Origin of the sequence: Halorubrum sp. 48-1-W (genome assembly GCF_003287355.1) — an archaeon.
In the GTDB taxonomy this organism is placed as follows: domain Archaea; phylum Halobacteriota; class Halobacteria; order Halobacteriales; family Haloferacaceae; genus Halorubrum.
On record NZ_QMIM01000028.1, the window covers coordinates 1 to 55,800 of the forward strand.

General features: G+C 68.5%; 55 protein-coding genes and 1 tRNA gene (1 of these 56 only partly in view). 23 read left to right on the forward strand and 33 right to left on the reverse strand.

The features are described 5' to 3' along the window. Positions 1-57: 57 nt before the first annotated feature. Complete coding sequence (locus DQW50_RS12940) at positions 58-495, reverse strand: universal stress protein (protein ID WP_394338592.1); 438 nt, start codon at positions 493-495, stop codon at positions 58-60. A 287-nt stretch (positions 496-782) separates the two neighbouring features. Between DQW50_RS12940 and DQW50_RS12945 the strand changes: the two genes are divergently transcribed. After that, on the forward strand, positions 783-2,981 hold the full coding sequence (locus DQW50_RS12945; RefSeq protein WP_112079748.1) for a universal stress protein: 2,199 nt from the start codon (positions 783-785) through the stop codon (positions 2,979-2,981). 83 nt (positions 2,982-3,064) lie between these two features. Next, positions 3,065-3,421, forward strand: a complete 357-nt coding sequence (locus tag DQW50_RS12950; protein ID WP_112079693.1) for a hypothetical protein — start codon at positions 3,065-3,067, stop codon at positions 3,419-3,421. Positions 3,422-3,461: 40 nt separating this feature from the next. Here DQW50_RS12950 and DQW50_RS12955 read toward each other — a convergent pair whose 3' ends face one another. The 5 genes from DQW50_RS12955 to DQW50_RS12975 all read right to left on the reverse strand — a co-directional run bounded on the left by DQW50_RS12955 (position 3,462) and on the right by DQW50_RS12975 (position 9,195). Beyond that, positions 3,462-5,030: a TrkH family potassium uptake protein gene (locus DQW50_RS12955; protein WP_112079694.1), complete on the reverse strand. Its 1,569-nt coding sequence runs from the start codon at positions 5,028-5,030 to the stop codon at positions 3,462-3,464. A gap of 79 nt (positions 5,031-5,109) precedes the next feature. Next, the gene (locus DQW50_RS12960) at positions 5,110-6,612 is read right to left on the reverse strand and encodes a TrkH family potassium uptake protein (protein ID WP_112079695.1); all 1,503 of its coding nucleotides are present in this window, start codon (positions 6,610-6,612) and stop codon (positions 5,110-5,112) included. Between the two features lie 7 nt (positions 6,613-6,619). Continuing rightward, a complete protein-coding gene (gene trkA / locus DQW50_RS12965; protein WP_112079696.1) occupies positions 6,620-7,957 on the reverse strand; it encodes a Trk system potassium transporter TrkA in 1,338 nt (445 codons plus the stop codon). A 48-nt stretch (positions 7,958-8,005) separates the two neighbouring features. Then, positions 8,006-8,950 (reverse strand): mechanosensitive ion channel family protein, encoded by a 945-nt coding sequence (locus tag DQW50_RS12970; protein WP_112079697.1) that lies wholly within the window; start codon positions 8,948-8,950, stop codon positions 8,006-8,008. Continuing rightward, the gene (locus DQW50_RS12975; protein ID WP_112079698.1) at positions 8,950-9,195 is read right to left on the reverse strand and encodes a YhbY family RNA-binding protein; all 246 of its coding nucleotides are present in this window, start codon (positions 9,193-9,195) and stop codon (positions 8,950-8,952) included. The genes DQW50_RS12970 and DQW50_RS12975 overlap by 1 nt, the downstream gene beginning before the upstream one ends. A gap of 171 nt (positions 9,196-9,366) precedes the next feature. On the opposite strand from DQW50_RS12975, the gene DQW50_RS12980 reads away from it, so the two are divergent. Genes DQW50_RS12980 through DQW50_RS12990 form a run of 3 tightly spaced genes read left to right on the forward strand, consistent with a single transcriptional unit; the run spans position 9,367 to position 12,252 of the window. Next, positions 9,367-10,425 carry a metal ABC transporter substrate-binding protein gene (locus DQW50_RS12980; protein WP_112079699.1) on the forward strand — a complete coding sequence of 353 codons (1,059 nt, stop codon included), beginning with the start codon at positions 9,367-9,369 and terminating at the stop codon, positions 10,423-10,425. 4 nt (positions 10,426-10,429) lie between these two features. Next, positions 10,430-11,251, forward strand: a complete 822-nt coding sequence (locus DQW50_RS12985; RefSeq protein ID WP_112079700.1) for a metal ABC transporter ATP-binding protein — start codon at positions 10,430-10,432, stop codon at positions 11,249-11,251. After that, positions 11,248-12,252: a metal ABC transporter permease gene (locus tag DQW50_RS12990; RefSeq protein ID WP_112079701.1), complete on the forward strand. Its 1,005-nt coding sequence runs from the start codon at positions 11,248-11,250 to the stop codon at positions 12,250-12,252. Before DQW50_RS12985 ends, DQW50_RS12990 begins: the two co-directional genes overlap by 4 nt. Before the next feature lie 49 nt (positions 12,253-12,301). On the opposite strand, the gene DQW50_RS12995 is transcribed toward DQW50_RS12990, so the two are convergent. The 6 genes from DQW50_RS12995 to ribH form a co-directional block, all read right to left on the reverse strand. Further along, complete coding sequence (locus tag DQW50_RS12995; protein ID WP_112079702.1) at positions 12,302-12,808, reverse strand: DUF5797 family protein; 507 nt, start codon at positions 12,806-12,808, stop codon at positions 12,302-12,304. Continuing rightward, on the reverse strand, positions 12,805-14,109 hold the full coding sequence (gene gatA / locus DQW50_RS13000; RefSeq protein WP_112079703.1) for an Asp-tRNA(Asn)/Glu-tRNA(Gln) amidotransferase subunit GatA: 1,305 nt from the start codon (positions 14,107-14,109) through the stop codon (positions 12,805-12,807). The genes DQW50_RS12995 and gatA overlap by 4 nt, the downstream gene beginning before the upstream one ends. After that, on the reverse strand, positions 14,110-14,442 hold the full coding sequence (gatC, locus tag DQW50_RS13005) for an Asp-tRNA(Asn)/Glu-tRNA(Gln) amidotransferase subunit GatC (RefSeq protein ID WP_112079704.1): 333 nt from the start codon (positions 14,440-14,442) through the stop codon (positions 14,110-14,112). It lies immediately after the preceding gene. Between the two features lie 60 nt (positions 14,443-14,502). Continuing rightward, a complete protein-coding gene (locus tag DQW50_RS13010) occupies positions 14,503-14,976 on the reverse strand; it encodes a universal stress protein (protein WP_112079705.1) in 474 nt (157 codons plus the stop codon). Positions 14,977-15,178: 202 nt separating this feature from the next. Continuing rightward, entirely contained in the window at positions 15,179-16,333 is a 1,155-nt protein-coding gene (locus DQW50_RS13015) for a pyridoxal phosphate-dependent aminotransferase (RefSeq protein ID WP_112079706.1), read from the reverse strand. Positions 16,334-16,396: 63 nt separating this feature from the next. Further along, positions 16,397-16,801 (reverse strand): 6,7-dimethyl-8-ribityllumazine synthase, encoded by a 405-nt coding sequence (gene ribH / locus DQW50_RS13020; RefSeq protein WP_112079707.1) that lies wholly within the window; start codon positions 16,799-16,801, stop codon positions 16,397-16,399. 125 nt (positions 16,802-16,926) lie between these two features. Between ribH and msrA the strand changes: the two genes are divergently transcribed. From msrA to DQW50_RS13060, 7 genes are all read left to right on the forward strand, one after another. Further along, on the forward strand, positions 16,927-17,463 hold the full coding sequence (gene msrA, locus DQW50_RS13025; RefSeq protein ID WP_112079708.1) for a peptide-methionine (S)-S-oxide reductase MsrA: 537 nt from the start codon (positions 16,927-16,929) through the stop codon (positions 17,461-17,463). Positions 17,464-17,930: 467 nt separating this feature from the next. Beyond that, on the forward strand, positions 17,931-18,482 hold the full coding sequence (locus DQW50_RS13035; protein WP_112079710.1) for a hypothetical protein: 552 nt from the start codon (positions 17,931-17,933) through the stop codon (positions 18,480-18,482). Positions 18,483-18,497: 15 nt separating this feature from the next. Continuing rightward, entirely contained in the window at positions 18,498-18,986 is a 489-nt protein-coding gene (locus tag DQW50_RS13040) for a hypothetical protein (RefSeq protein WP_112079711.1), read from the forward strand. Between the two features lie 163 nt (positions 18,987-19,149). Next, positions 19,150-20,106, forward strand: a complete 957-nt coding sequence (locus DQW50_RS13045; RefSeq protein ID WP_112079712.1) for a rhomboid family intramembrane serine protease — start codon at positions 19,150-19,152, stop codon at positions 20,104-20,106. Continuing rightward, positions 20,107-21,018 carry an endonuclease V gene (locus tag DQW50_RS13050; protein ID WP_112079713.1) on the forward strand — a complete coding sequence of 304 codons (912 nt, stop codon included), beginning with the start codon at positions 20,107-20,109 and terminating at the stop codon, positions 21,016-21,018. It abuts the gene before it with no gap. A gap of 129 nt (positions 21,019-21,147) precedes the next feature. Further along, positions 21,148-21,771 carry an adenylate kinase gene (locus DQW50_RS13055; protein ID WP_112079714.1) on the forward strand — a complete coding sequence of 208 codons (624 nt, stop codon included), beginning with the start codon at positions 21,148-21,150 and terminating at the stop codon, positions 21,769-21,771. Positions 21,772-21,872: 101 nt separating this feature from the next. Continuing rightward, the gene (locus DQW50_RS13060; RefSeq protein ID WP_112079715.1) at positions 21,873-22,787 is read left to right on the forward strand and encodes a DUF106 domain-containing protein; all 915 of its coding nucleotides are present in this window, start codon (positions 21,873-21,875) and stop codon (positions 22,785-22,787) included. A 25-nt stretch (positions 22,788-22,812) separates the two neighbouring features. On the opposite strand, the gene DQW50_RS13065 is transcribed toward DQW50_RS13060, so the two are convergent. After that, entirely contained in the window at positions 22,813-24,162 is a 1,350-nt protein-coding gene (locus DQW50_RS13065; protein WP_112079716.1) for a DHH family phosphoesterase, read from the reverse strand. Positions 24,163-24,277: 115 nt separating this feature from the next. Here DQW50_RS13065 and thiL point away from each other — a divergent pair, with 115 nt between their 5' ends. Next, the gene (gene thiL, locus DQW50_RS13070) at positions 24,278-25,282 is read left to right on the forward strand and encodes a thiamine-phosphate kinase (protein WP_112079717.1); all 1,005 of its coding nucleotides are present in this window, start codon (positions 24,278-24,280) and stop codon (positions 25,280-25,282) included. A 5-nt stretch (positions 25,283-25,287) separates the two neighbouring features. Here the strand turns inward: thiL and DQW50_RS13075 are convergent, their stop codons facing one another. Further along, positions 25,288-26,151, reverse strand: coding sequence for a PspA/IM30 family protein (locus tag DQW50_RS13075; protein ID WP_112079718.1), 864 nt, complete (start codon positions 26,149-26,151; stop codon positions 25,288-25,290). Positions 26,152-26,340: 189 nt separating this feature from the next. Between DQW50_RS13075 and DQW50_RS13080 the strand changes: the two genes are divergently transcribed. The 3 genes from DQW50_RS13080 (at position 26,341) to DQW50_RS13090 (ending at position 29,741) form a co-directional block, all read left to right on the forward strand. Beyond that, the gene (locus DQW50_RS13080) at positions 26,341-27,312 is read left to right on the forward strand and encodes a sugar phosphate isomerase/epimerase (protein WP_112079719.1); all 972 of its coding nucleotides are present in this window, start codon (positions 26,341-26,343) and stop codon (positions 27,310-27,312) included. Positions 27,313-27,334: 22 nt separating this feature from the next. Continuing rightward, positions 27,335-28,465, forward strand: coding sequence for a Gfo/Idh/MocA family protein (locus DQW50_RS13085; protein WP_112079720.1), 1,131 nt, complete (start codon positions 27,335-27,337; stop codon positions 28,463-28,465). Positions 28,466-28,556: 91 nt separating this feature from the next. Next, positions 28,557-29,741, forward strand: a complete 1,185-nt coding sequence (locus tag DQW50_RS13090; protein WP_112079721.1) for a M20 family metallopeptidase — start codon at positions 28,557-28,559, stop codon at positions 29,739-29,741. Between the two features lie 51 nt (positions 29,742-29,792). On the opposite strand, the gene DQW50_RS13095 is transcribed toward DQW50_RS13090, so the two are convergent. Then, on the reverse strand, positions 29,793-30,257 hold the full coding sequence (locus DQW50_RS13095; RefSeq protein WP_112079722.1) for a type IV pilin: 465 nt from the start codon (positions 30,255-30,257) through the stop codon (positions 29,793-29,795). Between the two features lie 146 nt (positions 30,258-30,403). Between DQW50_RS13095 and DQW50_RS13100 the strand changes: the two genes are divergently transcribed. Beyond that, complete coding sequence (locus DQW50_RS13100) at positions 30,404-31,021, forward strand: YIP1 family protein (RefSeq protein ID WP_112079723.1); 618 nt, start codon at positions 30,404-30,406, stop codon at positions 31,019-31,021. A gap of 96 nt (positions 31,022-31,117) precedes the next feature. After that, the gene (locus tag DQW50_RS13105; RefSeq protein WP_112079724.1) at positions 31,118-33,286 is read left to right on the forward strand and encodes a DHH family phosphoesterase; all 2,169 of its coding nucleotides are present in this window, start codon (positions 31,118-31,120) and stop codon (positions 33,284-33,286) included. A 57-nt stretch (positions 33,287-33,343) separates the two neighbouring features. Here the strand turns inward: DQW50_RS13105 and fer are convergent, their stop codons facing one another. Further along, positions 33,344-33,997, reverse strand: a complete 654-nt coding sequence (gene fer, locus DQW50_RS18700; protein WP_112079725.1) for a ferredoxin Fer — start codon at positions 33,995-33,997, stop codon at positions 33,344-33,346. A 149-nt stretch (positions 33,998-34,146) separates the two neighbouring features. On the opposite strand from fer, the gene DQW50_RS13115 reads away from it, so the two are divergent. After that, positions 34,147-35,286, forward strand: a complete 1,140-nt coding sequence (locus DQW50_RS13115; protein WP_112079726.1) for a GTP-binding protein — start codon at positions 34,147-34,149, stop codon at positions 35,284-35,286. A 51-nt stretch (positions 35,287-35,337) separates the two neighbouring features. Here DQW50_RS13115 and DQW50_RS13120 read toward each other — a convergent pair whose 3' ends face one another. The 8 genes from DQW50_RS13120 to DQW50_RS13155 form a co-directional block, all read right to left on the reverse strand. Further along, on the reverse strand, positions 35,338-36,531 hold the full coding sequence (locus DQW50_RS13120; protein WP_112079727.1) for an ABC transporter ATP-binding protein: 1,194 nt from the start codon (positions 36,529-36,531) through the stop codon (positions 35,338-35,340). A 1-nt stretch (position 36,532) separates the two neighbouring features. Then, complete coding sequence (locus DQW50_RS13125; protein WP_112079728.1) at positions 36,533-37,441, reverse strand: carbohydrate ABC transporter permease; 909 nt, start codon at positions 37,439-37,441, stop codon at positions 36,533-36,535. 1 nt (position 37,442) lies between these two features. Further along, positions 37,443-38,327 carry a carbohydrate ABC transporter permease gene (locus DQW50_RS13130; RefSeq protein WP_112079729.1) on the reverse strand — a complete coding sequence of 295 codons (885 nt, stop codon included), beginning with the start codon at positions 38,325-38,327 and terminating at the stop codon, positions 37,443-37,445. 18 nt (positions 38,328-38,345) lie between these two features. Further along, positions 38,346-39,533, reverse strand: a complete 1,188-nt coding sequence (locus tag DQW50_RS13135) for an ABC transporter substrate-binding protein (RefSeq protein WP_112079749.1) — start codon at positions 39,531-39,533, stop codon at positions 38,346-38,348. A gap of 359 nt (positions 39,534-39,892) precedes the next feature. After that, positions 39,893-40,990: a glycerophosphodiester phosphodiesterase gene (locus tag DQW50_RS13140; protein WP_112079730.1), complete on the reverse strand. Its 1,098-nt coding sequence runs from the start codon at positions 40,988-40,990 to the stop codon at positions 39,893-39,895. A 139-nt stretch (positions 40,991-41,129) separates the two neighbouring features. Then, positions 41,130-41,282: a hypothetical protein gene (locus tag DQW50_RS18220; RefSeq protein ID WP_198664682.1), complete on the reverse strand. Its 153-nt coding sequence runs from the start codon at positions 41,280-41,282 to the stop codon at positions 41,130-41,132. Between the two features lie 91 nt (positions 41,283-41,373). Then, positions 41,374-42,543, reverse strand: a complete 1,170-nt coding sequence (locus DQW50_RS13145) for a glutathione-independent formaldehyde dehydrogenase (RefSeq protein ID WP_112079731.1) — start codon at positions 42,541-42,543, stop codon at positions 41,374-41,376. A 423-nt stretch (positions 42,544-42,966) separates the two neighbouring features. After that, positions 42,967-43,566 (reverse strand): hypothetical protein, encoded by a 600-nt coding sequence (locus DQW50_RS13155; protein ID WP_112079733.1) that lies wholly within the window; start codon positions 43,564-43,566, stop codon positions 42,967-42,969. Positions 43,567-43,957: 391 nt separating this feature from the next. Between DQW50_RS13155 and DQW50_RS13160 the strand changes: the two genes are divergently transcribed. Next, positions 43,958-44,995, forward strand: a complete 1,038-nt coding sequence (locus DQW50_RS13160) for a PAS domain-containing sensor histidine kinase (RefSeq protein WP_157964870.1) — start codon at positions 43,958-43,960, stop codon at positions 44,993-44,995. A gap of 185 nt (positions 44,996-45,180) precedes the next feature. On the opposite strand, the gene DQW50_RS13165 is transcribed toward DQW50_RS13160, so the two are convergent. From DQW50_RS13165 to DQW50_RS13175, 3 genes are all read right to left on the reverse strand, one after another. Beyond that, positions 45,181-45,253 (reverse strand) — tRNA-Thr (locus DQW50_RS13165). 614 nt (positions 45,254-45,867) lie between these two features. Beyond that, complete coding sequence (locus DQW50_RS13170; protein ID WP_112079735.1) at positions 45,868-46,257, reverse strand: peptide ABC transporter ATP-binding protein; 390 nt, start codon at positions 46,255-46,257, stop codon at positions 45,868-45,870. Then, a complete protein-coding gene (locus DQW50_RS13175; RefSeq protein WP_112079736.1) occupies positions 46,244-46,465 on the reverse strand; it encodes a hypothetical protein in 222 nt (73 codons plus the stop codon). The genes DQW50_RS13170 and DQW50_RS13175 overlap by 14 nt, the downstream gene beginning before the upstream one ends. 263 nt (positions 46,466-46,728) lie before the next feature. Between DQW50_RS13175 and DQW50_RS13180 the strand changes: the two genes are divergently transcribed. Continuing rightward, entirely contained in the window at positions 46,729-47,142 is a 414-nt protein-coding gene (locus tag DQW50_RS13180) for an EamA family transporter (RefSeq protein WP_112079737.1), read from the forward strand. A gap of 33 nt (positions 47,143-47,175) precedes the next feature. On the opposite strand, the gene DQW50_RS13185 is transcribed toward DQW50_RS13180, so the two are convergent. Genes DQW50_RS13185 through btuC form a run of 3 tightly spaced genes read right to left on the reverse strand, consistent with a single transcriptional unit; the run spans position 47,176 to position 50,552 of the window. Next, positions 47,176-48,165 carry a class I SAM-dependent methyltransferase family protein gene (locus tag DQW50_RS13185; protein WP_112079738.1) on the reverse strand — a complete coding sequence of 330 codons (990 nt, stop codon included), beginning with the start codon at positions 48,163-48,165 and terminating at the stop codon, positions 47,176-47,178. A 51-nt stretch (positions 48,166-48,216) separates the two neighbouring features. Continuing rightward, positions 48,217-49,413, reverse strand: coding sequence for an ATP-binding cassette domain-containing protein (locus DQW50_RS13190; protein ID WP_112079739.1), 1,197 nt, complete (start codon positions 49,411-49,413; stop codon positions 48,217-48,219). Beyond that, positions 49,410-50,552: a vitamin B12 ABC transporter permease BtuC gene (btuC, locus tag DQW50_RS13195; protein WP_112079740.1), complete on the reverse strand. Its 1,143-nt coding sequence runs from the start codon at positions 50,550-50,552 to the stop codon at positions 49,410-49,412. The genes DQW50_RS13190 and btuC overlap by 4 nt, the downstream gene beginning before the upstream one ends. Before the next feature lie 62 nt (positions 50,553-50,614). Between btuC and DQW50_RS13200 the strand changes: the two genes are divergently transcribed. Then, positions 50,615-51,703, forward strand: a complete 1,089-nt coding sequence (locus DQW50_RS13200) for a PGF-CTERM-anchored ABC transporter substrate-binding protein (protein ID WP_112079741.1) — start codon at positions 50,615-50,617, stop codon at positions 51,701-51,703. A 37-nt stretch (positions 51,704-51,740) separates the two neighbouring features. Here the strand turns inward: DQW50_RS13200 and DQW50_RS13205 are convergent, their stop codons facing one another. After that, positions 51,741-52,970 carry a pyridoxal-phosphate dependent enzyme gene (locus DQW50_RS13205; protein ID WP_112079742.1) on the reverse strand — a complete coding sequence of 410 codons (1,230 nt, stop codon included), beginning with the start codon at positions 52,968-52,970 and terminating at the stop codon, positions 51,741-51,743. A gap of 98 nt (positions 52,971-53,068) precedes the next feature. On the opposite strand from DQW50_RS13205, the gene DQW50_RS13210 reads away from it, so the two are divergent. Beyond that, a complete protein-coding gene (locus DQW50_RS13210; RefSeq protein WP_112079743.1) occupies positions 53,069-54,385 on the forward strand; it encodes an NAD(P)/FAD-dependent oxidoreductase in 1,317 nt (438 codons plus the stop codon). Here DQW50_RS13210 and DQW50_RS13215 read toward each other — a convergent pair. Both DQW50_RS13215 and DQW50_RS13220 read right to left on the reverse strand, forming a co-directional pair. Next, on the reverse strand, positions 54,382-55,614 hold the full coding sequence (locus DQW50_RS13215) for a hypothetical protein (protein ID WP_112079744.1): 1,233 nt from the start codon (positions 55,612-55,614) through the stop codon (positions 54,382-54,384). The genes DQW50_RS13210 and DQW50_RS13215 overlap by 4 nt on opposite strands. Positions 55,615-55,716: 102 nt before the next feature. Then, positions 55,717-55,800: the 3' end of a hypothetical protein gene (locus tag DQW50_RS13220; RefSeq protein WP_112079745.1), read on the reverse strand. The gene runs 1,062 nt beyond the window's last position; the window shows 84 of its 1,146 coding nt (coding positions 1,063-1,146); the start codon falls outside the window, past its right edge — the gene reads right to left on this strand; the stop codon is at positions 55,717-55,719.

Here is a 55,800-nt window from a genome sequence, read left to right on the forward strand (position 1 = left end):
CGATCCCGATCGTCATCGCCGAGACCAGCCCCAGGTCCTTCGCCAGCTCCTCGTCGCTCATTCCGTTCGCTCCACACGCGGGAGCGCGATCACGGGACGGTCCGCGTTCGTGACCAACTTCAGGGAGAGGTCGCCGGAGAGGAACTGCATGATCCGGTTCCCGCCACGGGACCGGTAGGCGATCGCGCTCGCGTCGACCGCCTCGGCGGCGTCGAAGATCGCGCCGACGACGTCGCGGGCGTAGGCGGTGTGGTCGTCGGCGTCGGGGAACACCGTCCGGACCGCGGCGTACGACTCCGCGGCCACCTCCTCGGACTGTTCGACCGGCGTCTTGTCGGGGACTCCCTCGCCCTTCTCGACGACGTGGAGGGTCGTCACGCGGTCCGGCTGATACGGTTCGAGCGCCTCCGCCGTCGCGAGCGCGTCCTTCTCGTGGGCGACCGGAAGGAGCACGTGGGCGAGCAGGTCCTCGGATCGCGGTCCGGATTCGGTCATATCAGTCGAGTACATCCTCCTCTCGTAATAACTGCTTCCTCTCGGACGGGCGAGGATCCGACCGCCGAAGCGTAATCGGAGGATCGATGGTCCGACCGGGAAAGCGTAATCGGACGATCGTCGGTCGGCCGACCAGCACGCGACTGAGACCTGCCTCGATCACGTCACTTATTCGAGTCCGTCCTAAGATATCGGACACACGTGAACGACCGGTCAGTCGTGTGGGTTCCTCGTCCCGTGATCGGATCGACCGACCGAACCGGCCGCGCCGGACCTCCCACGCGGTAATGGGGAAGCAACTGGAGCGTGACCTCGGTCTCCCCGCGGTGACGGCCATCAGCATCGGCGCGATGGTCGGCAGCGGCATCTTCATCCTGCCGGGGTTGGCGATGGAGATGGCGGGTCCGGCGGTCGTGTTCGCGTACTTCCTCGCGGGCGTGTTGGTGTTGCCGGCGGCGCTGAGCAAGTCCGAGATGGCGACGGCGATGCCCGAGGCCGGCGGGACCTACCTCTACATCGAGCGGGCGATGGGTCCGCTCTTCGGGACGATCGCCGGGGTCGGGACGTGGTTCTCGCTGACGTTCAAGGGCGGGCTGGCGCTGGTCGGGGGCGCGCCGTACCTGGTGTTGTTGTTCGACCTCCCGGTGAAGCCGGTCGCGCTCGCGGTCGCGGCGCTGCTGATCGTGTTGAACGTCGTCGGCGCGAAACAGACCGGGCGGATGCAGATCGTCATCGTCGCGGTCATGCTGGCGGTGATGGTCTGGTTCATCGTCGTCGGCGCGCCGAGCGTCGAGAACGCCCGGTTCGAGGGCTTCTTCGACGGCGGGATGGAGGGGATCCTCGGCGCGACCGGGTTCGTGTTCGTCTCCTACGCCGGCGTCACGAAGGTCGCCAGCGTCGCCGAGGAGGTCGAGAACCCCGACCGGAACCTCCCGCTCGGGATCCTCGGCTCGCTCGTGATCACCGCCGGGATCTACGTCGCCATCGTGACCGTGATGGTCGGCGTCGCGGACGAGGCCGTCCTGACCGACACGGAGACGCCGATGCAGGTCGCGGCCGAAAGCGCGCTACCCGCGGTCGGCGTCGCCGCCGTCGTCGTCGCGGCGCTACTCGCGCTGATCAGCACCGCCAACGCGGGGATCCTCTCCTCCTCGCGCTACCCCTTCGCGATGAGTCGCGACGGGCTCGCACCCGACGTCTTCGAGACCGTCAGCGACCGGTTCGACACCCCGGTCAACGCGATCACGATCACCGGCGGGGTGTTGCTCGTCCTGATCGCGTTCGTTCCAATCGACGACATCGCCAAACTCGCCAGCGCGTTCAAGATCCTGGTGTTCATCCTGATCAACGTCGCGCTGATCGCCTTCCGGCAGGGCTCGATCGAGGCGTACGACCCCAGCTTCGAGTCGCCGCTGTATCCGGTCCCCCAGCTGGTCGGGATCGTCGGCGGGGTCGTTCTCCTCCGATACATCGGGTTCGTCCCCCTGGTCGGGGCCGTCGTCATCACCGTCGGGTCGACGGCGTGGTACTACTTCTTCGTCCACCGCCGGGGCGGCGTCGCGCGCGAGGGAGCGATGACCGACGCGCTCCGCCGAAGCGTCGGGCGGGACGTAGTCGAGCAGACCGAGTCCGCGGTCGGGACCGACGGACACGAGGTCCTCGTGGCGGTCACCGAGCGGACGGCGCCCGCCGTCGAGCGGTCGCTCGTCGACCTCGCCACGGACCTCGCGCGCACCCGGGAGGGAGGCGTCCGGGTGGCCCAGTTCGACGAATCGCCCGACCAGACGCCGCTCCCACAGTCCGCGTCCGAACTCACCGAGGCCGACCGGGCGTTCGAGGCCCGGATGGCCGACCGCGCGACCGATTCGGAGATGCCGATCCGGTACGGCGAGGTAGTCAGCCACGACACCCGACACGCGGTCGTCAACTACGCCGCCGAGATCGACGCCGACACGCTGGTGATCGAACGCTCCACCGGGTCCGGAACGTTGCTCGGTAGCGATTCGGACTGGATCGAGCGCCACGCGCCGTGTACCGTCATCGAGGCGTCGAACCTCGACCACGACGCGGTCGAACGCGTCGGCGTCGTCACCGACGAGGGACCGTTCGATCCCGCGAAGGTCGCGCTCGCCGACGCGCTCGCGACGGCGACCGACGCGACGGTCACGTTCTATTTCGCCCTCGGCGCGGACCCGGCCGAGAGCCGCCGGAACACCACCGACGACTACCTCTCGGAACTGGCGGCGCTGTGTGAGGCCCCGGTCGAGACCCAGGTCGTCGAGTCGGACGCCGACGACGCGGTCGAACTCGCAGCCGGCGACGCCGACGTCCTCGTCGTCAACGGCGTCCAGCGCGGTCTCACCGACCGCCTGTTCGCGCGCGGTGCGGACCCGGCGACGGTCGGCCCGGAGCACGGGACCCTCGTCGTCTACGGCGCGAGCCAACCGGGACGGCTCCGTCGGGCGGTGGAACGGCGACTGTTCTGAGATGCCGGACGAACCGGAGGGGAGCCGTTCGTTCGGGGCTCCTCGCGGAGCCGTTATATGGCTTCGAGTTCGAACCTCCGGACATGCCCAGTTCCACAGAGGAGCCCACGCCTCCGGAGGGGTTGCCGGACCGACTCGCCGCGGAGTTAGGGGAGGCGTCGCCGGAGGAGCTCCGAACGGCGATCGTTCACGCTCGGGAACTGCTCCGGTTTCAGGAGGAGCGGGAACTCCCGATCGAACCGGAGCCCGGCGAGGACGTCGTTCGTGTCATCGAACACGAAGGATACACGGAGGTCGTCAAACGGCACCGCTGTGAGGAGGGCTGTGAGGAGTGTCCGCACGGTCCCTACCTCTACCACGTCACCGAGGAACCCCAGCCGGACGGCGAGCCGAAGGTCCACTGGTCGTTCATCGGCGAGGTGAACGCCGACGGGGACTGATCGCGGGACCGCGACGCGGCTCCGTCGTCCGACGGCGCCGTCACCGGCTGTCGATCGCCGAGATGAACACCGCGAGCACCGGGACGATCTCCAACCGGCCGACCCACATGAGGAATATCATCAACAGCTTCGAGGCGTTCGAGAAGAACTCGTAGCTCCCGAACGGCCCCAGCCGGCCGAACCCCGGCCCGATGTTGCCGATGGTGGCGAGCGACGCGCTGATCGACTCCAACACCGACAGCTGGATCCCGATCCGCGCCGTGTCGAGCGCGATGAACACCGCCGAGAGCGCGAACAGAACGACGTAGAGGAGGGTGAACACCATGATCCCGCGGATCGCATCCTCGTCGACGACGTTGCCGCCGAGGCGAACCGGCCGGACGACGTCCGGATGCGCCGTGGTGAACAGCTCGCGTCGGATCGTCTTCCCGACGATGAGCCACCGGACGACCTTGACTCCGCCGCCGGTCGAGCCGGCCGACCCGCCGATGAACATCGCGAACAACAGCAGGACCTGCGCGTGCGTGTCCCACTGGGCGAAGTCGGCGGTCGCGTATCCGGTGGAGTTGAGCAACGACCCGATCTGGAACGCCGCCTGTCGGAGCGCGTTCTCGGTGACGCCCTCGGTCGCGCCACCCAGTTCGATCGGGGGTGCGGCACCCCGGAACAGCAACACCGCGAGGACGGCGGTCACGACCGCGAGCGCGCCGGCGTACGCGCGGAACTCCGCGTTCTCTAGCATGACCTCGGCCTCGCCGCGCAACACGTGCCAGAACAGCGCGAAGTTGACCCCGGCGACGAGCATGAAGGGGATGACGACCCACTGGACGGCCGCCGAGAACGCCGCGATGCTGTCCGCCTCCGGCGAGAACCCGCCGGTCGGGAGCGTGGTGAACCCGTGGGCCACGGCGTTGTACAGGTCCATGTTGGGGGCCATCCCACCCAGGTGGAGCCCGTACAGGATCGCGATATAGACGACCGTGAACCCGAAGTAGATCAGCCAGAGCGCGCGCGCCGTCTCGGCGATCCGCGGCGTGAGCTTCTGGAGTTCGGGCCCCGGCGCCTCCGACTCCATCAGTTGGGCCCCGTTGACGGCGACCTCGGGGAGGATCGCGATCATCAGCACGATGATCCCCATCCCGCCGAGCCACTGGGTGAGCTGCCGCCACATCAGCAGGGCGTGGGAGTGGCGGTCGGTACTTATCTCGCCGAGCACGGTCGCACCCGTCGTCGTGAACCCGCTCATCGACTCGAAGAGGGCGTTGATGATGGACTCGGAGAACGCGCCGAACGACCCGGTCTGGAGCCCGACCGTCGAGGCCGTCCCGTACCCGGCGAGCAGGTACGGAACGGTGCCGATCACCGCGGCTGCGAGCCAGGCGAGCGAGACGAAAAGCAACGCCTCGCGCGGCCCGAGGTCCGGGTCCGGGTCGACTCGCTCTACGGCGAATCCGATCCCGGCGACGAGCGCGAGCGAGACGAGGAACACCCACACGTCCTCGCCGTAGACCACGGCGACGACGAGCGGAACCAGCATCGTGACGGCGAGGTACTTGATCCCGACCCCGAGAAGCCCCACGCTCGCCTTCCAGTTGACGCCCCAGGACATGATTACTCGAACGATATGGGAGTGGCCCGTTCGGTGTATTAAACTGTCGAAGGGGCCACGACGGTGGGCGAAGACGGGGTCACGACGTCCAGAACGCCTTCGTGAACAGCACGAGCACGGGGATGATCTCGATCCGGCCGATCCACATCAGGACGATCATCACGGCGCGGGTGCTCATCGGGAACGACGCGAACGTGCCGTACGGGCCCGCCTCGCCGAACGCGGGGCCGATGTTGAGGAACGTGGTCGCCGCGGCGCCGAGCGCCTCGAACTCGGTCACCCGGAGGTCGGCCCGCTCCGCGTCGACGACGATCACGACGGTGAGCAGGAAGAATATCACGATGCTCAAAAGGAGGTACGCGTAGATGTCGCGGATCGCCCCCTCGTCGACCGGCTTTCCCGTGATCCGGACCGGCCGCACCGCCTCCGGGTGGATGGCGGTGTAGAGGTTCCGACGGAACGACTTCAGCGCGACCAGCCACCGCAGCGACTTGATCGAGCAGGTCGTCGACCCGACCATCCCGCCGATGAACATCGCCATGAACAGCATGTGTTTCGCTGCGGGCGCCCACAGCACGTAGTCGGTGCTGGCGTACCCCGTCGTCGTCACGATGGACGCGACGTTGAAGACGGCGTGGCGGACCGTCGCCTCGGCGCCGAAGCTGATACTGGGATCGAGGAACAGGCCGAGGGCGACGACCGACGCGAGCGTTCCCATCGCACCGAGGTAGAAGTGGAACTCCTCGTTTCTCAACAGGCGCATCGGCTCGCCGTTGATGGCGAAGTAGATGAGGATGAAACTCGTCGAGCCGATCACCATGAACGGGACCACCGCCCACTGGATCAGCGGGTGGAACGCGCCGACGGAAAGCGGCTCCGGGGAGAACCCGGCGGTCGCGACCGACGTGAACGCGTGCGCGACCGCGTTGTACAGGTCCATCCGCGGGTCGACGGCGAGGCCGAGCAGGAAGTAGACGACGACCGCGAGCCCGGTGAGCCCGAAGTAGATCCCCCAGATGAGCTGTGCCGTCCGGGAGATCTTCGGCGTGAGCTTGTTGACGTCCTGGGTCTGCGACTCCGTCTCCATGAGCTGTGCCCCGCCGACGCCGAGCTCGGAGAGCACCGCGGTCGCCAAAATGAGGATCCCGAGCCCCCCGAGCCACTGGATCACCTGCCGCCACATCATGACCGAGCGCGAGTGGAGCGAGAAGTCGACGAGGACGGTCGCGCCCGTCGTCGTCAACCCGCTCATCGACTCGAACATCGCGTTCACCGGGTGCGCGACCGTCCCCACGCCCGCGGCGACGAAGGGGATCGCGCCGACCACGGCGACGAGCAGCCAGATCATCGCCACCGCGAGGAACGCCTCGCGGGGCCCGAGGTCCACCTCCGGGTCCTTCACCGACCGGAACGCCACCCCGAGCGCGAGCGAGACCGCGATCGCCGCGATGAAGGGCAGCGGCGACTCCCCGTAGTAGAGCGCGACGAGGAGCGGGAAGGACAGTGGAACGGGAAGCGCCGTAAGGACGTCGCCGGTGAGTCCCACGCTCGCCCGCCAGCCGACCCGGATCCTGGTGGTCACGGGTGCCTCACGCCATCGACGCGATCTCGCTCACGGAGTCGGAGTCCACGAGCAGGACCACGTGATCGCCCGGCTCGAGGACGGTGTCTCCCCGCGGCGTGACGAGGGCGTGGTCCCGCGTGATCGCGCCGATGACGAACCGCACGTCGGTCTCCTCGACCAGCTCCGCGATCGACCGGCCGGCGAACCGGCTCCCCTCGGTGAGCTCTAGCTCGAGGACCTCGGCCTGGTCGTTCTCGAGGACCGCGATGTTCTCCGCGATGCTCTCGTAGGTGAACCGGGTGATCTCCTCGGCGGTGACGGTGCGGGGATTGATCGCGATGTCGATGCCGATCTCCTCGAAGACGGTGACGTAGTCGGGGCTGTCGACGACCGCGATCACGCGGTCGACGCCCAGCCGCTTGGCGAGCACCGAGACGAGCAGGTTCTGCTCGTCCGAGCCGAGCGCGGTGACGACGATGTCGGCCTCGTCGACGTGTTCCCTCGAGAGGAACTCCGTGTCGGTCGCGTCGTGTTCCATCACGACCGTGTTCGGGAGGTCCTCCGCGAGGGTTCGTGCGCGCCCCGGATCCCGCTCGATCAGTCGCGGCGTGAAATCGCGCTCCTCGAGGAGCCGGGCGGTCTGATAACCGATCTCGCTGCCGCCGACGATCACGATCTCGTCGGCGCGGTCCGGGGTGGTCTCGGGCGCGACGTCGTTCGCGAACGACTGGACGCTCTCGGGGCTCCCGATCACCACGGCGCGATCGCCCGCCCCGATGTCGGTGTCGCCGCGGGGGATGATCATCTCGCCGTTACGGAAGATACCGACGAACGTCAGCGACTCGAACCGGTCGGCCTCGGAGACGGTCTGTCCGGCGACCGGGCTCTCGGCCGATATCTCGAACTCCGCCATCTGGACGAGCCCGCTCGCGAACGGGTCGACGTCGATCGCCGCCGGCAGCCCGATGACCCGGACGATGTTCTGGGCGGTCAACAGGTCCGTACACACCATGAAGTCGACGCCGAACGCGCCTCGCGTGTCCTCCCACGTCCGGAGGTACTCGGTGCTTTTCACCCGCGCGATGGTGAAGGCGTCCCCGAGCGTCTTCGCGGTCCCGCAGGTGACGAGGTTGGTCCGGTCGTCGTCGGTACACGCGATGACCATGTCGGCGTCCCCGACGTCGGCGGCCGTCTGGATCCCGGCGGTCGTCCCGTCGCCGGCGATCGTGAGCACGTCGAGTTCGTACTTGAGCTGTTCGGCGCGGTCGGGGTCGACGTCGACGACGACGACCTCGTGGTCGGGTGCGAGGCTCGCAGCGATGCTCGTGCCGACCTCCCCCGCCCCGACGATGACCACGTGCATGGACGCACCCAGTTACCGGACCCTCAAGTTCGTTACTATCGGGGCCGTTCAGTCTTTCCTGCCGAACGCCGCCGGCTCGGACCACGCGTCGCGTCCCGAGACGGTCCGCTGCGGGAAGGGGATCGAGATGTCCTCGGCGTCGAACCGCGCCTTGACCGCCTTCACGTAGTCGGCGCGCGCCTTCACGAAGTCCGACCGCGAGGGGTCGTCGATCCAGATCCGCGACTGTAGGCCGACGTAGGAGTCGGCGAGTTCGGTCAACCGCACCGAGGGCGCGGGGTCGTCGAGGATCGCCTCGCTCCGTTCGGCCTCCTCGACGATGATCTCCGTCGCGCGCTCGACGTCGTCGTCGTAGTCGATCCCGAAGACGAACTTCAGCCGCAGCGTCTTCTTCGCGACCGGGTTCTTCACCACGTCGCTGGTCAGGGCGTGGTTCGGCACCGTGAGCAGCTCGTTGTCGAACGTGCGGACGCGAGTGACCCGGAAGGAGATGTCCTCGACGACCCCCGAGTTGTCGTTCCACTCGATCCAGTCGCCGATGCGGAACGGCTTGTCCGTGTAGATGAACACGCCCGCGACGAAGTTCTTGATCACGTCCTGGAGCGCGAACCCGACCGCGAGCGTGGCCGCGGCGGCGATCGTCGCCAGCGACCGGAGAAAGCCCTGGTAGCCGGCCGCGCCGAACGCGACCGTGACGCCCGCGAAGAGCACGAGGAAGGTCGCGATCTTCTGGAGCGGCCGGCGCGCGTGCTCGTCGAGCCCCTGTCGGTCGAACAGGCGGCCGACGAGCGGGGAGAAGACGGCCTTGTTGAGCACGAACACGGTCACGAGCACGACGAGGAATATCGCCGCGGAGACGACGACTCCGGAGAGCGGACCGAGGTACGGCTCCAGGAGGTCGACGGCGGGCGCGGTCGGGCCGGTCTGCGCGGTCGTGACGGCCACGGCGGATGGAACGGGGTCGGCGCCGACCGCCGTCGCGGCCGTGGCCATCAGTGGAACACCGCCGTGTTCCCACGCGTCTCGATCAGGTCGGCTCCGACCGCCTCGGCGAGCTCCACGGCGAGCTCGTCGGTCGAGGTCCCGCCCCGGGCAGCCCGGAGGAACTTCGCTTTCACCAGTTTCCGGTCGTCGAGCTGGTCGGACAGCTCGTCGACGACGGCCTCGATGCCGCTCTTCCCGACCCAGACGGTGACGTCGAGGTCGTGTGCCTCCTTGCGGAGCTGTTGGTCGGTCATACCCGGTTCACTCGCTCGCCAGCATTGAAGCTTGATGTTCGCGCGCGACCCGTCCGAGCCGGGATTCTCACGTCGACACGCCCGCCGATCCGGGTCGGCGTGAATTAGACTAGTCTAATTTTTTCGTTAGAGGCGCAAAGACTATCCGTCTCCCGGGCGGACGGACAGCCAATGAGTTCCGATGGAGACGGGATCGAACGAACCGACACGGCGGTCTCACGGCGCCGGGTCCTCGCCCTCGGTGCCGGGAGCCTCGCCGGCGGCGTCGCGGGCTGTCTCGGCGGGTCGGCGGACCCGGGCGGCGGGGACGCCGGCGCTGACGAGGGCCCCACGGTCGTCGCCTCCTTTTTTACGTTCTACGACTTCGGACGACAGCTCGCGGAGGGGACGGATATCACGGTCGAGAACCTGGTCCCGACGGGCCTGCACGGCCACGGCTGGGAGCCGGACCCGTCGATACAGCGGGACATCACCGACGCGGACGCGTTCGTCCACGTGGGGCCCGACTTCCAGCCGTGGGCCGATCGGGCGATCGACGCGCTGGAATCCGAGTCGACCGAGACGGTCCTGATAAACAGCCGGGAGGGGATCGACCTCATCCCCCTCGACGACTCGCTGGACGAGGAGGAGGCGGTCGAGGGGGCGAGGGACCCGCACTTCTGGCTCGACCCGGGGCGCGCGAAGGGTGCCGTTCGAAACGTCGCCGAGGGGCTGATCCGGGTCGCACCCGACGACGAGGACCGCATCGAGGAGAACGCGACGTCCCTCGAAGCCGACCTCGACGAGCTCGACGCGGAGTGGGAGACGCTGTTCGCGGAGGCCGACCGCGACGTCGCCTTCCTCGCTGCCCACAACGCCTTCTCCTACCTCGCCGACCGGTACGGGACGACGATCGAACCGCTCGTGGTGAACCTCGCGGCCAACGGCGACGTGCGCCCCGCGGACATGCGACGGGCCCAAGAGACGATCGCCGAGAACGAGATCGGACACATCGGCGCGGCCGTCTTCGAGCCGATCCGCTCGGCGAGACAGCTGGTCGAGGAGACCGACGTGGAGGCGTACTACCCCGTGACCCCGTACGCCGGGACCGCGGAGTCGTGGGCCGAGCGCGACTGGGGATACTTCGACATCGCCCGCGAGGTCAACCTTCCGACGTTCCGGGTCCTCCTCGACGTGGAGGCGCCCGAGGACGTGAGCTTCGTCGACCACGGCCGCAACTTCGAGCCCTGATATCATGTCGTTCGAAGGAGCGTCGTCCGTCGGCGACGGCGGAACCGGCGTGGGAGACACCGTCGGCCGCGTCGTCGACACGGACGACCGCGTCGTCGACGCCGACGACCTCACGTTCGGGTACACCGCAGCGCCGGTAGTCGAGGACGTCTCGTTCGCCGTCGACCGCGGCGAGTACGTCGGGATCGTCGGCCCCAACGGCTCCGGCAAGAGCACGCTGTTGCGGCTCGTCTTGGGTCTCCACGAACCCGACTCCGGGAGCTGTCGACTGCTCGGTCACCCCTCGCTCGCGTTCGCGGAACGCGAGCGCGTCGGCTACGTCGCCCAGGACGTGACGGAGGACACGAAGCGGATGCCGATCACGGTCGCGGAGGTCGTGTTGATGGGGCGGTTCCCCCACGCCGGGTTCGGTCGGGTGACCGAGTCGGACCGCGAGCGCGTCCGCGAGGCGCTCCGAACGGTCGGGATCGAGCGGCTCGCGGACCGGAAGGTCACGGCGCTGTCGGGCGGACAGCGCCAACGCACGTACATCGCGCGGGCGCTCGCCGGCGAGGCCGAACTCCTCGTGTTGGACGAGCCGACCGTCGGGGTCGACGCCGAATCCGTGGACGCCTTCTTCGACCTGCTCGAACGCCTCAACGACGAGGGGATGACGGTACTCCTCGTCGAACACGACATCGGGGCCGTCCTCGAACACGCCTCGCGGGTGATCTGTCTCAACCGCGAGGTGTACTTCGACGGGTCGCCGACGGCCTTCGCCGAGAGCGACGCCCTCGACCGGGCGTACGGGACGAACCTGGTCGGGAGGAAGGAGGGAGAGAAATGACCGGCTCCGCCATCGGCGACGCGGTCCGGGCCCCCTACGAGGTCCTCGCGTGGCTGATCGGGCGCTGGAGCGACGCCCTGGCCGCCGTCGGCGACGCGCTCGGGATCGGAATGTTAGACTACGTCTTCATGCATCACGCGTTCCTCGTCGGGGGGCTGATCGCGGTGATGGCCCCGCTCGTCGGGACGTTCCTCGTCCACCGACAGATGGCGCTCATCGGCGACGCGCTCGCACACACCGCCTTCGCGGGCGTCGCGGTCGGGCTGTTCGTCAACTCGATACTGGGCACGGGGATCTCCCCGTACATCGCCGCGGTCGTCGTCGCCATGCTCGCCGCGCTCGCCATCGAGCTGATCTCGGAGGTCACCGACGCGTACAACGACGTCTCGATGGCGATCGTGCTCTCGACGGGGTTCGCGCTCGGGGCCGTCCTCATCAGCCTGAACACCGGCGGGCTGGCGGTCGGGATCAACCAGTACCTGTTCGGGAACCTCGCGACGGTCTCCCGGGAGAACGCGGCGCTGCTCGTCGTCCTCTTCCTCGTCGTCTCCGTCGTGGTGACGGTCACCTACAAACAGCTGTTGTACGTGACGTTCGACGAGACCGCCGCCCGCGTCGCCGGGCTCGACGTCCGCTGGTACAACCGCCTCATGACGAGCCTGACCGCGATGGTCGTGGTCGGCGCGATGCAGATCATGGGCGTGATCCTGGTCGCCGCGATGCTCGTGGTCCCCGTCGCCGCGGCCGCCCAGGTCGCCCGCGGGTTTCGCGAGGCGCTGCTCGCGTCGGTCGTCCTCGCGGAGATCGCGGTGATCGTCGGGATCACCCTGTCGTACCGGTACGAGGCCACCGCCGGCGGCACGATCGTCCTCGTCGCCGTCGCGGTCTACGTCGCCATGGTGTTGGCCGGGAAACTCCAGTCGCGACGGGGGGTCGCCGAGGAGTCCGGCGCAACCACGACGGCGGTCGATCCGGACGCCGACGGAACCGCCGGCGACTGAGACCGCAGTTCGTCGAGACGACGGCCGCTACTCGTCGAGACGACGGCCGCTACTCGGTGACTTCCACCGCGACCGCGTCCCGTTCGACCGCGAGCCGGAACGTCGGGACCGTCCGATAGATCACCTCGACGACGTTCTTTCGTTCCAGGCTCCGGAGCGCGCGGCGAACCGCCCCCACGTCGGGATCGATGTCGTACGCCTCCCGGAGGTCCTCGAGGACGCTCACGACCGACTGCGAGCGCTCGTCCGGGCCGGCGACGACAGCGAACACCCGCGCTTCGAGCTCCAGGACGCGGATCGTCTCGGGGGCGGCCCCCTTCGCGACCGCGTCCGCCTCGATGCCGGGCTCGACGTCGACGAGGTCGTTCGCCTCCGCCGTCGCCCGTATCAGGCTGTCGTCGTCGCGGTAGTAGTACTCCTTGAGGTGGTCCTCGAGGTAGCGGTGGACCTCGCTGCCGCCGTCGACGCCCCACGCCTCCTCCAACTCGGCGTTCTTCGTCGGCTGGAGACGCACCACCGCTGCGAGGCGGTCGAGTTCCTCGTCGGTCAGGCTCATCGCCCCTCGACCGCGCTCGCTGTGCGGATCACGGCCGCCTCGTCGAACTTCGGCCCGACGAGTTGGAGCCCCACCGGGAGCCCGTCCGCCTCGCCCGCGGGCACCGAGATCGCCGGCAGGTTCGCGAGGTTGACGGGGGTCGTGTTCGCGTCCGCGAGGTACATCCGGAGCGGGTCGTCGAGGCTCTCGCCCAGCTCGAAGGGGAGCACGGGCATCGTCGGCGACGCGATCACGTCCACGTCCGCGAAGGCGTCCTCGAAGTCCCGCCGAACCCACTCGCGGGCGTCCTGAGCCTTCCGATAGTACTTGTCGTGGTAGCCCGCCGAGAGCGCGTAGGTCCCGAGGAGGATCCGCCGTTTGACCTCCGGGCCGAACGCCTCGCGGGTCTCGGCGAACGACTCGTTCCAGTTGCCGTCGGAGTCGGCACGGTGGCCGTACCGCACGCCGTCGAACCGCGCGAGGTTCGAGGAGGCCTCCGAGGTGGCGATCACGTAGTACGCCTGGACCGCGTGTTCGACCGAGGGGAGGGAGATCTCCGCCGTCTCCGCGCCCCGCGCCTCGAGGTCGGCGATCGCGGCCTCGACCGTCCCGACCACGCGCTCGTCGGCCCCGTCGAACAGCTCCGTGGGGACGCCCACGGTCATCCCGTCGACGTCGCCGTCGGCGGCCGCGGCGTACCCGCCCTCGGGGACGCCCACGTCGACTCCGTCGACCGCGCGCGGATCGCGGGTCGTCCCGTCGTTGGGGTCGGGGCCGGCGATGACGTCGAGCGCCTCGGCGGCCGCCTCGACGGTCCCCGCGATCGGGCCGATCTGCTCGAGCGAGTTGGCGTACGCGACCAGCCCGTACCGCGAGACCAGCCCGTAGGTGGGCTTTATTCCGACGACGCCACAGAACGCGGCCGGACAGCGCACGGACCCGCCCGTGTCCGACCCCAGCGCGACGTCGGCCTCGCCCGCGGCGACCGCCGCCGCGGACCCGCCGGAGGAGCCGCCGGGGACGCGCTCGGGGTCGACGGGGTTCCGCGTGGGACCGAACGCGGAGGTCTCCGTGGTGGTTCCCATCCCGAACTCGTCCATGTTCGTCTTCCCGACGACCGTCGCGCCGGCGTCGGTCAGCCGCTCGACGACCGTGGCGGAGTACGGCGGGACGTAGTCGGCGAGCATCTCCGAGCCGCAGGTCGTCCGGACGCCCGCGGTGGAGATGTTGTCCTTGACCGCGACGGTCGTGCCCGCGAGCGGGCCCTCGTCGTCGCCCTCGATCGTCTCCTCGGTGATGAACGCGTTGTAGTCGACGGCCATCTACGACACCTTCGGTCCCGTGAAGAAGCCGTCCGTCGTCTCCGCGGCGTTCGAGAGCGCCTCCTCCTGGGTGAGTCCCTCCTCGACCTCGTCATCGCGCATCACGTTGACGAGCTCCTCCTCTCGGTCGAGGTCGGGCACCTCGTCGAGCGCCTCGAAGTACTCGAGGATCTCCGCGAACTGGTCGGCGAACGCCGCCGTTTCGCCCTCCGCGAGGCGAACGCGGGCCAGCTCCGCGACGTGCTCCACTTCGGCGACGTCGACGGCGGGATCTGCGGAACCGTCCCCGTCTCCGGCGTCGGGATCGCCGTCGGGATCCGAGCTGTCTGTCATACGTTGGGGTACGACGGACCCGGAGTAAGGGTTTCGGAACGGACGACCGGCTGGTGGCCGTTACTCGTCCGCGTCGGCGCGGACCGTGACCACCGGCGGGTCGGCCAGTCGCACGACCTTCTCGGAGACGCTACCGAGCAGGTAGCGCTCGACGCCGGTGCGTCCCTCGGTGCCCATCACGACGAGGTCGATGTCGTGCTCGTCGATGTAGTCGAGGATGACCTTATGCGGGTTCCCTTCACGGACCGCGGGTATCGTCTCGATCCCCTCGAAATCGGCCGCGAGCTCCTCGACGAACGGGGTGGCACGGTCCTCCAGCTCGCGCCGCCGTTCCTCTTCCGACGGTCGATCCTTCCCGTACCCCTTCGGCCCGGACATGTAGTTGCCGCTCATCCCGAGGGAGAACTGGCGCGTGTCGACGACGTGTAACACGTGTACCGTCGCGTCGAACGCCTCGGCGATCTCCCGTACGTGTTCTATCGCGGCCTCGGAACCTGCGCTCCCGTCCGTGGGATACAGTATGTGCTTGTACATGGCGTCACCAAGCGAACCATCCGCACGGGTATATAAAATCCCACCGACGGAGCGGGGCACGAACGCGGACCGACCGGACGACTCCGACACAGCCGTCGGAACCGGCCGCTCGGAGCCCGGAACCGATCGCTCGGAGCAGGTCGTTCGCGACCAGCCGGTCGACCGCTCAGAGCAGGTCGTTCGCGACCAGCCGATCGACCGCTCAGAGCAGGTCGTTCGCGACCAGCCGATCGACCGCCTCGCGCAGTCGCTCCTCGCTCGCGGCGTAGGAGATCCGGGCGAATCCGGGGGCGTTGAATGCGCTCCCCGGGACGCAGGCGACGGAGGCCTGCTCGATGGCGCGCTCACACCAGTCGGCGTCGTCCTCGTCGACCGGGATCATCATGTAGAACGCGCCGTCGCCGACGTCGACGTCGACGCCGTGTTCGTCGAACAGGTCGACGAGCAGGTCGCGGCGGTCGGCGAACGCCCGCCGCATCTCCTCGACCGACTCGTCGGTGTTCTCGAGCGCTTCGACCCCCGCACGCTGGACGAAGTTGGTCGCACACGAGACGGAGTGCGAGTGGAGCTTGCCCGCCTGCCCGACGAACTCCTCGGTCGCGTGGAGGTAGCCGAGCCGCCAGCCGGTCATCGAGTACGCCTTCGAGAAGCCGTTTACCGTCACCGTGCGGTCGGCCATCCCGTCGAGGCTCGCGAGCGAGACGTGGTCGGCGTCGTAGACGATCCGCTCGTAGATCTCGTCGGAGATCACGGCCAGGTCGTGTTCGACCGCGAGGTCCCGGACCGCCTCGAGGGCGGCCTCCGAGAACACCGCGCCCGTCGGGTTCGACGGCGAGTTCACGACGAGCAGTTCCGTGTCGTCCGAGACCGCCTCGGCGAGGTCGTCGAGGGCGGGCTCCAGCTGGAAGCCGTGCGGCGCGAGGTCGACCCGCGAGAGCTCGCCGCCGGCGAGTTTCACCATCGCCTCGTAGGAGACCCACGCGGGGTCCAACAGGACCACCTCGTCCCCGTCGTCGATCAGCGTCTGGAACGTCTCATAGAGCGCCTGCTTGCCGCCGGGGGTGACGACCACCTCGTCGGCGCTCGCGTCGATCCCGTCACTGCGGAGCTTCGCCGCGATCGCCTCGCGTAGCTCGGGGACCCCGTTCGAGGAGGTGTAGCCCGTGTGGCCGGCGTCGAGCGCCGCCTTGCCGGCCTCCACGACGTTCTCGGGCGTGTCGAAGTCGGGTTCGCCGACCGAGAGGTCGACGATGTCGGCCCCTTCGGCCGCCTTCTCGGCGGCCAGGTTCGATATCGCCAGCGTCGCGCTGGGCTCTACGCGTCCGATCCGGTCGGAGTAGTCGTATGCGTCGGTCATTGTGTTCCGTTGGTCGTGGGAATCGGTCGGTCGTGGGAATCGGTTGGCCAGCGTGGGGGACCGTCAGTCGAGCTCCTCCGCGAGGTCGACGGCGGCGTGGATCGCCTCCGCTCCCTTGTCGATCCGTTCGCGGGCCTCGGCGCCGGACATCCCCGGGCCGCTCACGCCGAAGGTGACGGGGGTGTCGCGGTCGAGGCTCACCCGCGTGAGCGTCTCCGCGGTCGCGTCCGCGATGACGCGGTCGTGGTCGGTGTCGCCGGTGACGATCGCGCCGACGACGGCGACCGCGTCGACGTCCTCGCGCCGCGCCAACCGGTCGGCCGCGAGCGGGCTGTCGTACGCGCCCGGCACGGACAGTTCGTCGACGACGACCGCGTCGCGTTCGGCCGCCGCCTCCCGGGCTGCCTCGGCCATCGGTTCCGTGACGGAGCCGTTGAACCGCGCCACGACCAGTCCCAGCGAGACCATACCACGGCTCGGAGGGGGGACGGCAAAGCTCTACCGTTCGCAGACGACGGCCGCGCCCTCGAACCACCTTCATCGGCTACCGTTCGCGGACGGTGTTTAAGAGGTTCGCGCCCCTACACGAGAGTATGGCGAAACAGCTCGAGACGGCGACGTTCGGCGGCGGCTGCTTCTGGTGTATCGAGGCGGCGCTCGAGGAGCTCTCGGGCGTCGAGTCGGTCACCTCCGGATACGCCGGCGGACACACGGAGGACCCGACGTACCGGGAGGTCTGTAGCGGCGAGACCGGCCACGCCGAGGTCGTCCAGGTCGAGTACGATCCCGAGGTCGTCGGCTACGACGACCTCCTCGAGGCGTTCTTCACGATCCACGACCCGACGCAACTGAACCGGCAGGGCCCCGACGTGGGGAGCCAGTACCGGTCCATCGTCCTCACGCACGGCGAGGAGCAGCACGAGCGGGCCGCGGCGTACATCGAGGCGCTCGACGAGGAGTACGACGACGAGGTCGTGACCGAACTCGAGCCGTTGGAGACGTTCTACCGCGCCGAGGAGAAACACCAGGACTACTTCGCGAAGAACCCCGACGACGCCTACTGTACGTTCCACGCACAGCCGAAGATGGAGAAGGTCCGCGAGAAGTTCGAGGCGAAGGTCTCGACGTAAGTTCTCCCGACGGGTTCACTACTTCGAGCCGATCCCGTCGTTCGGGATTCGGCTGTGGCCGCATCCGGTGGTGATCGTCCTCGCGGTTCGGGATCTCGACGTGTCACTCGATCGTGTTCTCGAACTCGTGACCGGGCCGTAGCCCTTCCTGGAGAACCGAACGGGGTGGTCATCCTGAAGTTCGTCCGCGTTGTACGTCGTGAGCTGAGGGAGGTCCCGTTCGAGCTCGTTCTTGGCATATCCGCTCGACTCGTGGGTGACGATCACCGCGTTCGCGTCGGTGTGAAGGCACATCGGACGGCGAAGACGTCGTGATGGGCCTGCTGGTATGCCTCTCGCGTCTCACGGGGTCACCCCCGCTTGTGCTCGTTCGATATCATCTGGCTCACAACGTGATCTCGATTATACGAGAGGGTATAAAGATATATGAGAGGAGAGCGCGAACGTTGACGACAGAGGTGCCCAGTATGTCCGAGTCCTCGCGAGGCGGGGTTCAGTCGTGGACCGAGTCGATGAGCGCCCGCGAACGCGTTCGGGCGGTCGCCGAGACGCTCCGGGAACCCCGATCGATCAACTGGATCAGCGATCAGGCGGACGCCGCCTGGAGTACGACCAACGAGGAACTCCAAGCCCTCGTCGAACGGGGACGGCTGTGCCGCGTCGAGGCCGGCGAGACGACGCTCTATCGGCCGGATCATGCCCAATTGCTCTTCGACGAGATCCGCACGCTTATCGAGGAGAACACGCGCGGGGAACTCCACAATGAACTGACCGCGATCACCGAGGAGATCGAGGAATGGCGGGCGACCTACGACGTCGAGACGTGGGAGGACCTCGAACAGTCGCTCGCCGACGGTGCGCTGGGGAGTGATGAGCTCCGTGAACGGCGTAACTCCATCGCGTTCTGGCGTGAGAACGAGGAAGATCGTCGACTCATCAAGCACGCACTAGAACTCTACACGGACGTCGAATCCGCCCGTGAGCAACTGACTGACGTGGCGGACCGCGCTACGAGCTGATTCACGGTCCACGGAATGAGCTTCCTTGCTGGTCGTGACCGATACACACAGCGGACTCTCCTTCGAGACGTTCACGACCGAGTGACGGATCAGGCCGGGTGTGAGGACGTGCGCTATCGCCCGTCGCGACGACGACCGCGGTACGTCGTTGCGGATGTCGATCCCACGACGTTCCTGAGCGACGCCTACGACGTGGAGACCGCACGACTGGAGGTTCGCTTCTGGTACCCACCCGGCGTTGACCACGAATACTACCGTATCAACTGGGTCGAACCGGACCGGAACCTCATGGTCGGCTTCCATCAGGATGCCGACCATCCGGACCGCGGACCCTGTCACGTCCAGCTCGATTACGAGGACGTGCCGGTCGACCGACACGGTGTAGCCTTCCTCGATGCGCACCCACTCGCCGTCCTGGATGACCGACTACGGCAGTTCTCGTCGGCGATCGATTCGATCCATTGGGAGAACGGGAGGCCCTCGCTCCCCCCGTGGCCCGGCTAGACGGCTCGTCCATGAGCGTCTCTTGGCGCATCCGGACAGCAGTGTACTCTCCTTGGTGGGAATACTGTGGACTCTCTCCTCGATTTCCTGTAGCTGGACGAACCTCGCGGGGGATCGATCGGAGAGCCAAACCGCTTTAGGACCGCCGCCGTAAGGGGGCGTAATGGCGACGTGCGACGAGTGCGGGGAGTACGAGAACCTCCCGTACCAGTGTCGACGGTGCGGGAAGACGTTCTGTGCTGACCACCGGCTGCCGGAGAACCACAACTGTCCGGGGCTCGCCGAGTGGAACGACCCCGGCGGCGTCTTCGACAGCGGCTTCGACGACGGCGTCGAGGGCGGGAACCGCGCCGACGCCGACGACGGCGTCACGGGCCGGGTGAAACGACGGATCGACCGCGAGACCGGGACCGGCGGCCTGCTCGGGTACTTTCGGGGAAACGCCACATACGTTCTGCTCGCGGCCATGTGGCTCACCTTCGTGGCGCAGTGGGCGGTGACGCTCACCCTCGGCGAGGCGGCCCACAGCCAGATCTTCGTGTTGCGGTCGGACGCGATCGCCAACGTCTGGACGTGGCTCACGTCGGTCTTCTCACACTCGCGGGGCGGGCTGTTCCACATCCTCGGCAACAGCATCGTGCTGTTCTTCTTCGGGCCGCTCGTCGAGCGCGCGGTGGGGTCGAAGAAGTTCCTCGGGTTCTTCCTGATCGCCGGGATCCTCGCCGGGCTCGGCCACGTGCTGTTCGTGCTCGCGACCGGCGGGCTCGTCGGCGTGCTCGGGGCCAGCGGCGCGACGTTCGCGATCCTCGGCGTGTTGACGGTCTGGCGGCCGAACCTCGAGATCCTGCTGTTCTTCGTGATCCCGATGAAGCTCAAGTACCTCACGTGGGGCGTGGCGCTGATCTCCGCGTTCCTCGTGGTGTCGACGGGCGCGGGCGGCGTCGGCGGGATCGCCCACGTCGCCCACCTGATCGGGTTCGCGATCGGCCTCGCGTTCGGCACGCGGAACCGCGACCTCGCGAGCCGTGCGGGCGGTCCCGGCGGGGTCTCGATGGGCGGCGGCCGCGCCCGCGGGCCGGGCGGTCCCCGAGGTCCCGGCGGCCCCGGCGGGCGGTTCTGAATGTCGCCGGACCCGCTCGCACGCCCGGAGTTCCTCCCCGACCCGGACCGCTCGCGCGGGGAGATGGAGTCGCTCCAGCGCGAGCTGGCGGCGGAAGCGACGTTCGTCGACGACCTCGGTTTCGGACCCGACGACGTCGCGATCGACGAGGCCGTCGACCTCTCGGCGGGACTGCCCCCCGCCGTCGGGGGCGGGGCCGCCACGCTATCGGACGGCCCCGGCGACCCCCACGCGCCGGTCGTCGTGGGCGTCGACGGGGCGTTCCGTCCCGAGCACGACGAGGCGGTGTCGGCCGCGGTCGCGATCCGTGACGGGACGGTCGTCGAGTACGCGCACGCGGTCACACCGCTCTCGATCCCGTACGTTCCGGGACTGCTGGCCTTCCGCGAGGGGGAGCCGGTGCTCGCCGTGCTCGAAGCGCTCTCCGTGACCCCCGACCTGCTCGTGTGTGACGGTTCCGGGCGGATCCACTTCCGGCAGGCCGGGATCGCGACCCACGTCGGCGTGATCCGCGACCTGCCGAGCGTCGGCGTCGCGAAGAACCTCCTGTGTGGCGAACCCGACGAGCCGGTCGGGGAGCGACCGGAAGGGTGGTCGACCCCGATCCGCGCCGACGACTCGGTCGAGCGGATCGATACGACGGCCGGCGGAGGCGACGGGGTCGGCGAGGGCGACGCGGACGGCGTCGACGCCGACGACGGGACCGTCATCGGTCACGCCTACCAGTCGCGGCAGTACCCGAACAGCCGTCGGGTGAACCCGCTGTACGTGAGCCCGGGCCACCGCGTCTCGGCGGAGACGACCGTCGACCTCGTCTCAGCGCTGTGTGCCGGCTACAAGCTCCCGGAGCCGACCCGGCTCGCGGACGCGCACGCGGACCGGGTGAAACGTCGACTCGAGGAGGACGGTTGACGGGTCGGCTCGAGGAGGAGGGCTGACGGTCGCCGCGCTTCGCGCCGCCGGCTCGGATCTTCGGCCGGCGCGGATCTTCGGCCGGCGCGGATCTTCAAGGCTTTACGTGCGCGGGATGACCGCCTCGATATGAGCCATCGGATCCTGCTTTTGGGCGCACCGGGCGCCGGGAAAGGGACACAGAGCGCGAAACTCGCCGGGGAGTACGGGATCGAGCACGTCACCACCGGCGACGCGCTCCGGGCGAACAAGGACATGGAGACGGAGTACGGGACGCCCCGATCGTTCATGGAGGCCGGCGAGCTCGTCCCGGACCCGGTCGTCAACGAGATCGTGAAGACCGCCCTGGCGGACGCCGACGGCTTCGTGCTCGACGGCTACCCGCGGAACCTCGAGCAGGCGGAGTACCTCTCGGAGATCACCGACCTCGACGCCGTGATCCTCCTCGACGTCGACGACGAGGTGCTCGTCAGGCGGCTCACCGGTCGCCGCGTCTGTGAGGAGTGTGGCGCGAACTACCACATCGACTTCCAGCCGCCCGAGGAGGCCGGTGTCTGTGACGAGTGCGGCGGCGAGTTGGTCCAGCGCGAGGACGACACGGAGGAGACCGCCCGCGAACGGCTCGAGGTGTTCGCCGAGAACACCGAGCCCGTGATCGACCACTTCCGCGAGGAGGGCGTCCTCGTGGAGGTCGACGGCGAGGCAACCCCGGACGAGGTCTTCGACCGGATCCGCGACGTCGTCGAGGCGTAATCGATCACGTCGCCACAGCGAAACGAAATACGAGCCATCGTCGCGGTTCTCCCGCGACGATCCTACAAGGTTCTTAACCGTCGACCGCTAACCGCCCGATAATGAGCAAGGTCGAACGGCGCGTCCGCTCGCTCGTCTCCGAGGACGGCGAGATGCGGGACGCGATCGAAACCGTCCTCGATCACGCCACCGACGGCGAGGTCCGGTGGGTCGACGTCCGCGACGAGATCACCAGCGGACAGTGGGGACGGCTCATCGAGAAGGAGGTCCTCGTCGACGGCGAGACCGGGTTCGCGCTCGCCGACCGCGAGGAGATCGAGACGGGGTTGACCGACGACGACGGGAGCGGCGGGGGCGACAGCGACGTCGAGACCCCGGAGACCACCTCGTGGACGAAGTGGGACAAGCTGGCGGCGCTGGCGACGGTCGGCGCGTTCGTCGGCTACGCGGTCCCGCCGGTTCGAAACGTCATCGCCGGCGCGATAGATCTGGTGTTGGGACCGCTTCTCGACATCGTCCCCTTCTACGTCGTCATCATGCTGATCGCGTTGAGCACCGGGCTCTACTCCACGCTCCTGCGTGCGGGGCTGATGGACATGGAGAAGATGGGCCAGTACCAGGACCGCATGAAGGAGATCCAGGAGCGCAGAAAGGACGCCAAAGAGCGCGACGACCAGGAGGCACTCGACGCGATCCAACAGGAGCAGATGGACGCGATGGGTGACCAGCTCGGGATGTTCAAAGAGCAGTTCCGCCCGATGGTGTGGATCATGTTCCTGACCATCCCGGCGTTCCTCTGGATGTTCTGGGTCATCGGCTACCGCGGGTCGGACGCCGCGTACCCCGCGATCGCCGCCCAGGAGATCGTCGTGCCGCTCGCCGGGACGGTCACCTGGGACGCCGGCCTCGTCGGCCCGATCCAGATGTGGATCGTCTGGTACTTCCTCTGTTCGATGGCGTTCACCCAGGTGATCCAGAAGAGCCTGAACATCTCGATGTCGCCGTCCTCATCGTAGCCGGCGTGTCGGGGGCCGCTCGTCGTTACTGATCGTCGTCGGCGACCGCATCGGCGACGTCGTCGGCGTCATCGGCTTCGACCTCCTCCGCGACGGCCTCGAACGCCGTGAGTATCACGCGTTTGCACGCCTGTCCCTCGGTCGTCCAGTGGTGGGCGTAATCGAGCATGTCGTCGTAGATGTCGGGTTTACACCCGGCTGCCTGCGGGTGGCCGCCCCCGTTCACCTTCCCCGCGACCTCGTGGGCGTGCCGGAAGCCCTCGGAGCCGCGTACCGAGGCGGACCCCGCGGGCTTGACGATCACGGCGGCGTCGGCCCCCCGCTCGCGGAGCGCCTCGGCCACTTCGTTCTGTGAACACCGGCCGTACGTCACCGCGACGCGCCAGTCGCCGACCTCGTGGGTGACTGCGCGGTCGACGGCGGCGTCGATCCGCGCGGCCTTCTCGACCCGACGCGTCTCGACGTACTCGCGGACGACGGGTGGGAGGTCGGCGCCGTAGGCGCCTATCACGGCCGCGTACTCCTCGCTACCGGACCAGTAGGAGTAGTCGGCGAGGTCGTCCGAGCGCGGGTCCTCCTTGATCCAGAGGTCGTGGTCGCGGGTCACCGCCGCCAACTCGGCCCAGCGTTCGTCGAAGTCGTGGTCCAGAGATCGGAGGGTCACGTCGGCGGTGCACTCCTCGTCGGACGCGCCGACGACGAGGTCGACGCCGCGCTCGCGGACCGCCGCTGCGACCGCGTCGTCCCACTGGTGGTGGTCGAACCACCGGATCGACGCACAGGACGCCGAGAGCGCGTCGAGGGCCTCCTCGATGGGCTCGAACTCGTCGGGACAGAGGTCACAGACGTAGAGGTCGATCCCGTCGTCGGCGTACGCGACGACGCGTTCGAGGGCGGTGTCGAGGGAGTACGGCCCGGCCGAGACCAGTCCCACCGGCGACTCCATGTGCGCGTTCTCGGTCGGGTCGTCGGGTTCGGCGTCGTCGGGTTCGGCGTCGTCGGGTTCGGCGTCGTCGGGCGTGTCGTCGGGTTCGGCGTCGTCGGGCGTGTCGTCGACGGCGACATCGTCCGTGGTCTCGCTGTCGCCGTCCGCGGGTTCCCCCTCGTCCGTGCCTGCCGCTCGCTCGGCGATGGCGGCCTCGAACGGTTCGACGTCGAGGGCGGCGCCGTACGCTTCGCGGATCATCGCCGCGCAGGCGAGCCCGTCGGCGTCGCCGTCGGCGATCACGACCGCTTCGCTGTCGGATATCGTCTCGCTGGCGCGCCGCTCCGCGCGTTCGTCGTCGAGCGAGTCGGGATAGAAGAACCCCGTCCCGGGGAGCTTGGTGTACCGGGACAGCGGGGCCCCGGTCTCGTCGATGAGGTCGTCGTCCATACTCGGGGAGCGGGCTGAAACGGGAAAACTCCGCCGCTCCGCGCCGGCCGGTGCGGTCGCGAACGGTCCGCCACCGACCGAACCACCTAACCTCACGGCGACCCGTTCGGGGAGCGTGAACGAGCGCGACGCCCTCCGGAGACTCGCGGTCGACCTCCCCCGCGCCGGCGACGACGCCGCGGTCGTGGACGGCACCGTCATCACCACGGACATGCTCCACGAGCGGACCGACTTCCCGCCGGGGACGACCCGGTACACCGCCGGGTGGCGCGCGGTGGGGGCGTCGCTGTCGGACGTCGCGGCGATGGGCGCGGAGGCGACCGCGGCCGTGGCGGTGTATGCGGACGAGGCGTTCGACCCCGAGGAGCTCGACCGGTTCGTCGCCGGCGCGGTCGACGTCTGTGAAGCCGTCGGCGCGGAGTACGTCGGCGGGGACCTCGACGAACACGTCGAGTTCACGACCGCGACGACCGCCATCGGGACCGTCGACGACGACGACGCGTCCGCCGGCTCCGCCTACGTCACCCGGAGCGGGGCCGAGCCGGGCGACGCGCTCTGTGTGACCGGCGAGTGGGGCCGGTCGGCGGCCGCGCTCCGGCTCTTCGAGCGGGGGACCGACGACGCGGTCGAGCGCGCGAACGACCTCTTCCGGTTCACGCCCCGGGTCGCCGACGGGCGCGCGCTGTCGGGGGGCGCGACGGCGATGATGGACTCGTCGGACGGGCTCGCGCGCTCGCTCCACCAGCTCGCGGAGGCGAGCGGCGTCGGGTTCGCGCTCGAGCGCGACGCGGTCCCGGTCCACCCGGCCGTCGACGACGTGGTCGACGACGGGAGGGTCGACGCCGACCGCGGGAGGGACGACGGCGACGTCGACTACAGCGACGCCGACTACAGCGACGCCGGCGACGACGCCGACCGCGGCGGCGGGGAACGCTTCGAGCTGGCTGTACACTTCGGCGAGGACTTCGAGCTGGTGTGTACGGTTCCGGAGGCGGAGGTCGATCGGGTCCGGGCCGAGTGCCCGGCCGGGCTCGTCCGGGTCGGGACGGTCGTCGGGGCTGACGAGGGGGTCACCGCCGATGGCGACCCGCTCCCGGACCGCGGGTACACCCACGGCTGAGCCGTCTAGTTCTTCGGTTCGTCGGCGTCGACCTCGGACTCCTCGAGTTCCACGTCGGCGTCGAGGTCCTCCTCGAGGTTCGCGCCGTCGACCTCGGTCTGGAGGTCGTCGAGTTCGGCGTCGATCTCCTCGTCCGTGCTCTCGCTCCCGCCGTCATCGCTCGAGGCGTCCGCCTTCCCGAGCTCGCCTTTCAACGTCTCCAGCTCGGCGTCGACCTCGCTGTTCGTCGAGAGCCCCTCCAGCTCGCGGTCGATGCTGTCCTTGTCGGAGAGCGCGTCCTCGAACGCGCCGGTCTCCTCGAGTTCGTCCATCGCCTCCGAGCGCGCCTCCATCTCCTCGGTCCGCTCCTCGGCGCGTTCGATCGAGCGGCTCACGTCCTCCATCTCGTCGCCGACGCCGGTCATCGCCTCCGAGACCCGCGAGGACGCCTCCGCGGCCTCGTAGCGGGCCTTCATCGTCTCCTTCCGCGTGCGGAACTCCTCGATCCGGTTCTGGAGCTTGTTCTTCTTCTCGACGAGCTGGTCCTGGGTGTCGTTCAGCTTCGCGATCTGTCCCTCCAGCTCCTCGATCTGCGTCATCTTCGACTTCTTCTTCTCGAGGGCCTTCCGCGCGAGGTCGTCGCGGTCCTGTTGGACCGCCTCCCGGGCCTGTCGGTTGTGCTTCTCGACGTTCTCCTCGAGCTTTCGCTTCTGGATCTCCAGGCGCTTCTTCTGGGTCGTCAGGTCCGCGATCCCCTGTTTGACGTCCTGGAGTTCGTCGCGCATCTGCTCGTAGGAGTAGTCGAGCGACTCGGTCGGGTCCTCGGCCCGGTTCAGGAGGGCGTTCACCTTCGAACGGATGACGTAGGAGGCGCGCGAGAGGATTCCCATGGGCCGTATATGCGCCCCATCCGTTAAAACCTCCTGTGGTTCGCTCTCCCGTCCGTGCCGCCCTCCCGCGTGGGTCGCCCGCCTTCGTGGTTCGACCCGTCGCGAACCCGGGTCGACGGTCCGACCGTCTCCTGCGACGGTCCGACCGTCTCCTAAAGGTTTATTCGGGATGTAGTTAGATTCACACGTATGGACATCGGCGTACTGACCGTTCCGCTCGGTGACGAATCGATCGAGGACGCGTTCGCGTATCTCGCCGACCTCGGCGTCGACGCGGTCGAGATCGGCGTCGGCGGCTTCCCCGGCGAGGACCACGTCGACCGCGGCGAGTACCTCGGGAACGACGCGACACGGGCCGAGCTCGACGACCTGCTCGGCGAGTACGGACTGCGCGTCTCCGCCCTGGCGACCCACAACAACCCGCTTCACCCCGACGAGGAGCGGGCCGATCGGGCCGACCGGGAGCTCCGCGAGGCGATCGAGCTGGCCGACGAGCTCGGCGTCGACACGGTCACCTGCTTCTCCGGGTTGCCCGCGGGCGCGCCCGGCGACTCGACGCCCAACTGGGTCACCGCCCCGTGGCCGACCGAACACGCCGAGGCCCACGAGTACCAGTGGGAGGAGGTCGCGATCCCGTACTGGAGCGACCTGGCCGACCACGCCGACGCCCACGACGTCGACGTCGCGATCGAGATGCACCCGAACATGCTCGTCTACGAGCCGACCGGGATGTTGCGCCTCCGGGAGGCGACCACCGAGCGTCTCGGTGCGAACTTCGACCCCTCACACCTCTACTGGCAGGGGATCGACGTGACCGAGGCGATCCGCTTTTTGGGCGAGCACGACGCGATCCACCACGTCCACGCGAAGGACACCAGGGTGTACGAGTCGAACGCCCGCGTGAAGGGCGTCCTCGACACGGAATCGTACACCGAGGAGGCCGACCGCTCGTGGCTGTTCCGGTCGATCGGGTACGGCCACGACGAGGGCCACTGGAAGGACGTCGTCTCGACGCTCCGGATGGTCGGCTACGAGGGCGCGCTCTCGATCGAACACGAGGACTCGCTCACCTCCTCGCGCGAGGGGTTGGAGAAGGCCGTCGACGTGCTCTCGCGGGCCGTTTTCGAGACACGGCCGGGCGACGCGTACTGGGCGGAGTGACCGAGAGGGAACGACACCAACGATGACGGACGAACCACTGACGGTCGGCGTGCTGGGGTATCGATTCATGGGCAGAGCGCACGCGAACGCGATGGCGCGGCTCCCGATGTTCTTCCCGGACGCGCCCGAGGTCGAGCGACACACGCTCGTCGGGCGCGACGAGGAGGCGCTCGCGGAGGCGGCCGACCGGCTCGGGTTCACCCACACCGCGACCGACTGGGCCGACGCCATCGAGGCGGTCGACGTCTTCTACAACCTCGGACCGAACCACGTCCACGTCGAGCCCTCGGTCGCAGCGCTGGAGGCGGGCGTTCCCGTCCTCTGTGAGAAGCCGCTCGCGCCCACCCTCGAGGGGGCCGAACGGATGCGCGACGCAGCCGCGGACGCCGGCGTCCCCGCCGGCTGCGCGTTCAACTACCGGTTCGTCCCGGCGCTCCAACACGCACGGAACCTGATCGCCGACGGCGAACTCGGCGAGATCCGACAGGTCCGGGGGCGGTACCTCCAGGACTGGCTCGTCGACCCCGAGGCGCCCTGGGCGTGGCGGATGGACGCCGACCTCGCCGGGTCCGGCGCGCTCGGCGACCTCGGCGCGCACTCGATAGACCTCGCGGGGTTCCTCGTCGGCGACAGGGTCGGAGAGATAGACCACGTCTCCGGACACCTCGAGACGTTCGTGGAGGAGCGGCCCGTCCTCGACGGGGAGGGAGACGTCGAGGCGTACCGCGACGTGACGGTCGACGACGCGTTCTCGGCGCAGGTCGCCTACGAGTCCGGTGCGATGGGCACCTTCGAGGCGTCGCGGTTCGCGACCGGCCACAAGAACGACCACACGATCGAGGTCCACGGGTCGACGGGGAGCCTGCGGTTCTCGCTCGAGCGGCTGAACGAGCTCGAGGTGCTCCGCGAGGGCGACCGCGGCTACGAGACGGTGCTCGTCACCGACGAGTCGGACCCATACGTCGACCACTGGTGGCCGCCGGGGCACGTGCTCGGCTGGGAGCACACCTTCGTCCACGAGAACTACGAGTTCTTGTCTTCGGTGTCGACAGGAACCTCGTTCGAGCCGTCCTTCGAACAGGGATACGCCGTTCAAAGAGTCATGGACGCGATTCAACGCAGCGACGAGCGGGGCGAATGGGTTTCCCTGTGACATCCTCGCGCTGAAGCGCGGGGAGGATGTCAAACGAACTCTCATCCCACACGACCGTGGTATTTATGTTCACTCTCACTGCGGTACCGGTATGACCGGGGAAATCCCCCCTGAGACGTCCGAAGAGGAAGTAGCCGATCTCCTTGCCGAACTCGTTTCGATCGACACCCAGAACCCACCCGGTCGGGAGGAACCGCTCGCCAGGTTCATTCACGAGTGGCTGGACAGCCGAGGGATCGACGCGAAGATCGTCGACCGCCCCGACCCCGATCGTCCGCAGGTCGTCGCGGAGATAGATGCCGGCGATCCGGACGCGGGAACGCTGGTTCTCAACGGGCATATGGACGTCGTACCACCGGGGGACCGCGATCGCTGGTCCGTCGATCCGTTTGCCGGCGTCGTCGCCGACGGGAAAGTGTACGGTCGCGGTGCCAGCGACATGAAAGCCGGTCTCGCGGCAGCGATGCTTGCGGGGCGGGCCGCGGAGTGCTCCGGTGCCGTCGACGGAAAGCTTATCCTCACCTTCGCGATGGGCGAGGAGACCGCTGAGCCCGGTACCAAGACGTTGTTGGAGGACATCGATGCCGATTACGGCGTGGTTCTGGAACCGACCGAACTTCACGTACACACGGTCGGGAAGGGGCTCGCGTGGTACGCCGTCGAGATCGGAGGGAAGTCCAGCCACGCAAGCAAGCCGGAACTCGGAAAGAACGCGCTCGACGCGCTTTTGCGGAACGAAGGTCGACTCTCCGCCTATCGTCGTCGGATCGCCGAACGGACGCACCCGCTCATCGGCGAGTCGCTGTGTACACCGACGATGGCTTCGGCGGGGACCAAGGAGAACGTGATCCCGGAGTCCGCGGAACTCCGGATGGACCGTCGGTTCCTGCCGTCTGAGGACGTCGACGATCTCGATGAGGAGATCGACGACGTGTTCGATCCACTCCGCGAGGAGGGGTTCGACGTATCGATCGACCGGGTTCGGACGTACGAGGCGGCCGAGATCGACCCCGACGAGCACGTCGCGACGGTTTTCAGGAAACACGCGAACGACGTCGCCGGTGTCGACACCACCCCTGCCGGCAAAAACGCGGCCACCGATCAACGAAACTTCGTCAACGACGCCGGCATTCCGGCGATCATCTGGGGTCCAGGTACCTCGCCCCAATCGCACACGACCGATGAGTGGGCGCGGGTCGATCTCCTCTATGACAGCGTCGACGTCCTCTGTCGCGCCGTCGAAGACCTCTGTTCGGTCTCGGTTGAAGGGACCTAACTCGATCCGGGTCTTCAGCTCCGTCCTGACGAGCCACCGGAAGCGGTCGAGCTACGCCGCGACCGGCGCGGACGCCGGCCCGTTCTCCTCGGCCCACTCGTCGATCTCGGAGTCCTCGTCGGGCTCGTAGCTACCGAGCGTCTCGCTTCGGTCGAACGCGACGGGCTCCCAGACGACCTCCACCGTCTCGTCGCCGGTCGCGTTAGGGACGGTTATGCGGTCGTTCGGGCGGACGACGCCCTCGTCGGGCCAGCCGCCGAACGTCACCGAGTCGTCGGGGTCCTCCCCGCGGACGTACAGCTCCTCGGCCGGGACCGGCTCGGGGCCGACCGCGACCACGACGAGCTCGTCGCCGTCCTGTTCCACCTCGAACTCCGCGTCCGGCGGGGCGACCCCGTCGATGAGTCCGAACACCGCGGCACCGACGACCGCCAACACCAACACCACGGTGCCGACGAGCACGCCGGTGCCCGCCATCGGCGCGAACCCCCGTTCGTCGTCGCGATACCCACTCATTCGTCCCCCGCTCCGCTGCGGGCGGTATAAGGGTTTACCCGCCGGCTATCAGTCCGGATAACGGGCGACGCGCCGTCGCCGCCGCGTGCTCGCGGCGGGGGAACCGAACCGGAACCCCGTTATTCGGGGACCCCGTACCGTCGGGTGTGAACTCGTGGATAGGGAACCCGGAGGGCGGACGGGACCGCGGCCTTCGGGGGCTAGCTCGCGCGTGGCTCGAGGTGCTCGTCCGGCCGCGACGCTTCTTCGCGAACGGTGTCGCCCCGGGCGATCAGGCCCCGGGACTGACGTTCGCCGCGGCCGTCGCCGCCGTCTTCGTCCTCGGCTGGGTCGCGACCGAGCCGACCGTCGTGCCGGCGATCGCCGAGAGCACCGCCCTCTCGGCTGCCGTCGTGGTCCTGCTCGTCACGGCGCTCGCGGCTCCCGTCGGGCTCCACCTGACCGCCGCGCTCGCGACGGTGTCGCTCGTGATCGCGAGCCTAGAGGTCGACGGCGGGGTCTCGTTTCGGGACCGCGGCGGCGTGAGCGAGACGGTACAGGTGGTCGCGTACGCGAGCGCGCCGATGGCGCTCGCAGGACCGGCGATCCCGGCGCTCCGGGTCGTCTGTGGCGGGTACGCGACGCTACTGTTGTTGGTGGGTTTCCGGATCGTCCACGGAACGACGCCGTTCCGGACGATTCTCGCCGGGCTCCCGCCGGCAGCGTTCGGATACGGGGTCGGCTACCGGGTCGTGGCAGCGATTCGAACGCTCTTCGGCGGGTGATCTGGCGGTCGACCCACCCAGATGTCGGGTGCCAACGGCTTCCGCGCGGACGGCTTTCGACAACCGTTTTAGGCGTGAGCCACTCGAGTCACGCAAATGGGATCCTGTATCATCTGTGGCGTCGACGTCGACGGCGGCGGTCGCATCTGCCGCTCACACCAGGAAGACGTGGTCTTCGACTTCCGTGGCGACAGCCCCGACCAGCTCGTCGCGAACCGCTTCTACCGCGGGGTCGTCGACGGCTACGCCGAGTTCGGCGTGTTCATCGACCTCGCGCCCGGCGTCACGGGACTGCTCCACCGCTCGGAGCTCGACAGGCGGCTGGACAGCCTCGAGTGGGAGCCGGGAGACGACGTGTTCGTCCAGGTGAAGGGCGTCCGGGACAACGGAAACATCGACCTCTCGTGGTCGATCCGTCAGGCGGACCGCGAGTTCCGCGGGGCGCTCGTCCAGGACGGCGAGACCGAGTACGTGCCAGGCGAGGACGACGACGCGGAGGCCGACGACGCGGAGGCGGAGGCCGACGACGCGGAGAAGGAGGCCGACGACGCCGACGGAGACGCCGACGACGCCGACGGAGACGCCGACGACTCGACGGAAGTCACGGAGGAAACGGACGACGCAGACGACGCGGAGGCGGAGGCCGACGACTCGACGGAAGTCACGAAGGAGACGGACGACGCGGACGACGTGGACGACGGGACAGCTGCGGACGACACGGACGACACGACGGATACGGACGAGGAGACCGAGGTCACGGACGTGGACTACGAGCGCGTCGACGTCGAGACGCTCTCGGACCGCGTCGGCGAGACGGTCCGGCTGGAGGGGGAGGTCGTGAGCACACACCAGACCGGCGGACCGACCATCTTCGAGCTTCGTGACGCGACCGGCGTCGTCGACGCAGCCGCGTTCGTCGAGCCGGGCGTCCGCGCGTACCCCGAGGTCGAAGTCGGCGACGTCATCCGGATCGACGGCGAGGTCGAACGGCGCCGCGGCGACATTCAGGTGGAGACGGAGGCGCTCGCGGTGCTCGACGGCGAGGACGCCGGGGCGGTCCGCCACCGGCTCGCCGAGGCGCTCGTCGCGAAGGCCCGCCCCGAAGGGCTCCAGCCGCTCGCCGGCGACGAGGCTGTCGCGGGGCTCGGCGAGGGGCTCCTGGACGCCGCGGAGGCCGTCCGGCGTGCGGTCCTCGAGTCGCGACCCATCGTGGTGCGCCACCCCGCGACCGCCGACGGCTACGTCGCCGGCGCCGCGGTCGAGCGCGCCGTGCTTCCCCTCATCCGCGACGAGCACGCGAAAAGCGACGCGGAGTACCACTACTTCACCCGTCGGCCGAGCGAGGAACCGGTCTACGACATGGACGCGGCGACGAACGACGTCACCCGCATGCTTCAGGACCGCGACCGCCACGACGAGAAGCTCCCGTTGTTCCTCCTCGTCGGCACCGGTTCCACCGTGGAATCCGCGGACGGGCTCGACCTGCTCTCCGTCTACGGGGTGGAGGCGGTCGTCGTCGACGCCGCCGTCGCGGACGCCGAGACGCGCGAGCAGGTCGACACGCTCGTGTCGCCGGAGCTCGCCGAGGTCGACGACGACCTGTCGACCGGCGCGCTCGTCGCGTCCCTCGCCTCCGCGGTCAACGACGAGGTTCGGCCGGACCTCGTCCACCTGCCCGCCGTGAGCTACTGGGACGACACCCCGGACCGCTACGTCGACCTCGCGCGCGACGCCGGCTACGACCGCGAGCGGATCGCGGAGCTCCGCGAGGCGGTGGCGCTCGAGGCGTACTACCAGTCGTACCAGGACAAGCGCGAACTCATCGCCGACCTGCTGTTCGAGGACGGCGGCGACCTCGCCGCGCACGTCTCCGAGCAGTTCCGCGAGAAGCTCGAGACCGAGATCGAGACCGCGAGCGCGAACGTCGTCACCGAGTCCGTCGACGGCGTCGAGTTCGCGCTGCTCGACACCGACGAGTACACCCACCGGTTCGACTTCCCGCCGACGCCCCTGCTCCTCGACGACCTCCACCGGCGGCACGCGAACGGGTCGCCGTTCGCCACGGTGGGCATCGGCACCGACGAACTGTACGTGCGGTCGAGCGCGCCCCTGTCGGTCAGGGAGGTGGCCGCCCGGGCGGACGAACTCGCCCCGACTGCGGACGTCTCGACCGCCGGGCTCCGCGAGGGGAAGATCGGCTTCCTCTCGGGCGAGCGCGACGCCGTCGAGGACGCCGTCGTCGCCGCCATCGCCGAGCAGTTCTAGACCGCTCTCCGTTCGTCCCCGCTCTCCGTTCGTCCCCGCTCTCCCCCTTTCCCCGTCTCACTTCGAGGCCGCCCGCCGGAACGGCCCGGGCGGCAGTCGAAGCTCGTCCAACTCGGGGAGGTGTTTGACGTTGAAGACGACCTTCAGCTCGTCGGAGAGCGGATAGCCGTTACACGAGAGCCGGAAGCCCCGCTCGGCGTGCTCCTCCGAGAGGATGTGGTTCGCGGGCTGGGAGAGCTCGCCCTCGACGAGGTAGACGGCGCAGTTCGCACAGGCGCCGCCGCGGCACGAGAAGGGCCAGGAGTACCCGCGGTTCTCGGCGGCCTCGAGCAGGCTCTCGTCGGGTTCCACGAGGAGGCGGCCGTGGTCGGCCGAATCGAGGTCGGCGTCGGCCGCCTTCGCGAAGAGGTCGTCGTCCGCGAGGTCCCACCCGCGGTCCGCGATCGCCTCGTAATCGAGGAACTCTACGCGGATCGACCCGGTGCCGTCGCCCTCCGTGAGGTCGACGTCGGCGGGGTCCGTTCCGTCCGACCCCGAACCGTTCGCGTCGCGCTCGGAGAGCGTTCGGTAGGCGCGCCTGACGAGCTGGAACTCCTCTATCGACCCACCCGTGTCGGGGTGCGCCTCCTTCACCCGCTCGCGGTAGGCCCGCTCGACGTCGTCGGGGTCGGCGTCCTCGTCGAGATCCAACACGTCGAACGGTGAGACCATTCGGTTGTCGGACCTAGCCGATAGAGACACATAAACGTCTCACAAGCACCGTTCGACGCCGGTATCCGGAGGGATATGTCCGATGACCGGTCGAACGATCCACCCGATCGATCGTTTCATACAGCCGGCACGAGTGGATATGGGTACGCATGACACGCGACGATCGCATCCCCGTTACCGTTCTCAGCGGGTACCTCGGCGCCGGCAAGACGACGCTGGTGAACCACCTGTTGGAGAACCCGGGGGACCGACGGATCGCGGTGATCCTCAACGACATGGGCGAGGTGAACGTCGACGCGGAGCTGATCGCGCGTGAAAACGACGATGAGGGTGTGATCGACCTCTCGAACGGGTGTATCTGCTGTCGGCTCCAGGACGACCTGTTGACGGAGGCCACCCGGCTCGCGGACGCGCGGGAGTTCGATTACCTCCTCGTCGAGTCCTCCGGGATCTCCGAACCCGTCCCGATCGCGCGGGCGTTCCTCGAGGGGACCGAGGGCACGGCGGTCGATCCCACGGAGCGGTTCAGGCTGGACACCATGGTGACCGTCCTCGACACGTACGGCTTCTGGAAGGAGTTCGACGCGGGCGAGGACCTGCCCGGTGGCGCGAACGGCGGCGCGGACCGGCCCCTCGCCGACGTGCTCGTCGAGGGGATCGAGTTCTGTGACGTCCTGCTCTTGAACAAGACGGACATGGTACCCGACGACGTGATAGGGCGGATCGAGTCGGTGGCGGAACGGCTGGGCCCCCGCGCCGAGAGGATCCGCACGACCTACTCGTCGGTCGACCCCGGTCGAGTGCTCGACACGGGGCTTTTCGACTTCGAGGAGGCGAAGCGCTCGGCCGGGTGGAAGCGCGCCATCGCCGGGGGGGATGGGGACCCGAACGACGACGGTCGGGGACACGCGAGACACGGGCACGACCACGCCGAGGGGACTGCCGCCGCCCACGGCGTCGACTCGTTCGTCTACCGCGCCGACCACCCCTTCGACCCGGCGGCGTTCGCGGACTGGCTCGACGACTGGGACGGTTCCGTGATCCGCGCGAAGGGGTTCGCCGTCGTCGCTGGTACCGACGAGGTGATCGGCGTGAGCCAGGCCGGCCCGTCGGTCCAGGCCGGTCCAATCGGCGAGTGGAACCCCGACGACGACCGGCGGACGCGACTGGTGTTCATCGGCGAGAGCATGGACGAAGCCCGATTGCGTGCGGAACTCGACGACTTGACGGTGACGGACGGGGCGGGCGAGGACCACGGGCGGACCGTCGAGGACGTCTTCCCGATCTGAGGGGCGGTCGACCGAGTCGGCCGTCACCGAACGGTCGGCCGGACGCCCACGTCAGTCGTTCGTCGTCGCGTCGATCCGGCCGGCCGGGGCCGGGGCGGTCGCGGAGTGGTAGAACGCCTCGCCGGTCTCGGGAGCGAAGAGGTGGAGCCGCGCCGGGTCGTAGGTCACGGAGACCGTTCCGCCCGGCTCGAGCGACGACCGGGGTTCGGCCCCCATCTTGAACGTCGCGTCCCCGACCGAACAGTGGACGAGCAGGCTGTCCCCGAGCGGCTCCGTGACCTCGACCGTCGCATCGAACGTCGTCTCCCCGAGATCGGGACGGTCACGGGCCGGATACAGGTCCTCCGGTCGGATCCCGAGAACCGCGGTCGGTCGGTCACCCGCGTCGGGATCGGCGAGCGCCTCGGCTTCGGTCCCGTCGAGCCACTCCCCGTCGGTCCCGTCCACCGTCTTCCCGCTCGGCAACGGGATCCGGAAGCCGTCGTGGACCGCGACACCGTCTTCGACCGCCACGTCGATCATGTTCATCGCCGGGTCGCCGATGAACTCCGCGACGAATCGGTTCGTCGGGAAATCGTACAGCGCCTGCGGCGGGTCGACCTGCTGGATCCGCCCGTCGTCCATCACGACGACCCGTTCGCCGAGCGTCATCGCCTCCGTCTGGTCGTGGGTGACGTAGACGGTCGTCGTGCCGAGTTCCGCGTGGAGCCGCGTGAGCTCCGCACGCATCTGGATCCGTAGCTTCGCGTCGAGATTCGAGAGCGGCTCGTCCATGAGGAACGCGTCCGGGTCCCGAACGATCGCCCGGCCGAGTGCGACGCGCTGTCGCTCCCCGCCGGACATGGCCTGCGGCTTGCGGTCGAGCAGGTCGGTGATGTCGAGCGTCTCGGCGGCCTCCGCGACGCGTCGGTCGATCTCCTCGTCGGCGAACGAGTCGGTAGCGTTCATGCCGAAGGTGATGTTCCGCCGTCCCGTCATGTGCGGGTACAACGCGTAGTTCTGGAACACCATCGCGACGTTCCGGTCCTTCGGCTCCGTGTGCGTGACGTCGCGGTCGTCCATGCGTATCTCGCCGTCCGTCGCCGTTTCGAGCCCGGCGAGAAGCCGGAGCGTCGTGCTCTTCCCGCAGCCACTCGGGCCGACGACGACGAGGAACTCGCCGTCCCGGACCGTCAGGTCCAGCCCGTTGACTGCGACGACGTCGTCGAACTCCTTTCGGAGGTTTCGTAGCGTTATCGTGGTCATGTCATTTCTGTTGGATCGCGAACGTCTCCAGGAGCGGTTTCCGGAAGAGGATCATGAGCGCCAGCGGGGGCAGAAGCGTCAACACCGAGCCGGCCATCACGAGCGACCAGGAGAGCTGACCGCCCTGAACGTCGCCCTGGAGCAGCTGTAAGCCGACCTGTGCGACCTGGTTCGCCTCCGAGTCGATGATCACCAGCGGCCAGAGGTACTGGTTCCACGCGTAGACGAACATGATGATCGAGACGCCGACGAGGACGCCCCTCGACATCGGGATCAACACCCGGAGCGTGAACGCCACCGGGCCAACCCCGTCGAGCTTGGCGGTCTCCACGATCGACGTCGGAATGGAGAGGAAGTGTTGCCGGAGGATGAAGACGGTCGTCGCGCTCGCGAGGTACGGAACCGTGATCGCGAGCAGGCTGTTGCCCCACCCGAGGTCGTTGATCAGCTGGAACAACGGGACGAACCGGATCGGGACCGGCAACAACAGCGTGAACAGCACGAACAGGAACACGAGGTCCTTGTACGGGACCCGGTAGTAGACGATCGCCACCGCGGCGAGCACGGAGATCACGAGCTTTCCGACGACGACGACGACGGACATCAGAAGCGAGTTCCACATGAACCGACCGAAGCCGTAGTCGACGATCGCCTCCCGGTAGTTCTCGACGGCGTACGTTCCGGGGATCAGGTCGGGGAGGCTCGTCACGATCCCCTGCTGTTTGGTGCTCACGACGACCGCGATGAAGATCGGGAACACGACGAGCGTCACCAGAAACCAGAGCTGGAGGTGGACGCCGGCGTTGCCCTCGCGTCCGGCCAGCAACGTCGACTCCTCGTCCCGATCGCCGACTATCGACCGTTTCACTGCCTCGAACCGCCGTTTCGCGTACTGGATCGTGTCCGTCATCTCACGCCCCGTAGTAGGAGTACTCCTCGGTCAGTCTGAACTGTATCACCATCAGGACCGCCACGACGAGGAACAAGACGACGGATTTCGTCGAGGCGACCCCGAAGTTGAAATAGGAGAACGCCTCGCGGTAGAGGTCGAATATCAGGATGTTCGTGGCGTTCGAGGGGCCGCCGCTCGTCAGCAGGTCGACGAACGCGAACGTACCGAAGAACGCGTAGATCGTGTTGATGATGACGAGGAAGAACAGCGTCGGGGTCATGATCGGGACGTACACGGAGACGAGCCGACGGAATCGGCCGACGCCGTCGATCTCTGCCGTCTCCGTGAGGGCGTTCGGGACGTTGTTCATCGCTGCGATCATGAATATCACGTTGTACCCGATCTGCTTCCAGATCGCCGCGAGCACGACCACGACGAACGCCTGTGGGCCGTCGTTGAACCAGTCGAGGTCGATGCCCACCGCCTCGATCGGCCCGGTGAGGACGCCGAGCGTCGGGTGGAGAACGAACAGGAACACGAGCGCGGCGACCGCGGGCGGGAGGGCGTACGGCCAGATCACGGAGATCAGGTACCAGTCCTGTCCGGAGTCGACCTCGTGAATGAGGAACGTCACGTACAGCGAAACGACGATCACGCCGGCGACGACGAGCGCGGCGAAGAGGACGGAGAGCGCCACGCTGGAGTGGTAGCTCGAATTCGTCAACAGCGTCGCGTAGTTTTCGAGCCCCACGAACTCCTCCGCACGACCGAACCCGGCCTTGAAGAAGCTGGTTCGGAACGCCCTCGCCGTCGGATAGTAGAGGAACACGACGGAGACGAGAACCGTCGGTACCAACAGCAGGGCTGCCTGTAGGCGACCGTCGAATATCTCCCGTGTGGACATGTGAGCCGTCGACCTCGTTCACTCGTAGTACTCGGCCAGGACGGACTCGACCTCCGATTTCATCGCTTCCAGCTCCGAAGCCGGATCGTCGGCGTTGATCGCGTCGACGGACTTGTCCTGTATCACCGTCTGGACGTTCCGGGCCGGGCCGAGAAGCGCCCGCTTCGTGGCGGGGTCGGAGGCGTCGCCGTTCTGGAGCTGTTCGAGCGCGACGTTGTACATCGGGTTCTCCTCGAACCACCCCTCCTCGCGGAGCGCGTCGACCGACGGTTGCGTGATCGGGTAGTACCCCGACCCCTTGTGCCACTCCGTCTGGACCTCCGGTTGGGCCATGTACTGGAGCAACCGGCCGATCTCCTCGTACCGGTCCTCGGGGAGCCCGTCGGGCACGTAGAAGGACGCCCCACCGATGACCGGACCGACCCGGGTGTCGCTGATGGACGGATAGGGGGCCGCGTCGACGGTGAAGTCCTCGGAGTCGGCGATCAGTCCCGCGACCGACGCGGTGCTCGTGAGGACCATGGCCGACTCCTCGCTGATGAAGAGCGAGGTCGCCTCGCCCCACGCCTCGATCCCCGGATTGGTGTAGAGGCCGTCGTCGGCCATCCCCTTCCACCAGTCGTAGAGGTCGTAGACGGCGTCGGGCGTGTAGAACTCCGAGGGGTCGCCGGCGTGGCCGTTCTCGGCGTCGGTCATGAGTTCGCCCTCGAAGCCGTACCACGTCTCCACGAACCAGACGTGGTTCGGCCAGGTGATGCCGTACTGGGTGACGCCCTCGTCGACGAGCGTCTCGGAGGCGGACCGGACCTCCGCGAGCGTGCTCGGCGGGTCGTCGGGGTCGAGGCCCGCCTCCTCGAACGCGTCGCGGTTGATGTACATGATCGCGTTCGAGTTGTTGAACGGGAGCGAGGCGAGCTCGCCGTCGACCGTGAAGAACTCGGTGACGTTGTCGAGGAAGACGTCAGTGTCGAAGTCGTCGGGGAGGATCTCCGCGACCGACCGCACCTGATCGGTGTCGAACACCTGCTGGGCGAACAGGCTGTCGACCTGGAACATGTCCGCGACGTTCCCGGAGTCGAACGCCGAGAGGGTGTTCGTCAGGACGTTCTCGTAGGAGTCTTGAAACTCCATGTTCGCCTCTATCCCGTGTTCGGCCTCGAAGTCGGACGCGATCGCGTCGAGCGTCTCGCCGTTCGTCCCGCCCATCGCGTGCCACGCCGTCAGTTCGTCGGCGACGGGCGAGAACTCCGCCTCGCTCCCGCCGAGGGTTCCCATACATCCCGCCAGCCCGGTCGTCGCGCCCAGCGCCGCCCCCGCGGTGGCGAGCGTGCTTCGGCGTGAGATCTCGCGCGTCGAGTCGTTGTTCGACGTCATGCGACCGGAGGTGACGAAAGCAGGCTAAAAGCCTCTGCTAAGAGCGCTACGGACCGGTTTGAGCCGTACGGACCGCTATATATCGCTCCGTGGTTCGGGCCGATCCGGGTCATCCGACGTGGTGTATCCACCGACCGGGATCGGCAGCCCGGTCATCCGTGGCCGAGCAGTCAGGACCGTCCGATCGGTCTTCAGTGACCGCCGAGCAGGCCCGCGTAGTCGGCGATGATCCCGTCGACGCCGACCGCCTCGAGCCACAGTGCCTGATACCACGTCTCGACCGTCCAGACGTTCACCTCGCAGTCCGCGGCGTGGGCGGTCTCCACGAGACCGACACCCGCGTCCTCCGTCCCCTCGGAGAAGGGCGTTCCCCGGATCATGCCGATCGGTGGATGGATCGCCTCCGCGTCGTACGCGTCCGCGATCTCGAGGCCGTCCTCGACCGACTCGGACAGGATCGGCGCGAGCGGATACGACGAGACCTCACGGCTCGCCGCCAGCGCGGCCTCGTAGAACGACGACAGGAGCACCTCGTTGTCGTAGTCGTCGAGGACCGAACACACACGCTCGACGAACGGCCGCCAGACCGCCGTGCGCTCGACCAATTCGTCGGCCGGAAGCTTCTCGCCGAGGCGGAGATCCCCGCGACCGGGGTTCTTCAACTCGACGTTCACGCCCACGTCCGTGGGGAGCGCCTCGAGTACGTCCCGAAGGAGGGGAACCGTCTCGCCGCTGTCGAGGACCTCCGCGTTCGTGACCGTCTCCGTGTCCGTCTCGTACACGAGACCCTCGGCGTCGGTGAGGCCGAGCAGACCGCCGGCACGCTCCGAGAGCCGGTCGTCGTGGAAGAGTACCACGTCGCCGTCGGCGGTCGCGACGGCGTCGACCTCGACGAGGTCGGCCCGTCGAGCGTCGGCGACGTCGGGGCCCGCGGCAGCCTCCACCGCTGTAACCGTGTTCTCCGGGTTCTCGCCAGCGAACCCGCGGTGAGCGATGAGCGTCGGCGTGGACCCGCTCCCGGGTTCGCGCGGCTCCGGCGGGTCGGTCCCCGTTCCGGATGCCCCCTCGCGGTCCGTATCCGTCGTGTCGCGCGTGCCACCGTGCGTGTCGTGCGTTCCGCCGTCCGTGTACGCCAGCCCGACCGCTCCGGCGGTCGCTAGGCCGGCAGTCCCCGCCAGCAGGGTCCGACGACGGGAGACGGGCGTTTCATCCGCGGCGTTCGTTTCGCGCTCGTCGGTCGTCGAGGGAGTCGTCTCGGTTGCTCGGGGCGGGTCGTCGGACCGGGTCATGGACGTCGGTGTCGCGTTCCGGGTATAGGGGCTGCTATGAGGCCTCCCGAGGGCTCCGTACCCGGACGTACCGGCCGCGTCGCGGTCGCGGTCGTCGTCCTAGTCGCGGTCGTGGTCGTCGTCCCGATCACGGTCCAGTTCAGATCCCGAGTTCCGCTCTGAGGTCGTCCCACTCCTCGTGGAAGCCGTGGGTGGACTCCGTCTCCACACCCACGGCGGACTGGTACACCTCGTCGTACTGGAGCAGTTCGCCCCACCCGTCGTGGAACGCCCAGTTACAGTATTTACACATGTATCGGCGGACGTGTCGCCCAATGATAAGCGTTGTCGAGGTCGAAAAAACGCGAGGACGGAACCACGGTCGTGCGGACGGATCACCCGGTTCAGGGCTCGAGCAGGACCTTCGTGACGCCCTCCTCGCGGGCGTCGAACGCCTCGTACATCTCGGGCGCCTCCTCGAGGTCGACCCGGTGGGAAACGACCCAGCTCGGGTCCGCGCGGCCCTCGATGATCATGTCGCGCAGGTACCGGTTGTACGCCTTCACGTTGCACTGGCCGGTCCCGCACTTGAGGCCCTTCTCGAAGAACTTCCCGAAGTCGATGCCGAGCCGTCCCTGCGCGGCCATGTCGTCCGGGGCGCCGGGGTCCTCCGGGACGTAGAGTCCGGGGACGCCGAGCTGTCCCGTCGGCCGAACGACCCGGATCAGGCTGTTGAGCACGACCGCCGGGTTCTCCTTGGCCGGCTGGTAGGAGTAGTCCTCCGAGTCGGTGTCGACGTCGTCGGGGTCCGTCGCCTGGTACCCGACCGCGTCGACTCCCTTGTCGACCATCCCGCCGTGTACCTCGATGATCTGGTCGACCGGGTCGCCCTCCGAGAAGTCGATCGCGTGGGCGTCACAGTGTTCCTCGGCGAGGTCGAGCCGGCTCGGTACCTGATCGACGACGTAGATCTCGGCCGCGCCCTTGATCTTGGCGCTGTAGGCGGCCATCAGTCCGACCGGACCGGCCCCGAAGACCGCGACCGACTCGCCGGGTTGGAGGTCGGCCAGTTCGGTGCCGTGCCAGCCGGTCGGGAAGATGTCCGCGAGAAGCGAGAACGCGTCCTCGTGTTCGCGCCCCTCAGGGAGTTTCAGCGCGTTGTGGTCCGCGTAGGGGACGCGGAGCTTCTCGGCTTGTCCGCCCGGATAGGGGCCCATGGCGACGTAGCCGTAGGCGCCGCCAGCGAACCCGGGGTTGACGTTGGTACAGAAGCCGGTGTATCCCTCCTCACAGTTCTGACAGAAACCACAGGAGACGTTGAACGGCATGACGACGCGGTCTCCCTCCTCCAGCGTGGAGACGGCCTCGCCGACCTCGCTTACGATCCCCATGTTCTCGTGGCCGAAGACGATGCCCTCCTCGGCCGCGGTTCGGCCCTCGTACATGTGGAGGTCCGACCCACAGATACACGACGTCGTGATGTCCACGACCACGTCGTTCGGGTGTTCGATCGCCGGTTCCTCCACGTCTTCGACAGCGACCTCGTACGGTCCCTGATACACTACTGCTTTCATAAACGATCCGTGTAAACAAAGCACCCCATATCACCTAAATCTATTTACACATCAATTACCTTTAATAAATTCATCACGATCGATAGCAACATTTTCTCGACACGGGACGACCCCCGACCGTCCCATCGAGATCCGTGACCGCTCCTATCGAGGGATTCAAACCGTTCGGCCGCCTCCATGCGATCGAATGTCTCCCATTCGGAACACGGGGTCCGTATCGTGACCTACCGCCGCGGTGGCCACGTCCGGAGCGGTACCGACGCGGTCGAGCGAGGGTGTGACCTCTGTGGATGGCACGGCGTCGCTGACTCCTACCCACGGCTGATAACCTCCTATCAGCGACACCTCAGGGAGGAGCATCCGAAGGCCTGGCTCAGGGCGTGAAGTAGGGGCACCCGCCGCCACTATCGGTCGCGAGTCGAGTCACGGCTCGGCGTGTTCCGTCCGTCGTCGCCAGACGACCATGTACAGCTCCCACGGGTCGAGGCCGTACCGGTCCGTGAGTTCGTCACACGCTGTGAGGTAGTCGTCGTACTCGTCGACCGAGGGCGGGTCCGGGTACGGCCCGAGGTCCGTCAGGTCGCGAACGGTCCGCCACTCCCGGGGGCCGACGACGACGAACTGGTCCGGGTGGACGAACGCGAGGAACGCCGAGGCGACCGGGAGGTCGATGCCGGGAAGCGCGGTCAGGTCGTCGATCGCCGTCGCGTAGCCCGTCGATCCCGCCGAACCCGACCCCTCGCGTTCCGCCTCGACCGCGGTCGCGATGGCGTCCCGGACGGCCTCGAAGTCGGCCCCCTCGAACGCCTCCTCGCGTCGGCTCCGGTCCTCGCCCGCGGGCTCGTCGCCGAGGTAGCGACGGCCGTACCACCGAACCACCCACTGGGCGTCCCGGCGACCGTACTCGCCACTTCGGAACGCGTCCGGCAGGGTCTCGACCGCCTCGGACTCGACCGTGTACAGGGGCTCTTCGGATCGGTACGCCTCCAGTGCCGTCTCGACGTCGGCTCGTGAGGGGTCCATGTCCCCGCGATCGGCCGCTGGCCACCTAACGCTTCCGCGCTGTCGGGCAGCGTCCCACGAGCCCGGCGGCGAAGCGAGCGTCCTGCTCCGGCGCGTCGCCTCCGCCCCACACGCGAGCACGTGTGGGTGCCGACTTCACCCGTGTTTTTCCGGTCGTGCTGAATACAGAGGATGGACCGTGTTTAGACGCGGTGTAGGTTGGCTTCTATTGCCGTTATCGACCCAACGAGAGTGGAGTGACTTCACGGCTGATCCCGTTCCCACTACCAGCCCTGAACTGACGCTTTCTGGGGCGTCTAAACGAGGCCTAACGCGCGTACTTAGCGACACTGAGCTAACCAGCGAATTCGATTCGACATTTTATAGTCACTGTACTCTACAGCACGTATACATGTCGCCGGAGACCGAGGAAGACACGAATCTCCGGGGACTCATCGAGAGTTCGCCGGATTCGATCGTAATTGCCAACCCCGAGACGGGGGAGATCGTCGAGGTGAGTCAAGCGGCTGAAACGTTCTTCGGCTACACCCAGGAGGAGTTGTACTCAATGGACGTGCTTGCCCTCCACCCTGCCGACGAGCGAGATCGGTATGAAGACCTCTTCAAAACGCACTTTGAGCGGAACCCAGCGGTCATTTCACAGTTCGACGACGGATCACCTGTGTTCGCGGTCACGGCTGATGGCGACCGGATTCCCGTCGAAATCAATGCCTGGGCCATGGAAGACGTGAACCACGACCAGCCGCTCTTCCAGGGCGTCTTCCGAAACATTTCGGAGCGGCTACGGCGGCAACGTGAACTCCAACGCCAGAACGAACAACTCGATGAGTTTGCGAGCGTCATCTCTCATGATTTACGGAACCCACTGAACGTCGCACAAGGCCGCACAGCGCTTCTTGATCGGGAGTACGAGAGCGAACATATCGAGTCCCTTCGGACTGCATTGAGCCGGATGGAAGAGATCGTTGAGGATACCCTAGCGCTCGCCCGTAACGGCCAACGAGTCGGTGAGATGGAACCGGTCAACCTCGTGAGTGCGATCGGCAAGTGTTGGGAGACGGTTGATACCTCCGCCACTACGTTGGAGATCGAAGACGACCTGAGGATCCGCGCGGACCCAGATCGAATCCAACACGTCTGTGAGAATCTGCTTCGCAATGCCGTCGAACACGGCGGCGACGATGTGACGGTTCGGATCGGCCAGGCGGACGAACAGACGCTCTATTTTGAAGACGACGGGCCGGGCATTCCTGAAGACGAACGGGATGCGGTCTTTGAGCCGGGATACTCGTCCACGGGTGGTGGAACCGGATTTGGGTTGGCGATCGTACAGCGGATCGCTGAAGCACATGGGTGGGGGGTCACGCTGACTAACAGCGAATCCGGTGGTGCGCGTTTCGAGTTCACCGACGTCGAAATTCAGCGATGACTACAGCCTCTGTATTCTACAGGGGACCCCAAACTTCACCGGCCAGGAACGTGCTCATAAAAAGTCTCAGAATCGCTTTTTGAAGCCGGAGGAGGCGATTGTGAACCACGGTCGTTTCGCTCCGCTTCACGCTCTGATTCAAACCCCTCCCGCGGCTCTTCGACTCCACGTCGTTCCGTCAGAAGAGCCGGAGGAGGGATTTGAACCCTCGACCTATTCCTTACGAAGGAATCGCTCTGCCAGCTGAGCTACTCCGGCACGCATCCGTTCATACCCCGATGACGAAAATAAGGGTTCCGAAACGGAGTCGCCGACGGGACCGCCGATCGCCCGAATCGGCTCCGATCGAACGCGACAGGTTGACCGCGATCGACCGTTATCGAAGAGATTCCGATACACGAAACGATACGAACGATAGCTACCCGATCGTTTCACAGTATCTCGAGTCTTGGTATCTATATAAGGAAAAAACATATATATCCGATTGGGCATCCATCGAGTGCCGAAAGACACTGTGTACCTCCCAACAGCGGGGACCGGTTCCCGCGACGGTGTCTGCCCGATCGGAGCCCGTATCGGGCGGCGACGACCGCGGCGGCGACAGCGTGACACGGCACGTCACGACGTCCCTACGATCCGCCGTCGAGCGGTCATCGGCTGTCAGCAACGACCGCGGCCGACGTGTGATCCACGTCTTCGAGACGCCAAGCGCGAGGTCGCCTCTGGCCCCGACGTCACGGCCGCGGACTCTCGTCATGTGACGGGCTGTGGTCGTCGGCCCCGATCGTCGCTCGGGGTTGACGGCGTTTCCGTCGTCTCCGTTCCGACCCTGAGGACCGCCCAACGCCATTCGTCACGTGCCGTCGTCGGGGTCAATCGACGAAGCGGCGTACGGCATCCGCCGCCGCCGACAGACCGCTCCAGCCGGCACCGACCAATCCGGCGAGGCGGATTTCGGCGGGAGAGACACCCAGCGCGCGTGCGATCGGACCAGGGCGTGCGGCAGCACCGAGCACCGCGACGGTTCGTCCGCGGACGCGGAACTCTGTCGTAAGGTCCGCCCCGACCAGGAACCGCGTCGGGCCGGTCGCGTCCGCTTCGACCGGGAGGTTCCGAACGACCCGGACGGCCCCCCGGACGCTGGGTACCTCCACGAACACGTGGTCGCCGGTCGACCGGACGTCCATCCGAACGCCGTCGACCGTGAGAGTCAGGTCGTCCGTCGTGATCGAAAGCGGAGCGGGCGGGTCAGTCCCGTTCACGGGTCGTGACGCGAACGGTACCGTCGAGTCGCCAGCGAGCGTGCTCGACGTCCTCACCGGTGCCGCTCGGGACGTCGACGTACATGTCTTCGAACTCGTAGATGATCTCCGCGTTCCGGCCGGTCAGCCGGTCGTACAGGCCGATCGCCAGCTCCGGCCAGGTGGTCGTCTCCTCGATCCGCTCTTCGGGGTCTTCCGTGTCGCTCATGCGATCGACGATACGCGCCCGAGCGGCATATAACTTGTCACTGGAATGAAAATAGGTCGCGGTCGAGTCTCCCACGGCGGAACGGTCCCAGGCCACGGAGCGTGGTCCGCGGATCGCCGCCCGCCGGAAACGGCGGCCGGATCGCGGTCCGTTTTTGATGACGGCCGTACCAGACGGGGTATGGGTCTCACGCCAGCCGACATCGCGCACCGTATACGACCGCAGGGGCTTCCCGTGGACGACGACGAGGAAAACGAACGGTCATGAACCAGGTAGTCGTCCTCGCGCTCGTGGGCGCGGTCGCGTGGGGGTTCTGGGCGGTCCTCGCCGACGCGGCGACCCGGTCGATGGCGCCGGAGGTGGCGATGATAGTCTCCTACGCGGTCGCCATCGCCGTCGCGGGGGTGTACACCTGGCATCGTGGAACGAGCCTACTCGGGAGCGACCCGATGGCGCTCTGGTTCGCGGGTCTCGGCGGGGTCGCCGCCGGCGTCGGCGCGGTCGCCTACTACATGGCGCTCCAGGTCGGCTCGGCGGGGATCGCGACGACGATCACGGCGATGTACTTCGTCGTCGCCGCCGGCCTCGGCTTCGTCGCCTTCGGAAACGTCCCCGAAGCCAGCGACCTGGCGGGGATCGCCGCGGCGGTCGTCGCGGTCGTGCTGATCGCGTACTGACCCTCCGACCGGTTCCACCGACTCCGACCGGCCTCACGCCCGGGTCAACCGGACGTCGAGACAGACGTTGTACTCGTGGGGCGCGTACGACCGGACGACGCGCTCGGTCTCGACGGCGACGTCGTACTCGTCGCCCACGGCCGCACGGATCGCCCGGGTCCCTGGACCGAACGGGTCGTCCTCGCCCTGGATGTCGTAGTAGTGGATCACGCACTCCTCGCCCGCGAGCGACACCGCGGTGTCGAGGAACGCGTCGGCCGAGTGCGGGAGGTTCATCACGAGCCGGTCGGCAGCGTCCGCATACGCGTCCGTCGTCTCCCGGACGTCGCCGGCGAGCGCGGTCACGCGGTCGGTGACCCCGTTCCGCTCGGCGTTCTCCTCGAGGTACGCGATCGCCGCCTCGTTGAGGTCGCAGGCGACCACCTCCGAATTGCGGGCCGCCATCGGGATCGCGTACGGGCCGACCCCGGCGAACATGTCGACGACGAAATCGCCGGGTTCGACCGTCTCCACGACCCGGTGTCGCTCGGTCGCGAGCCGGGGCGAGAAGTACACCTCGGCGACGTCGAGCGCGAACTCGTGGCCGTACTCGCGGTGGACGGTCTCAGTGCCGTTCCCGGCGAGCACGTCCCACCGGCGAACGCGCAGTTCGCCCTCGATCGGCGAGGCACGGTTGAGGACGGTCGCACACGGGAGGTCGGAGGCCATCACGGCGTCGGCGATCTCGCGGGCGCGCCCGTCGTCGTCCTCGTCGAGGATCACGATGTCGCCGAGGCGTTCGAGCGACGGCTCGTAGCCGAGCAGGTCGGCGGGGGTCCGCGGGCGGTCGCGCTCGGCCGCGTCGCGCTCGACGATCCGGTCGGCGAGGTCCGCCGGGACCGCGGAGGCGTCGGTGACGGGAATGTAGATGGACCCGTCCTCGACGGCGATCTCGTGATCGCCGTCGAGGAGGTCGGCGGCGGCGAGCCGTTCGCGGACGGCCTCGCCGCGCTCGCGCTCGACGGCGACGCAGGGGACGCTCATTGCCGGAGGGACGGGGGCGGGCCGATAAAGCGTGACGTTTCGGGGGCAAGGCTACGTCGACCCGTTCGAGTCCGCCCCGTCCGCCGCCGCGTCCGCGACCGCCTCGAGCACCGCCTCCCCGTCGACGTCGGCGGGGACCTCGACGACTCGCTCCGCGGCGGAGACGACCTCGCTCACGTCGGAAGCGGACTCCCCACACCCGTCGCTCCGGCCGACGACGAGGGTCACGTCCGCCGCCACGGCCAACTCGCGTGCCGCCGCGAGCGACTCGGCGTCGACGCCGGCGAAGGGAGGGACCGTCACGACGGGGGCGTCCGCGTCGGCGGCCGCGACGGCGGCGGCGTCGCCGGCGGGGACCACGCCGAGGGAGACCCCGTGGTCGGCGGCCGCGAGCCGGGCGACGACCCGCGCAGTGTCCGGGCCGGTGCCGACGACGTGGACCCGTCGGGGCTCGGCGTCCGACCGCGGGAAGGCGGTCACGGCGGGCGTCCCCGTTGCCGGGTTCCGGCCGACGAACGGTTCCGCGTCGAACGCCCCGCGGACCGACCCGGCGTCGAGCACCGCCGTAGGCGGGCCGCCGGCGTGGACCGACCCGCCCGCGAGGACGACGACCCGGTCGCAGTACCGTGCCGCCATGTCGAGGTCGTGGATCGCCGCGATCGCCGCCCGGCCCTCGTCGACGAGGTCGCGGACGAGGTCCATCGCCGTCACGGCGTGGTTCACGTCGAGGCTCGCGGTGGGCTCGTCGAGGACCAGCGTCGGCGTTCCCTGTGCCAGCGCTCGCGCGAGCAGGACGCGTTGACGCTCGCCCCCGGACACTTCGCCGATCGATCGGTCCGAGAAGCGCTCGACGCCGGCGGCAGCCATCGCCTCGTCGACGGCCGCGACGTCCGCGGGCCCGTGGCCGTCGAACCGACCGAGGTGCGGGGTCCGCCCCATCTCGACGACGTGGCGCACCCGGAAGTCGAACGCGAGGCCGGTGTCCTGGGGGATGCTTGCCACGCGCCGGCCGACCTCGCGGGCGGACAGGCCGTCGATCGGGTCGCCGTCCAGTCGGACCGTGCCCGCGTCGGGCTCGACGGTCCCCTTGATCGCCCGGAGGACGGTCGTCTTGCCCGCGCCGTTGGGGCCGACGAGCCCGACGAACGAGCCCGGTTCGAGCGTCACGTCGACGCCGGAGAGGGCCTCGACGTCGCCGAAGGAGACGGAGAGGTCGCGGACGGAGACGAGCGGACCGTCGACGCTCACAGTTCGTTCACCTCCCGGCTCATCAGGAGGTAGACGAAGAAGGGCGCGCCGACGGCGGCGGTCACGACGCCGACCGGGAGCTCCGCAGTCCCCGAGCGCGCCGCGGTGTCGGCGGCGACGAGGAAGGTCCCGCCGGCGAGCGCGGCGGTCGGGAGCAGAACGCGGTGGTCGGGACCGACGACGAGCCGGAGCATGTGCGGGACGATCAGGCCGACGAAGCCGATGACGCCCGCGAACGCGACCCCCGCGGCCGTGATCAGCGCGCTCGCTGTGAGCAGTATCCGCTTGGTTCGCTCGACCTCGATCCCGAGCCCGTGGGCTTCCTCCTCGCCGAGTAAGAGGACGTTCAGGTCCCGGGAGTACACGAGGAGCACGAGGAAGAGCGGCGGGACGACGAGCGCGGTGGCCGTGACCTCGCTCCAGGCGGCCCCGGAGAGGTGGCCCATCAGCCACGCGACGATCCGGCGGAGAGACTCGCCCGCCTGGAGTTGGAGGTACGAGATGACCGCGCCGAGGAACGTCTGGACGGCCACGCCGGCCAGGAGCAGGGTCGCGACCGGGGTCCGGCCGTGTCGCGTCGCGATGGCGTACACGCCGAACGCCGCCACTAGCGCACCGACGAACGCGAACAGGCTCACGCCCGCCCCGTACGAGAGGCCGACGTCGACCGCGCCGACGAGGGGCAGCGTCAGCGTCGCCGACAGCGCGGTCGGGAAGACGATGAACGCGACCGCGCCGACGGCCGCGCCCGAGGAGACGCCGATGATGGACGGATCCGCCATCGGGTTCCGGAAGAACCCCTGCATCACGGTGCCCGCGGCCGCGAGCGAGAACCCGACGAGCGCCGCGAGCAGGATCCGCGGGAGCCTGACGAGCAGGACGATCCGGCGGTGGACGTCGTCGACGGGGAACGCGAACGGCGAGCGGTACGCGAGGTCGATCCCCGGGAGCGCGAGCGGGCCCGCGCCCCGCGTCCCGAGCTCGACGCCCGCGGGAACGACCGTCGCGTTCAACACGACCTTCAGCACCTCCGCGGGGGGGATCCGCACCGGTCCGATCCCCGCACTGACGACGACGACGACGGCGAGCACGGCGGCTAGGGCTGCCGACCACGTCACCGCTCGACGCCGAACACGCATTCGCTAGTCAACAGAACTTGTAGTAGGTAAATACTTATTGGACCGGGCGCGTCGATCCACCGATGCGAGACAGCTTCGCGGTCGTGGTCGCCCTGCTCGTGACGACGGCCCTCGTGGGCGGCGTCGCGGGCGGGGCGGCGGGGGCACAGCCGGTAACCGAGGTAGCGGGTGGCTCGGACGTCCAGCACGAGGTAGCGGGTGGCTCGGACGTCCAACAGACGGACGGGGAGTGTTCGTTCCCGCTCGAGGTGACCGACGCGACGGGCGAGACGATCACGCTCGAGGAGCCGCCCGATCGGATCACGACGACGAACCCCTCGGCGGCCCAGACGCTGTGGGAGGTCGGCGCACGGGATCGCGTCGTCGGCGTGACCCAGTACGCGGCGTACCTCGACGGAGCCGAGGGGAAGGAGAACGTCTCCGCGGAGGGGCTCGGCGTCAGCGTCGAGCGCGTCGTCGGCACCGAGCCCGACCTGGTGTTGGCCCCTAACGCCTCCGCGGACCAAGTCGAGGACCTCCGGAACGCCGGCCTCACCGTCTACCACTTCCCCGAGGCGACCGGCGTCGCCGACATCGCCGACAAGACCGAAACGATCGGCCGGCTGGTCGGCGAGTGCGACGCCGCTGTCGAGACGAACACGGAGATGAACGACACCGTCGAGGAGGTCCGGGACCGGACCGCCGACCTCGACCGCCCGGCCGCGCTCTACCCGCTCGGGAGCGGTTTCGTCGCCGGCGGGAACACCTTCATCGACGAGGTGATGACGATCGGCGGGCTCGAGAACGTCGCCGGCGAGGAGCACGAGGGGTACCCGCAGCTCTCGGACGAGGTCGTCCTCGAGATGGACCCGGAGCTGATCCTCGTCAACGAGCCGGACTCGCCGATCATGAACGAGACCCCGTACGCGGAGACGACCGCCGGCCAGGAGGGGAACGCGATCGTGATCGATGTCCACTGGCTGAACCAGCCCGCGCCGCGCAGCGTGATCGAAACGACGACGAGGATCGCGGACGCCGTCGAGGAGTACGCCGCCTCGGAGGGCGGGGACGGGGCGTCCGAAACCGGCGGGAACGCCCCCGGGTTCGGCGTCGTCACGGCGGTCCTCGCGGTCCTCGCGACGCTCGCTGCGGGCGTGGCACGCAGCCCGTAGCGGCTCGAGTTCCCTCGCCGACTCGGACCCCGTCGACTCAGATCCCTTGACCCATCAGGTGGCTCCGCAACACGTCGGGCGTCTTGAGCCCGGCGTCGGTGTTGAGCAGGACGACGGTCTCGTCGCCGTCGAAGTAGTCCGCCTCGGCGAGCTCCCACGCGCCCGCGGGTGCGGCCCCGCCGGCCACGCCCATCTCGATCACCTCGTTCTGGGCGACGGCGACCGCGCTCGCGAGGACGTCCCCGTCGTCCGCGGTCACGGCGGTCCCGCCGCTCCGCTCGATCGCCTCGAGCGCGGCGCGGCCGCCGGCCGGGTCGGGGACCTCCAGCTCGCCGCAGATGGTGTCGGGCGTCGACCACGGTTCGGGCTCGTCGAGCCCGCGTTCGACCGCAGCCGCGATCGGGGCACACCCGCTCGCCTGCGCCGCGACGAGCCGGGGTATCGCGTCGATCACGTCGACCCGTGCCAGCTCGGCGAACCCCTTGTACACGCCCGCGAGCACCTCGCCGGTGCCGGTCGGGACGACGACGACGTCGGGAGCGCCGCCGAGGTCGGCGACCAGCTCGAACGCGACCGTCTTCACCCCCTCGTGGCGGTAGGGCGTCGTGAACTCGTTCAGGTCCGTGTACGTCGTCTCCAGCTGGTCGTCGACGGCGGCGACCGCGTCGGGGAACCGCCCGCCGACGACCCGCATGTCGCCGCCGTGGACGTTGGTCATCGCCTTGTTCGAGAACGCACACCGCGAGGGGACGAACGCGTACGACCGCAGGTCGGCCCGCCCCGCGTACGCCGCCATCGACTGCCCCGCGTTGCCGGGGCTCGCGCACGCGAGCGGCTCGACGTCGGCCCCCGCCGCTGCCCGGCCCGCGACCGCAGTCATCGCGACGGAGAGCCCGCGGTCGAGGACGGTCCCCGTCGGGTTCCGCCCCTCGTCTTTGACGTACACGGCCCTGACGCCGAGCTCGTCGGCCAGCCGCTCGGTCGGCACGAGCGGGGTCGACCCCTCGCTGGCGGAGAGCCCGGCCGACGCGGGGAACGGGAGGAGCGCGTCGAACCGCCAGTGGCCCGCAGCAGGGGTCCCGGCGGGACCGCCGCTGACCGTCGACGCGCTCGTCCCCTCGAACAGGTCCTCCGGGTCGACCGCGTCGTAGTCGTAGGTCGGTTCGACGCGCCCCGCCTCCTCGGGGAGTTCCGCCGGGTCCGCCGTCTCGTACACTCGCCCGGACGCACGACTCTCCAGCCCGCGGAACGCCTCGGTCGTCTCCATACGAAAGCTTCCGGCGGGCGGGACTAATCGCTTCCCACTCCGGTCGAAACGGTGGCGTCCCGCCGTCGCTTATAAGCGACCGGCCCGAACCCCCACGCATGGACGCAGACGCCATCGTCGTCGGCGGCGGACTCGCCGGGCTCGGCTCGGCGGCTCGGCTCGCGGAGGCGGGCAGGGACGTGACGCTCCTCGAACGACGGCCGACAGTCGGCGGTCGGGTTCGGTCCCGCGAGGTCGACGGCTTCACGCTCGACCGGGGCTTCCAGATACTGTTCACGAGCTACCCCGCCGTGAGGCGCGAACTCGACGTCGACGCGCTCGACCTCCGCGCGTTCTCGCCTGGCGCGACGATCTGTCGACCGGGGTCGCGGGCCGTCCTCGCCGACCCGCTCCGCGAACCGACCGCCGTCGTCGAGTCCGCGCTCAACCACGAGGTCCCCTTCTCGGACAAGCTCCGGACGCTCGCGCTCCGGTACGACCTCTCGAAACGCGCTGCGGACGAGTTCTTCGCGGGATCCGGCCCCGACGCGTCGATCCGCGAGTATCTCACGGACTGGGGCTTCTCGAGCGACTACGTCGCGAACTTCGTCGAACCCTTCTACGGCGGGATCACGCTCGACCGGTCGCTTTCGACCTCCAAGGCCGTCTTCGAGTACACCTTCCGCGCGATGAGCCGCGGGTCGATCGCGATCCCCGCCGGGGGGATGACGGCGATCCCCGAGCAGTTGGCCGAGCGCGCGGCGGACGCCGGCGTCGAGGTCCGCACGGGCGAGGACGTCGAGGCGGTCGACGTCGGCTCGGGCGGCCGGTTCCGCCTCGGTTCCGGGGGCCCGGCGGACGGCGCGCGCGTCGAACTCGCCGACGGCGAGACCCTCGACGCCGACGTCGTCGTCGTCGCGACGACGCCGCCGGAGGCGCGGACGCTGACCGGCGTCGAGTCGATCCCCGATGCCGGCGTTCCCAACGTCACCGCGTGGTACGCGCTCCCCGAGCGCTCGTCGTTCGCGACCGGACGGCGGATCCTGCTCAACGCGGCCGACGAGTCGCCGAACGCGGTCGTGCCGATATCGGAGGTCGCCACCGAGTACGCGCCCCGGAACCGGCCCCTGCTCGCAGCGACGTTCCTCGGCGAGTCGGCGTTGGAGCGCGACGCGGAGGACCTCCGTGTGGACACTCGCGAGGCGCTCTCGTCGTGGTTCCCCGAACGCGGGTTCGAGAGCCTCGAGACGGTCGCCGTCGACCGGATCCCCTTCGCGCAGTTCGCCCAGCCGCCGGGGATTCACGCGACCCTCCCCGACCCGGACGACCCGGAGGGGCCGGTGGTGCTCGCTGGCGAGTACACCGAGTGGTCCTCGATCCAGGGCGCGTTGGCGAGCGGGCGGAAGGCGGTGACGACGGCGAGCAAGTACCTCTAGTCGGTCGACGCGTCGCGGTCGGTGTCACCGCCGCCGTCACCGGGTTCGTCGTCACCGACGCCGGCTTCGCCATCGCCGTCGTCCGGCAACGAGAGCACGTTCTCGCGGCCCAGCCGGAACCCCTCCAGGTCGCCCTCGTCGCGGAGGCCGGTCACGACCTGGCTCGTCTTGGCGGCCGTCCAGTCGAGCTCCTCCGCGACCCGCTTCTGTTTCATCCGTCCCCCCTCGCGCTCGATGAGCCGGAGCACCTGCTCCTCGTTGCTCAGGAGCTCCGCGTCGACGGGCGAAACGTCCCCACCGTCGTCCGCGGAGCCCCCGTCGGCGGGCTCGCCGTCCGACGGTCCGCCGTCGACGGGGCCCGCCTCCGCCGAACCCTCGCCCGCGGCCGTTTCCGCCGTCGAACCCTCGCCCGCGGCCGTTTCCGCCGTCGACCCCTCGTCCGCGGTAGCGCCGGTAGTCGGAGGCGCCGACCCCGCCGATTCCGACGACCCCCGATCGCGCCGGACGTACGCCACAGCTCCGCCGAGGACGACGAGGAGCCCGACCACGGCGAGTGCCGGGAGCCAGCCCGGGAGCGAACTCAGGGCGGACTCCGGGACAGCCGTGAGCCGCGGTTCCCCCCCGGCGAAGTCGACGGGGCCGACCCAGACGACCGACCCCTCGCGCGTCTCCGCGGGGTCGGGCGAGGCCGACGCCAACTCGTGGGAGTCCGGCCACGAGAGGATGAGCGAGCTCTGCTCGTCGAGGAACATCCCGTCTATCGCGTCGCCGACGGCGATCCGGCCGTCCTCGACGGTCGCGAACCCGCCCCAGCGGAACCGGTAGGTGACGACCCCGTACTCCTGGGGGATCTCCCGGCGCTCCGCGGTCACGGAGACGTTCGAGACGGACATCTCCCGTCCCGTCGCGTTCGACGCCTCTCCGACCGTCGTCTCCATCCGTCCCCGGAAGCGGTCGGTGTACGCCCCGGGGTCCGCCTCGAGGTCCGTCCGGAACTCCTCGAAGGCCTGCTCCTCGTCGTCCGTCGAGAGCCGTACCCGGTACTCGATCGTCCATATCGCGTCGCCGTCGGCGTCGACGTCGGCGGTGATCAGGACGTCGTCTGGGTCGATCTCTTCCTGTTGGGCGAAGGGATCGCCCGCGACCCCCGCGACGCCGGTGGACGCGCCGACGAGGAGGCCGGCGACGAGACAGCAGGCGACCACGAGGAGGGCGGTCGTTCGCTTCACGGACGGGCGAACACGCGCGCGTGCTAAATCGCTTCGCATGTCTCCCAGTCGTCACCGACCCCAGTGGCCGTTCGACGACCGTTTCTCCACGTCATCGGCAAGCTACGGCTCGCCCCGATCGCTTCCGTCCGCGTCCCCGTTCGAGTCCTGGCCGGAACCACCGTCGGTTCCGGAGGTCTCGTCGTC

Coding starts and splice junctions, on each gene's coding strand:
- msrA (WP_112079708.1), top strand. CDS start 16,927: ATGGCGAAACAGCTCGAGACGGCGACGTTCGGCGGCGGCTGCTTCTGG.
- DQW50_RS13095 (WP_112079722.1), bottom strand. CDS start 30,257: ATGAGTGGGTATCGCGACGACGAACGGGGGTTCGCGCCGATGGCGGGC.
- DQW50_RS13155 (WP_112079733.1), bottom strand. CDS start 43,566: ATGGACCCCTCACGAGCCGACGTCGAGACGGCACTGGAGGCGTACCGA.
- ribH (WP_112079707.1), bottom strand. CDS start 16,801: ATGGTCTCGCTGGGACTGGTCGTGGCGCGGTTCAACGGCTCCGTCACG.
- DQW50_RS13140 (WP_112079730.1), bottom strand. CDS start 40,990: ATGACCCGGTCCGACGACCCGCCCCGAGCAACCGAGACGACTCCCTCG.
- DQW50_RS13060 (WP_112079715.1), top strand. CDS start 21,873: ATGAGCAAGGTCGAACGGCGCGTCCGCTCGCTCGTCTCCGAGGACGGC.
- DQW50_RS12990 (WP_112079701.1), top strand. CDS start 11,248: ATGACCGGCTCCGCCATCGGCGACGCGGTCCGGGCCCCCTACGAGGTC.
- DQW50_RS13050 (WP_112079713.1), top strand. CDS start 20,107: ATGTCGCCGGACCCGCTCGCACGCCCGGAGTTCCTCCCCGACCCGGAC.
- DQW50_RS13180 (WP_112079737.1), top strand. CDS start 46,729: ATGAACCAGGTAGTCGTCCTCGCGCTCGTGGGCGCGGTCGCGTGGGGG.
- DQW50_RS18220 (WP_198664682.1), bottom strand. CDS start 41,282: ATGTGTAAATACTGTAACTGGGCGTTCCACGACGGGTGGGGCGAACTG.
- DQW50_RS12945 (WP_112079748.1), top strand. CDS start 783: ATGGGGAAGCAACTGGAGCGTGACCTCGGTCTCCCCGCGGTGACGGCC.
- DQW50_RS13055 (WP_112079714.1), top strand. CDS start 21,148: ATGAGCCATCGGATCCTGCTTTTGGGCGCACCGGGCGCCGGGAAAGGG.
- DQW50_RS13125 (WP_112079728.1), bottom strand. CDS start 37,441: ATGACGGACACGATCCAGTACGCGAAACGGCGGTTCGAGGCAGTGAAA.
- DQW50_RS12970 (WP_112079697.1), bottom strand. CDS start 8,950: ATGGCCACGGCCGCGACGGCGGTCGGCGCCGACCCCGTTCCATCCGCC.
- DQW50_RS12975 (WP_112079698.1), bottom strand. CDS start 9,195: ATGACCGACCAACAGCTCCGCAAGGAGGCACACGACCTCGACGTCACC.
- DQW50_RS13145 (WP_112079731.1), bottom strand. CDS start 42,543: ATGAAAGCAGTAGTGTATCAGGGACCGTACGAGGTCGCTGTCGAAGAC.
- DQW50_RS13085 (WP_112079720.1), top strand. CDS start 27,335: ATGACGGACGAACCACTGACGGTCGGCGTGCTGGGGTATCGATTCATG.
- DQW50_RS13200 (WP_112079741.1), top strand. CDS start 50,615: ATGCGAGACAGCTTCGCGGTCGTGGTCGCCCTGCTCGTGACGACGGCC.
- DQW50_RS12950 (WP_112079693.1), top strand. CDS start 3,065: ATGCCCAGTTCCACAGAGGAGCCCACGCCTCCGGAGGGGTTGCCGGAC.
- gatA (WP_112079703.1), bottom strand. CDS start 14,109: ATGGCCGTCGACTACAACGCGTTCATCACCGAGGAGACGATCGAGGGC.
- DQW50_RS12995 (WP_112079702.1), bottom strand. CDS start 12,808: ATGAGCCTGACCGACGAGGAACTCGACCGCCTCGCAGCGGTGGTGCGT.
- DQW50_RS13135 (WP_112079749.1), bottom strand. CDS start 39,533: ATGGGCGGGACGAACGGCGAGACGCTCGACGCGATCGCGTCCGACTTC.
- trkA (WP_112079696.1), bottom strand. CDS start 7,957: ATGCACGTGGTCATCGTCGGGGCGGGGGAGGTCGGCACGAGCATCGCT.
- DQW50_RS13115 (WP_112079726.1), top strand. CDS start 34,147: ATGACACGCGACGATCGCATCCCCGTTACCGTTCTCAGCGGGTACCTC.
- DQW50_RS13105 (WP_112079724.1), top strand. CDS start 31,118: ATGGGATCCTGTATCATCTGTGGCGTCGACGTCGACGGCGGCGGTCGC.
- gatC (WP_112079704.1), bottom strand. CDS start 14,442: ATGACAGACAGCTCGGATCCCGACGGCGATCCCGACGCCGGAGACGGG.
- DQW50_RS13045 (WP_112079712.1), top strand. CDS start 19,150: ATGGCGACGTGCGACGAGTGCGGGGAGTACGAGAACCTCCCGTACCAG.
- DQW50_RS13040 (WP_112079711.1), top strand. CDS start 18,498: ATGAGCTTCCTTGCTGGTCGTGACCGATACACACAGCGGACTCTCCTT.
- DQW50_RS13035 (WP_112079710.1), top strand. CDS start 17,931: ATGTCCGAGTCCTCGCGAGGCGGGGTTCAGTCGTGGACCGAGTCGATG.
- DQW50_RS13120 (WP_112079727.1), bottom strand. CDS start 36,531: ATGACCACGATAACGCTACGAAACCTCCGAAAGGAGTTCGACGACGTC.
- DQW50_RS13010 (WP_112079705.1), bottom strand. CDS start 14,976: ATGTACAAGCACATACTGTATCCCACGGACGGGAGCGCAGGTTCCGAG.
- DQW50_RS12985 (WP_112079700.1), top strand. CDS start 10,430: ATGTCGTTCGAAGGAGCGTCGTCCGTCGGCGACGGCGGAACCGGCGTG.
- DQW50_RS13090 (WP_112079721.1), top strand. CDS start 28,557: ATGACCGGGGAAATCCCCCCTGAGACGTCCGAAGAGGAAGTAGCCGAT.
- DQW50_RS13205 (WP_112079742.1), bottom strand. CDS start 52,970: ATGGAGACGACCGAGGCGTTCCGCGGGCTGGAGAGTCGTGCGTCCGGG.
- DQW50_RS13130 (WP_112079729.1), bottom strand. CDS start 38,327: ATGTCCACACGGGAGATATTCGACGGTCGCCTACAGGCAGCCCTGCTG.
- DQW50_RS13210 (WP_112079743.1), top strand. CDS start 53,069: ATGGACGCAGACGCCATCGTCGTCGGCGGCGGACTCGCCGGGCTCGGC.
- btuC (WP_112079740.1), bottom strand. CDS start 50,552: ATGCGTGTTCGGCGTCGAGCGGTGACGTGGTCGGCAGCCCTAGCCGCC.
- DQW50_RS13185 (WP_112079738.1), bottom strand. CDS start 48,165: ATGAGCGTCCCCTGCGTCGCCGTCGAGCGCGAGCGCGGCGAGGCCGTC.
- DQW50_RS13075 (WP_112079718.1), bottom strand. CDS start 26,151: ATGGGAATCCTCTCGCGCGCCTCCTACGTCATCCGTTCGAAGGTGAAC.
- DQW50_RS13065 (WP_112079716.1), bottom strand. CDS start 24,162: ATGGACGACGACCTCATCGACGAGACCGGGGCCCCGCTGTCCCGGTAC.
- DQW50_RS12980 (WP_112079699.1), top strand. CDS start 9,367: ATGAGTTCCGATGGAGACGGGATCGAACGAACCGACACGGCGGTCTCA.
- DQW50_RS12940 (WP_394338592.1), bottom strand. CDS start 495: ATGACCGAATCCGGACCGCGATCCGAGGACCTGCTCGCCCACGTGCTC.
- DQW50_RS13175 (WP_112079736.1), bottom strand. CDS start 46,465: ATGAGCGACACGGAAGACCCCGAAGAGCGGATCGAGGAGACGACCACC.
- DQW50_RS12955 (WP_112079694.1), bottom strand. CDS start 5,030: ATGTCCTGGGGCGTCAACTGGAAGGCGAGCGTGGGGCTTCTCGGGGTC.
- DQW50_RS13015 (WP_112079706.1), bottom strand. CDS start 16,333: ATGACCGACGCATACGACTACTCCGACCGGATCGGACGCGTAGAGCCC.
- DQW50_RS13080 (WP_112079719.1), top strand. CDS start 26,341: ATGGACATCGGCGTACTGACCGTTCCGCTCGGTGACGAATCGATCGAG.
- DQW50_RS13160 (WP_157964870.1), top strand. CDS start 43,958: ATGTCGCCGGAGACCGAGGAAGACACGAATCTCCGGGGACTCATCGAG.
- fer (WP_112079725.1), bottom strand. CDS start 33,997: ATGGTCTCACCGTTCGACGTGTTGGATCTCGACGAGGACGCCGACCCC.